Source organism: Streptomyces sp. NPDC055287 (assembly GCF_053646035.1).
Genome location: NZ_JBSHNE010000025.1, coordinates 1 through 57,671 on the forward strand (window position 1 = coordinate 1; position 57,671 = coordinate 57,671).

A 57,671-nucleotide genomic window follows, 5' to 3' on the forward strand; every position below is an offset into this window, starting at 1 on the left:
GGCCGGCTGCACACTCGTGGTGTTCCGGTCGACTGGCAGGCGTACTTCGCCACGTCCGGAGCCCGGCACGTCGACCTCCCCACCTACGCCTTCCAACGCCGAAGCTATTGGCTGGAGTCGGGAAAGGCGTCACCCGATGGCGCCGGTCCCGGCCTGACCCCCACCGGCCACCCGCTGCTCGGCTCGGCCGTCGACGTCGCGGATTCCGACGAAGCGCTGTTCACCAGCCGCGTCTCTCTGGCCACGCACCCCTGGCTCGGCGGCCACACCGTCCTGGACACCGTGGTGCTGTCCGCCGGAGCCATCGCGGACCTTGTGATCCGCGCCGGGGACGAGTTCGGGGCCACCGTCCTGGACGCTCTGTCCCTCCGGGCGCCGCTCCTGCTACCCGCCGAGGGCGCCGTACAGATCCAGGTCAGAATCGGCACGTCGGACGCGTCCGGCCGCCGCCCCGTGACCGTGTACGCCCGGCCCGACAACGCGGGCGCCCGCTGGACCGTCCATGCCGGGGGACACCTCGGCAGCGGCGCAACAGGTGGCAGCGAGGAGTCCGCCCTGCTCGTCCAGGGCGGCGGGACCCGGCTGTCCGAGGCCCGGCTGCCCGAAGAAGTGCTCGCGGACGCCGCGCAGTTCGGTCTGCACCCACATCTGCTGGACGCGGCACTCCTCCAACACCCGTTCACCGCGTCGCCGGGGACGGTCCTCGTGCCCGCCGAGTGGCGCGGAGTACGGCTTCACGCCAGTGGCGCAACCGAGGTACGCGTTCTGCTGACCGAGCGGGGTGACAACACGGCCGCCGTGCAACTCCTGGACCCCGAGCACCAGTTGGTGGCCGACATCGAAACCGTCGAATACCGGGAGGTGCCCCTCGAGCAGTTCGCACTCCCGCTCGACGGCGGTGACGGCCACGACGGGCTCTTCTCCCTGGCCTGGGCCGAGACCGAGCTCCCGGCCGCCGGCAGAGAACTCGTCCTGGGCGTGATGGGGGACGAGGCCGATCAGCTCGAGGACGTGGCGGCTGTGGCCAAGGCGGTCGAGTCGGCGGGCGCGGGCGGCACGGGCAGCCCCATCGACGCCGTTCTCCTCCCCTGGCTGCCCGAGCCCGGCCGTGATCTGCCCGGCTCGGTGCACAGCGCCACACACCGGGCCCTGGCTCTCGTGCAGGAGTGGCTTGCCGACGACCGGCTCGCCGGTACGCGCCTGGTTCTCGTCAGCCGTGGCGCGGTGGCGGCCGAGGGCGGGGACGCTGTCGATCCGGCGGCCTCCGCGGTCTGGGGGTTGCTGCGCTCGGCCCAGCAGGAAGCGCCGGACCGCTTCGTACTCGTCGACCTGGCGGCCACTGGTGACGCGGGCCCTGGGACCGGTAGCACTGGTTTCGCCTTCGACGATCCGGCCACGGCGGCGGCTCTGTCCGCCGTCGTCGGCTCCGGAGAGCCGCAGGCGGCGATACGGGACGGAAACATCCGTCTGCCCCGGCTGCGGAAGGCAGATGCCGGTTCCGGGCAGGCCGCGCCGTGGAATCCGGACGGCACGGTTCTGATCACCGGTGGCACCGGAGCCCTGGGCTCGCTGTTCGCCCGGCATCTGGCTGTCGAGCACGGGGTCAGACACTTCCTGCTCGCAGGCCGGAGCGGTCTGCACGCCGACGGGACGCGGCAGTTGGCGGCGGAGTTCACCGAGATCGGGATGACCGACGTCACCGTCACCGTCGCCCAGTGCGACGTGTCCGACCGTGACGCGCTCGTTGCGCTGCTGGCGGGCATCCCGGAGGAACATCCACTGACCGGCGTGGTGCACGCTGCCGGAGTCGTCGACGACGGGACGGTCGAGGAGCTGACCCAGGACCGGCTCGACCGGACGCTTCGCCCCAAGGCCGACGCCGCCTGGCACCTGCACGAACTCACGCGCGGCCTGGAGCTGTCGGCATTCGTGCTCTTCTCCTCCGCGACGGGCGTCCTGGGCGGCCCCGGCCAGGCCGGCTACGCCGCCGCCAACGCCTTCCTCGACGGCCTTGCCGCCCACCGCCGGGCCGCCGGCCTGCCCGCCACCTCAATCGCCTGGGGCCAGTGGGCCCTCGCGGACAGCGTGGGCATCAACGCCCACCTCGACGCGGGTGACCGCGCCCGGGCCACCCGCGACGGGTTCCGCCCCGTGACGCCGGCACACGGGCAGGCTCTCTTCGACGCCGCGCTCGCCTCCGCGCACGCCGCCCTGGCAGCGGTCCCGCTGGACCCGGCGGCGGTACGGGACCAGGACACCGTCCCGGCGCTGCTGCGAGAGCTCCTCCGTACCGTGGACCGTCGGCCCGCCGCCAGGTCCGCGGCGGTCGCGGCCGGGACGTTCACACAGCGGATCGGTGAGCTGCCCGCGGAGGCACGGCACAGGGCCGTGCTCGATCTCGTACGGGCCGAGGTCTCGGCCGTACTCGGGCACCTCGAGCAGCACGCCGTCGAGGCCGAACGGGCCTTCCAGGAGCTGGGGTTCGACTCGCTCACCGCGGTCGACCTGCGCAACCGGCTCAGCCGGGCGACCGGCATCGCGCTGCCCGCGACCCTGGTCTTCGACCATCCGACCCCCGCGGAACTCACCGACTACCTGCTCACGCAGGTGGCCGCCGCACAGAACGCGGGGGGCCTGCAGGCCGCGCACGTCGAACTGGACAGACTGGAATCGGCGCTCTCGGAGATCTCAGGCGACGCCGCGCTCCGAGGGGACGTCACGGTCCGGCTCAGGCGCATCCTCTCCCGGCTCGGCGATACCCCGGACACGTCGGACGCCGCGGAGGGCGCCGATCTGACGGAGCGCATCGAAGCGGCCACGGCCGCTGACCTCTTCGCCCTCATCGACAGCCAGCTCGGCGGCCCCGCCGCCTGACGCGGCCCCCCACTTCGCAGTCCAAGGAGAGATCCCGCATGACCAATGAAGAGAAGCTGGTCGAATACCTGAAACGGGTCACGGTCGACCTGCAGAAGACCCGCCAACGCCTCGCCGAGATGGAGGAGGCCGCCGCCGAGCCCGTCGCCATTGTCGGCATGGCCTGCCGCTATCCCGGCGGCGTCGCGGACGCCGACGGCCTGTGGCAGCTTGTCGCCGAGGGACGCGATGCCATCACCGAGTGGCCCACCGACCGCGGCTGGGACGTCGACGGCCTGTACGACCCCGAGCCCGGGAAGCCAGGCAGGACGTACACGAAGGAAGGTGGCTTCCTCGAAGGCGCGACGCGGTTCGACGCGGCCTTCTTCGGGATCTCGCCGCGTGAAGCGCTGGCCATGGACCCGCAGCACCGGGTGCTGCTGGAAACCGCCTGGGAGCTCTTCGAGAATGCGGGGATCGACCCGGCCACCCTCAAGGGCAGCAGCACCGGCGTCTTCGCGGGCATCGTCGAGCAGAGCTACCTCGGTCTCGACGGCCCCGAGGAGTTCGAGGGCTACCTCATGACCAGCAAGCTCGGCAGCGTCGCGTCGGGCCGCATCGCGTACTCCTTCGGTCTCGAAGGGCCGGCTGTCTCGCTCGACACGGCTTGTTCCTCCTCGCTCGTGGCGCTGCACTTGGCCGTGCAGTCGGTACGTTCCGGAGAGACGACGCTCGCTGTCGCCGGAGGTGCCACCGTCAACGGCCACCCCGGAGGCTTCGTCGACTTCTCCCGCCAGAGCGGGCTGTCCGTCGACGGCCGCTGCCGCTCCTTCGCGGCGTCGGCGGGAGGCACCGGCTGGTCCGAAGGCGTGGGGCTGGTCCTCGTGGAGAAGCTCTCCGAAGCACGCAGGAACGGTCGCCGGATCCTCGCGGTCGTCCGCGGCAGCGCGGTGAACCAGGACGGCGCCTCGAACGGCCTCACCGCCCCCAACGGCCCCTCGCAGGAACGGGTCATCCGGCAGGCCCTCACGAACGCGGGCCTCACCACGGCCGACGTCGACATCGTGGAGGCGCACGGCACCGCCACCACACTCGGCGACCCCATCGAGGCCCAGGCACTCCTCGCCACCTACGGCCAAGGACGGCCGGCCGAACGTGCCCTGCGTCTCGGCTCGTTCAAGTCCAACATCGGTCACACCGTCGCCGCGGCCGGTGTCGGCGGCGTCATCAAGATGATCCAGGCCATGCGGCACGGGGTCATGCCCAAGACGCTGCACGTGGACGAGCCGACGCCCGTGGTCGACTGGAAGTCCGGCGCCGTCGAGCTGCTCACCGAGGCGTGCTCGTGGCCGGAGCTGGACCGCCCGCGCCGTGCCGCCGTCTCGTCGTTCGGGGTCAGCGGCACCAACGCCCACGTGATCCTGGAGGCGGCGCCCGACGGCGAAACCACCGGGCAGACCGCCTCGCCGGGCTCAGCCGACGGGCCGGTGTCTCTCCCCGTCGTGCCCTGGGTACTCTCCGCCGCGTCGCAGCAGGCACTGCGCGGCCAGGCCGAGCGCCTCGCCTCCCACCTGGAGAAGCACGGCGAACTCAACCCGCTGGACGTGTCGTTCTCGCTCGCCACCACGCGCGCCGCCCTCACCGAGCGGGCACTGCTCGTCGTCGGTGAACAAGACGACTACCTGGCGCAGCTGCACTCCCTGGCCGCCGGCCGGTCCGGCCCGGCCCTGGTCACCGGCACTGCAGCAACGGCCGGGAAGACGGTCTTCCTCTTTCCCGGGCAGGGGTCGCAGTGGACCGGGATGGCCGTGGAACTACTCGACACCTCCCCGGTCTTCGCCGCCCGTATCGCCGAATGCGCCCAGGCCCTGACCGAATTCACCGACTGGTCGCTCCACGACGTCCTGCGCGGCGCCGAGGGAGCGCCGGACATCGAGCGCGTCGACGTCATCCAGCCCGCCCTGTGGGCCGTGATGGTGTCCCTCTCCGCGCTGTGGCGGTCCCACGGCGTACACCCGGCGGCGGTCGTCGGGCACTCCCAGGGCGAGATCGCGGCGGCGACCGTAGCCGGGATCCTTTCCCTCCAGGACGGCGCGCGGGTGGTCGCGCTGCGCAGCCAGGCCATCGGCAGGGTGCTGGCCGGGCTCGGCGGAATGGTGTCGGTCGCACTGTCGGCCGATCAGGTCCGTGAGCGGATCGAGCCGTGGCAGGGCCGGATCCAGCTGGCCGCGGTCAACGGACCGTCCTCCGTCGTGGTGTCCGGCGAGGACGGACCGCTGGAGGAGTTCCTCACCGCGGCCAAGGCGGACCGGCTGCGAGCGCGCCGCGTACCCGTGGACTACGCATCGCATTCCGCGTACGTCGAGCTGCTCCGCGACGAACTCGGCACGCTGCTTGCCGAGGTGAACCCGCGGAAGGCAGAGATCCCGCTGCTGTCCACGGTGACCGGCGCATGGGTCGACGGGCCCGAGCTCGACGCCGGGTACTGGTACGACAACCTGCGCCGTACCGTCGAACTGGAGCAGGCCACCCGGACGCTCCTCGACCAGGGATACAGCGCCTTCGTCGAGTCGAGCCCGCACCCGGTGCTCGTGACCGGAGTACAGGAAACCGTCGAGGACGCGCGCCGCGCCGCCCTGGTCATCGGCTCCCTGCGCCGTGACGAGGGTGGTTTGGCGCGCTTTTGGACCTCGGTGGGTGAAGCGTACGTACGCGGTGTCGTGCCGGACTGGAGCAGTGTCTTCGCCGGGACCGGAGCCCGCCGCGTCGAGCTGCCGTCCTACGCCTTCCAACGCGAGCGGTACTGGTACGAGTCGGGAGGGGCCCCCGTCGACGCGGCGGGGCTGGGTCTGAGCGCGACCGGCCACCCGCTGCTCGGCGCTGCCGTCGCCGTCGCGGGCTCGTCCCCCGAAGACGGCGTGCATGCGGCCGCGGCGCCGGAGGCACTCTTCACCAGCAGAGTCTCGACGCGTACGCACCCGTGGCTCGCCGATCACACCGTGCACGGCAGCGCCGTCCTGCCGGCCTCGGCCCTGGTGGAACTCGCGGTACGGGCCGGCGACGAGTTCGGCGCCACCGTGCTGGACGAGCTTTCCGTCACGGCCGCGCGTTTGCCCTGCGCCGGCGCCGTCCAGCTTCAGGTCGGCGTGGGCGCCGCGGACGCGCAGGGCAGGCGTGCGGTCACGATCCACGGCAGGCCGGACGAGGGAGAGGTCGCCTGGTCGACGCTCGCCCACGGCCGGCTCAGCGTGCAAGGCCCCGGCACGTCGTTCGACCTCGGAGCCTGGCCACCGAGGGGGGCGGTCGCCGTCGACCTCGAAGGCGCCTACGAGCGGCTGGCCGTCACGGGGCTCGGCCATGGCCCGGCCTTCCGGAACGTGACTGCCGCCTGGCGGCTCGGAGACGACCTGTTCGCCGAAGTGCGGCTCCCGGACGAGGCGCGGACACCGGCGGCCGAGTTCGGCCTGCACCCGGCGCTGCTCGACGCCGCCCTGCACTCCGTACTCCTCGCGGACGAGGTAAGCACGGCGCGGGAAGTCGCGGACTGGAGAGGTGTGCGCCTGTACGCGACCGGGGCGTCCTCGCTCCGCGTGCGGCTGTCCGTCGCCGACGACGGCCTCCTGTCCGCACAGCTGGCGGATCCGGCAGGGCAGCCGGTCGCGCACATCGCCTCGCTGAGGTCGCGCCCGCTGGACGCCGGCGCGACGCCAGGGGCGCGTCGGCACGACGCCCTGTTCCAGGTGGCCTGGTCGCCGATCGGGCTTCCGGCCACGGGGGCGTCAGCGCGCCTTCCCGTCCTCGGCGTGCTGGGCGACGAGGACCGTGAACCGGCCGGTGTCGCCGCTGTGGCGGAGGCCGTCGGCACGGGCGATCCCCTCGACGCCGTTCTCGTCCAGTGGCGCACCGAACCCGACAACGACATGCCCGGCTCGGTGCGCCGCGCCGCACACAGGGCGCTGGCTCTGGTGCAACAGTGGCTGTCCGACGACCGGCTGGCCGACATCCCGCTGGTCTTCCTCACCACCGGAGCCGTTGCCACGGGTACGGAGGATGTGAGCGACCTCGGGGCCGCCGCCCTGTGGGGCCTGCTGCGCTCGGCCCAGTCGGAGAACCCCGGCCGCATCGTGCTCATCGACACCGACGGCGCCCCCGAGTCGCAGGCCGCGCTCCCGGCGGCGCTGGCGCTGGGAGAGGCGCAGTCGGCCCTCCGGGAAGGAAAGGCGTTCCGGCCACGGCTCCAGCGGCTTTCCGGGACCGTGGGGGCGTACCCCGCGGCGTCGTGGAACCCCGAGGGGACGGTCCTGATCACCGGCGGCACGGGCGGACTCGGTGCGCTGTTCGCTCGCCACCTGGCCGGCCGGCACGGGGTGAAGCACCTCCTCCTCACCAGTCGGCGCGGACAACAGGCGTTCGGTGCTGCCGAGTTGGCGAGTGAACTGACGACGCTCGGCGCGCGGGTGACCATAGCGGCCGCCGACGCGTCCGACCGCGCCGCACTCACCCGGATCCTGGACAGCATCCCGGCCGAGTTTCCGCTGACCGGCGTCGTCCACCTGGCCGGTGTCCTGGACGACGGCCTGATCGCCGCGCAGACTCCCGAGCGGCTGGACGCCGTCCTGCGGCCCAAGGCGGACGCGGCCTGGCATCTGCACGAGCTCACGCGTGACGCGGATCTGTCGGCGTTCGTACTGTTCTCCTCCCTCGCCGGTGTGATCGGCGGCGCCGGCCAGTCGAACTACGCCGCCGCCAACACCTTCCTCGACGGCCTCGCCCAGCACCGGGCGGCCCAGGGGCTGCCCGCCACCTCGGTGGCTTGGGGCCTGTGGGACCAGACCGGCGGAATGACCGGGAACCTCGACGAGGGGGACCTGCAGCGCATCGCCCGCGCGGGATTCCGGCCTGTCACGTCGGAAGAGGGCGTCGCCATGCTGGATGCCGCACTCTCTCAGGGGCGCCCGGCGCTGGTCGGCACAGAGCTGGATCTTACGGCTCTGCGCGAGAATCCGGAGCGTGCGCCGCTGCTGCTGACCGGGCTCGCCCGTACGCCCTTACGCCGGGCAGCCCTCGGCGCCGCACAGGTCACCGGGTCGCCCGCCCGCGCGTTGGCCGGACTGACGGACGCGGAACAGCACGCGTATGTGCTCGATGTGGTCAGGGCGGAGGTCGCCGCCGTACTCGGCCACCCCGATCCCGGTGGCATCGGAGCCGACCAGCCCTTCCCGGGGCTCGGGTTCGACTCGCTGACCGCGGTGGAGCTGCGCAACCGGCTGAACACGCTGGCGGGAATCCGACTGCCCGCCACCCTGGTCTTCGACCATCCGACGCCGTCGGCGCTCGCCGGACACCTGCGCACCGTGCTTCTCGCAACACTCGGCGACGCGGGCGCCGGACCAGGACAGGGGCAGGAAGCCGGGCGGCCGGCGGAAGGCGCGGCCCCGCCTTCCACGGACTTCGCCACCGAGATCGCGCTGCCCGAGGACGTGCGCCCGGCGGACGAGGTCGCGCGCACCGTGAGCGACCCGTCGGAGGTCTTCCTCACCGGTGCCACCGGCTTCCTCGGGGCGTTCCTGCTGCGCGATCTGCTGCGATCGTCCACGGCCCGGATCCGCGTGCTCGTACGCGGCGCCGACCGGGCCGACGCGCTGGCACGGCTGCGGGCCAATCTGGAGTGGTACCGCCTCTGGAACGAGGTGGACCAGGACCGTATCGACGTGGTGGTCGGCGACCTGTCGCGGCCTCGACTCGGCCTGGACGAGGAGGAGTTCGACGCCCTGTCCCGTACGGTCGATGTCGTCTACCACCCCGGAGCCTCGGTCAACTGGATCCACCCGTACCAGGAACTCAGGGCGGCCAATGTCTCCGGCACGGTGGAGATCCTGCGGCTGGCGGCCCGTCACCGCACGGTACCGGTGCACTACGTGTCGACCACGGGTGTCTTCTCCGGCACGCACAGCGGCGCAGAGGCGCTGAAGCCCACGGATCCGACGGGGCCCGGCGAGGCGCTGCCGACCGGCTATGTGCAGAGCAAGTGGGTGTCGGAGCAGATAATCGCCATCGCCCGCGAGCGCGGCCTGCCGGTCTCGGTCTTCCGCGTCGACGTGATCTCCGGCGATCAGGAGAACGGCGCCTGTCAGACCCGTGACTTCGTCTGGCTGAGCCTCAAGGGAATCCTGCAGGCCGGTGCGGTCCCGGAGGGCATGGCCGGCCCGGTCCACCTGATGCCGGTCGACTACGTCAGTGCCGCGATCCTCCAGATCTCCCGGAAGGAGGAAGCCGCCGGCCGGACGTTCCACCTCTACAACCCGGACGAGCTGACCTTTGCCGAGGCAGCCGAGCATCTGCGGTCCTTCGGCTACCCGTTGGCCGAACTGCGATGGGACGAATGGCTGGAGCGGGTGACGTCCGACCGCGACAACGCGATGGTGCCGCTGTTGGACGCCTTCGAGATGCTGACCGCGAACAGCGACGGCTTCTACCCGCCGATGGACGTCTCCGACACCCGCGCGGCCCTGGCGGGCTCCGCGGTCGAGTGCCCGCCCGTGACCAAGGCGCTCTTCGCGAAGTACGTCGACTTCTTCGTCGAGGCGGGTTACTTCCCCGCCCCATGACCCCCACCACCCCCCACGGAAAACAACGGAACAACAGCCGAGCAGGACAACAACAAGAGGGAGCAGCAACCGACATGACCGCCACGACCACCGACCTCAGCAACCTGGTCCTCACCGACGACGTCGAGCAGCAGAACCAGGCATTCATCGACGCCTTCAACTCGGGCGACGGCTCCATCTTCGACCAGCTGTACCGCGACGACGCGATCTCCAACCTCTCGGGCAGTCCGCTGACCGGCGCCGAGCGGAGGCAGGGAATCATCGATCTGCTGAAGACGGGACCGACCTTGGACTCCAAGGTTCTGCACAACTACGTCGCCGGAGACGTCTCCCTGGTGATAGTCGAATTCCACCTGGAGGTCACCGACGAAGAGGGCAGCCGCCAGAAGATCTCCGGCACCTGCACCGACGTGATGCGCCGCACCGGTGACAACCGCTGGATCATGGCCATCGACCGTCCGCTCGCTGACGAGCTGCCCACGAAGTAACGCCTTCGGGAGAGCGCCGCACCTCTTGGGTGTGGCGCTCTTCGGCATGAGGCGGCGGACCCGGTGGTGTTCCTGCCGGGCCGTCCCGCTGTAACGAGTGATAGGTACACTCGTGGCATGAGCAAGAAAGAGGCGCTGACCCGGGCCACCGCGGAGCTGCTGTGGGAGCGGGGGTACACGGGCACGAGCCCGGCCATGATCCTGGAACGCGCGCACGCGGGGCAGGGAAGCATGTACCACCACTTCTCCGGCAAGGCGGAACTCGCGGTCGCGGCCATGACGCACATGAGCGACCAGCTCCGCGCCGGCGTCGAGGAGGCGCTGGCAGCGGACGGGCCGGCCGTCGCACGCGTCAACGCCTTCCTCGACATGGAACGCGACCCGCTCGCGGGCTGCCGCATGGGACGCCTGACACAGGACCACGACGTCGTCGCCGAAGAGGTCCTGCGCGCACCCGCGGCCGACTACTTCACCTGGCTTCGTGAACGCCTGTCCGAAGTGCTCGCGGAAGGCGTGCGCGCGGGCGAACTCCGGCCGGGCACCGACCCGGACCAGATGGCCTCGCTGATCATCGCGACGGTGCAGGGCGGGTACGTCCTGGCCCGCGCGCATCAGGACCCGGCGGCGTTCCGCAACGCGATCGAGGGAGCCAAGCGGGTCGTGGCGGACCTGGCACAGCCGAGCGGATGCGAAGGCTGAGTACACGCGGCGTTGAGTGTCCGCGGCGGCTGTCCCGCCCCGGCGGTCAGCCGGGCGTCTGCACCGCGTCGGGGTGGGACGGGACGCGCCGCCGCGCGACGACCACACAGGCCGCGGCGGCGGCCCCCGCCGCCGTCAGCGCCCACCACGCGGCGTCCGGGCGAACCGTGAACAGCAGGCCGCACACCATCGGCCCGGTCGCGGCCCCCAAGGAGACCCCCATCTGACTGTAGGCGGTGGCACGTTGCTCGCGTCCGGCGTAGGGGAGGCCGACGACATAGTGCAGCAGACCCGCCCAGCCCCAGCCCCCGCCGTACGCGAGCAGGGCACCCACTGACACGACCGCCGGCGCCGTGTGCGTCAGGAGCGCGGTCCCGGCCGCCCCGGCGACGAACAGCCCTGTCAGGGCGGCCCACGCGAGGTGCGGAACCCGGCCGACGGCCCAACCCGCCGCCAGGCGGACCACGATGTTCAGCCCGGCGCCCGCGGTGGCCACCGCGCCCGCGACAGACAGCGACGCGCCCCGTGTCGTCAGCGAGAGCACCAGGAACCCGCCGAGACCGTTGCCCACCATCGCGCCGAAGAAGCCGGCGCAGCTGAGGGCCACCAGAAAGGCGTCCCCGCGCAGCGGCGCCGCACGGTTTTTCGCGGTCGTCGTGGGCCGCCCGCCCAAGTCGCCGTACCGTGCGAGGAAGCAGCCGCCGGCGCCGCACAGTACGGCCGTGCCGGCGAACACCGGCCGCCAGCCGACCGGGCCGGTCAGCATCGGCATCGCCACGCTGGCGAGAAGGGTCGCGGCCGGCACCGCGGCCTGCTTCAGGCCGAAGGCCGACGCGCGCAGCCGGGGCGCGCAGCGTCGCATGAGCAGGGCGTTCGTGTGCGGCTGGGTGTAGCCGTAGGCGAAGCCCCCGACGGCCGAGCTGATCCACAGGCCGACGACCGGTGCCACCGCCGCGGACAGCAGCCCCAGACCGGTGGAGCACAGGGCGACGGCCAGCGTGCGGTTCACCGCCACGGGGAGGGCCGTTCGCTTGCTGACGAAGGCACCCGAAAGCGACGCCAGCCAGTACACGGCCAGGATGGCGCCCATGCGTGCCGGACTCCATCCGAACTCGGCGGAGATCAGGCCGTTCGCGGCCCCGGGAAGGAACACCGGCAGCGAGGTGAGGACGGTGATGGCCGCGACGCTCGCAGCAGTGGACAGGCCCCGCGGATCACTGCTCGTACGGCCTGCCGGACCGCTCCGGGCAGTGCGGGCGAGCGTACTCACGACGTGCTCACCTCCACCCGGTGGGCGGATCGCACGACTCCACAGTCCAGCAGCGCCCGGGCGACCGCGTCGGCGTCGGCCAGCGTTACGGAGCCGACGCCCGGGCGCACACCCGCGGCCGTCGCCCAGTGCGCGCCCTCCGTGGGGATGCCGAGCGCGAACCGACGGGGGTGCGCCCGCCCCGCCGCGTCCACCAGGCGGCCCGGCCGCGGCGTCACCGCGAGTGCCCCGGTCTCGTAGTGGGTGCCGTCGGGGCTGGGGATGCGGTACGGCGCCGCCGCGCCGGTGTCGAGAAGCCGGCGCAGCAGCGGGTCGGCGGTCGCGCGCACGTCCGGGTCCTGGACGCGCGCCTCGATCAGCGTCGTGACCGGGACCGGCTGCCCCGGCACCACCGCCGAGGAGACCAGGAAGCCGCCGGATCCGGCGCCGGGTGTGACGCGCATCCCCGGGCCCAGCGGTGTCAGGACACCGGCGCGGACGAGTGCGGCCAGCTCCGCGATGCGGCGCCTCGGCGGCCCGATGGACAGACCGGCGTTGAACGGTGTGTACCAGCCGGCCAGTTCGTCCCGGTAGGAGTGGCCGGTGATCCCGCCGTGGTCGACGACCTGGCGGATCTCGTTGCGCAGGTCCCGCAGCGCGTCGAGAGCGGACTTGACCGGGTCGCCGACATTGCCGCCGCGGGCACGCGCGGCATCGCGCTCGAGGTGCGACACGAGCCAGCGAGTGAACTGCTCCGGGCCACGCAGGGCCTCCTCGTCGTACGGAGTCTCGATGTCCTGCCAGCGCCAGCGCTCATGCTCCGCGACCCCTCGGAGCAACGGCAGGCGCTCGTCCAGCGGACTGTCCGGAGGGAGCCGCAGACAGCGGCGCTGAAAGTTCGATATCGCCGCCTCCGGCACACCGCGGCGGCGCAACAGCGCCCGGTAGTACACGATTTCGACCTCGCGGGCGATCAGCGGCCACACGTCTGTACGGAAGCGGACGTCGCCCCGTGACGCGGCGCGCCGCCGCAACGCGCGGATCGTCCGCTCCGTGAGGAGCAGCGGCTCGTGGCGTTCTCCCAGCCCCTTCTCGTTGTCGCCGCGCGCCTGGTACGGGACGCCGCGGCGCGAACCGGCGTACAGGCGTGGCTCCCGGCCCGATATGAGGTAGTCGAGCTTGCCGTCCGTACGCTCCTCGAACACGCCGCCGCGGCCCTGTGTGAACAGAGCCAGGTAGTCGAAGAAGGTGAGCCCGAGACCGCGCAGGGCCACAGGCTCTCCGGGGGCGATCGCGCGGAGGTCCACGTCCGCCGGGTTGCCCGGCGCGATGTGGCGGGCCCGGCTCCGGGTTGCCGGGGAGGGAGACGGCGTGGCGGGAGACGGGTTGGCAGGCAGGTGTCCCTGGGCAAGTACCACGGCATCGACCAGCAGGCGGTCGCCGCCCGTGAGCCGCAGCACCTGCTTCGTGCCGTGCTCGTCCAGCTCGATCGCGCTGTCCCGATGGGGCCGTACGGTGACGTGGCGCGGCGCGGTCTCCACGATCCGGCGGAAGGCCCACCGCAGGTAGTGGCCGTACAGGGCGCGCGTCGGGTAGGAGTTCGGTCCCAGATTCCTTGCCTGCTCGAGGACTTCGGCCGAGTACCCCTCGACCGGACCCATGACGGTGAGCAGGCGGGCCCACGTGTACAGGTGGGGACCCGGCACCACCGGCCCGGCGCACGAGACGCTCGCGTCGGTGAAAACCGTGATCTGCTCCGCGACCGTGTTCATCAGCAAGTGGGCGGACTGGTCCGTCCGCCAGATCCGGCCGGCACCGGTCGGCTCCGGGTCGATGGTGTGCACGGTCAGGGGCGCGGCGGCCCGGTCTGTCGCCGCGTTGGCGCACAGTCGCTCCAGCACGGTGAGCCCGCGCGGCCCCATCCCCACAATGCCGATGCTGAGCCGACCGTTCAACGCAGACCACCGCTCCCTCTGTCCCTGATCGAGCAGTTGCCGATCCTAGCCAGCGGATAAGGCATTGATGCTGCTTGCACATAATTTATTCGCGAGGAGCATGGAAGTCATTGATGCGTGCGTTGAATGAGTGAGCGGATCTGTCTATTTCTCACGGATCGAATCCCTGGCTAGCTTTTTGGAAGGTCAGACGGGGACACCCGCAGGGTCGGTGCTCAACTGACCAAGTGAGCGCGGAGGAGCGGAAACGCGCGGGAGCCTCCGCGCTCACGAGATCGAAGTTCAGGAAATGAACGTCGATGCCCACCTTCACCACTCGGACGGGGAATTCACATGGATGACACCAGCCCTGCCAAATACAAGCCCTACAATCGCTCGTCGATTCGGCGCGCACCCCAGTGGGAGCGTATTCCCGATGAACTCCGTGAGGCGGTCGACGTGGTGGCCCACGTCCTGCCGTTCAGGACCAACCAGTACGTACTCGAAGAACTCATCGACTGGGACCGCATCCCGGACGACCCGATCTTCCGGCTCAACTTCCCGCACCGCACGATGCTGGATCCGGACGACTACACCACATTGCGCGATCTGCTCCGCTCGGGTGACAAGCAGCAGTTGGCCCAGCAGATCCATCAGGTCCGCTCACGCATGAATCCGCACCCCGCCGGCCAGTTGACCCACAACGTGCCGGAACTGGACGGCGAAGCCGTCCCCGGGATCCAGCACAAGTACGCCGAGACCGTCCTCTTCTTCCCGAGCGCGGGCCAGACGTGCCACGCCTACTGCACGTTCTGCTTCCGGTGGCCGCAGTTCGTCGGCGAGGACGACCTGCACTTCGCGGCCCGGGACGCCGAAGGGATGGCCGCCTACCTCAGGCGGCACCCCGAGGTCACCGACGTGCTGATCACCGGCGGCGATCCGTTGATCATGCGGACGGCCACCCTGGAGCGCTACCTCGAACCGCTTCTGTCGCCCGAGCTCGCGCACGTCCAGAACATCAGGATCGGCACGAAGGCGGTCGGCTACTGGCCGCAGCGCTTCGTCAGCGACGTGGACGCCGACGACCTGCTGCGCCTGTTCGAGCGCGTCGTGGCAGCCGGGAAGCACCTCGCGCTGATGGGCCACTACAACCACCCGGCCGAACTGCGCCCCGCCGTCGCGCAGGACGCCCTGCGGCGCATCACCGCCACCGGCGCCGTCGTCCGCATGCAGTCCCCCGTACTGCGGCACATCAACGACGACCCCGGCGCCTGGCACGAGCTGTGGACCCGGGGGGTGAAGCTGGGCGCCGTCCCGTACTACATGTTCGTCGAGCGGGACACCGGCGCCCGCTCCTATTTCGAGCTGCCGCTGGCCGAGGCGTACGACATCTTCCGCACGGCCTACGGATCGGTGTCCGGCCTGTCCCGCACCGTGCGCGGCCCGTCGATGAGTGCGTTCCCGGGCAAGGTACTCATCGACGGAGTACCGACCATCCGAGGCGAGAAGGTATTCGCCCTGCAGTTTCTGCAGGCGCGTCAGGGCAGCCTCGTACGCCGGCCCTTCTACGCGAAGTTCGACCCTGCCGCGACCTGGTTCGACCAGCTCGTCCCGGCCTTCGGTGAGCGCACGTTCTTCTTCGAGGACGAACAGTCCGCCACCGGTCACTCCATTCTCGGCAAGCCCCTCGACCTCGTGGGGGCGTGAGCCACATGGCCGAGGACACGCATCCGACGTACGAAATCCTGGCGCTCCGGTTCGGCACCCACGCCGACCGGCCGGCGCGGGACAATTTCCTCTTCGACGAGGGCCAGTTCACCCCGGGCGCCGAGATGCCCATGGACTTCTACCTCTGGGTGATCCGCAACGACCGGCATTTCCTGCTGGTGGACACGGGGTTCTCCGAGGAGATGGCACGGCGCCGGGGAAGGACTCTTTTCCGCTGCCCCGTCGACGCGCTGGCCGATCTCGGCGTCGCGGCCGGGGACGTCCGGGACGTCGTGATCACTCACATGCACTACGACCACGCGGGGAACCTGGACCGCTTCCCTGACGCGCGCATCCACCTGCAGGAGGAGGAACTCCGGTTCTGCACCGGCCCGGGCATGCGTCACCACGTCGTACGCAAGCCCTTCGAGCCGGTCAACGTGCAGACGGCCGTTCAGAGCCTGTTCGAGGAACGGCTGGTGCTGCACCGGGGGGAGGCCGAGATACTCCCCGGCGTCACCCTGCATCCGGTGCCGGGCCACACACCGGGCACCCAGGTGGTCCGGGTCCGCACCGCGCGCGGCTGGGTCGTGCTGGCCGGCGACGCCACCCACCTGTGGGGAAACATCCGCATGCGCAGCCCGTTCCCCATCCTCGACCACCTGACGCCGATGATGGAGGGCTACGACACGATCGAGGCCCTGGCGGACGGTGACGACCACATCATCCCCGGCCACGACCCCCAGGTGGCGCAGCGCTTCCCCCGGCTCGCGGGGGCGCCCGACTGGGTCTGTCTGCACGAGCCCGTCCTCGACGGCGCCGGGGCGACGAACGGAGCCGCACGGTGACAGCCCTCCAAGTGGCCATCGTCGGAGTGGGGCCCCGCGGTCTGAGCATCCTGCAACGGATGTCCGAACTCGCCGACCAACTGCCCGACCGCGCGCTGGACGTGCACCTGATCGATTCGGGCGACGGCGGCCAGGGGGCGCACTCCGCACGCCAGCCCGCCCACCTGCTCACCAACACGGTCGCCAGTCAGGTGACGATGTTCGCCGACGGAGGGGGCCCCTCGTTCACCGAGTGGGCGGCGGCCGGCGGCTACCGGGAATTCGGCTCCGCCTACTACCCGACCGGTGGCGACGCGGGCGACGCGGTGGGGGAGCACGCCTACCTGCCGCGTCAGATCCTCGGCGCCTACCTCAGCTGGGTCTTCGACCGGACCGTCCGGTCCCTGCCGCCCCGGATCCGCGTGGTACACCACCGCGACCGGGCCGTGGACATCGAGGAGAAGGACGGCGGACGTTTCGCCGTCCACCTGGGAAGGGGCTTCGTTCTCCCCAGCGACTACGTCTTCCTGGCCACCGGGCACTGCCGACGGACACCTACCGAGGAGGACGTCGCGTACGCGGAGTTCGCCCGGGAGCACGCGGACCGCAACCCCCGCCTCGTGTACTGCTCCACTCCCTACCCGGTCGACCGGCTCCAAGAGGTCGCCCCCGGCAGCACGGTCGCGGTCCAGGGATTCGGGCTGACCGCGCACGACGTCGTCTCCGAACTCACCGTGGGGCGCGGCGGGCAGTTCCACGGCTCCGGAGCGGACCTGGAATACCGTCCCTCCGGGCGCGAGCCCGACATCCAGCTGTTCTCACGCCGGTGCCTGCCCTTCAGCGCGCGCGGGGTGAACCAGAAAGGCATCACGGGCCGGCACCGGCCGCGGTTCTTCACCAAGGAAGCGGTACGCCGCCTCCAGGAGCAGGCGGCCAGAGACCGGAACGACCCTCGCCTCGACTTCGCGGAGGAGGTCCTTCCGCTCCTGTTGCGCGAGATGGGACACGCGTACCGCACGGCGTCGCGAGAAGGACGCCCGGACACGCGCGAGGAGTACGTTCTCTCACCGGCCGACCAGCGCACGGTCGAGGACGTCCTCGACCCGCTGCGCGGGACGGAGTTCGCGAATCAGGACGCGTTCACGAAGTTCTTCGTCGACTACGTGATCAGCGACCTGGAGCAGGCGGAGCTCGGCAACGTCACGAGCCCGGTGAAGGCCGCCACCGACGTCATCCGTGACACCCGGGCCGCCCTGCGCGAGGCTGTCGAATTCTCCCGGCTCACTCCCGAGTCCCACCGGAAGTTCAACTCGGCCTACGTCCCGGTCATGAACCGGGTCGCCTTCGGGCCGCCTCGGCACCGCAACCAGCAGCTGCTCGCGCTGATGCGGGCCGGGGTCGTCGGCCTGGCCGGCGGCCCGGGGTGCCGAGTGGTCCTGGACCGGGACGCGGCGCGGTTCGCGATCCGCACGGACTACCCGGACGGCGCGGAAACCCGCCACGCCGACGCCCTGGTCGTCGCCCGTCTCGACGCGTTCCACCCCGAGCACGACAGGTCGCCCCTGATCGGGAATCTCCTGGCCCGCGGCCTCGTCCGCCCGTACGCGAACGGCACGTTCAAGCCGGGCGGAATCGACATCGACGAGCGGGGTCGGCCGATCACGGCGGCCGGGACGGTACTCCGTGCCGCCTGGGCGGTCGGCTACCTCGTAGAGGGGCCGCGGTTCTACACCCATGCGCTCCCCCGGCAGGGAATGGCGTCGCAATTCACCCTCGACGCCGACACCGCCGTACGCGACATGATCACGCACATTCGAAACCGGCACAACGTCACCCGGGAGGAACACCATGCCAGTACAGGCCGGAAGTCAGTTTCCGTACCTTGAATTCCGCAAACGCCATGGGCGGGAGCAGCCGAGCCCGGTCGTGTGGCAATGGGAGAACCTGGCCAAGGAGATCGAAGCGGCCGAGCACACGGAATACGGAACGCTCACGCTTTCCTCGCCCGGAGGCGGCCACGAGATCGTCCCGGGCGCGTCGATGACCTTCCAGGCCGTGCCGCCGGGGGATCGCACCACTCCGCACTCGCATTCCTGGTGGCATCTCTATTTCGTACGTTCCGGATCGGGCACCGTGATCTTCGACGAGACCGGGGAGACGGCAGAAATGAGCGACGGCGACATCATGCTCATACCGGCCTGGTGCGTGCACCACTTCGAGAACCGGGAATCGCAGGAGACCCTGCTCCTTCTGAACATGTCGAACCTGCCCCAGCTGGCGGGTCTGTACAACAACTTCTCCAAAGAGCACGCGTAATCGGTCCGGAAAAAGAGGGAGTTGCATATGTTCAAGCGCATAGACCACATCGGTGTGGTGGTCGACGACATCGCCGAGGCGAGGGCCTTCCTGGAGAGCCTGGGGATGCGCCTGGAGCGGGCGCAGGAGGTGCCCGAGCGGAACGTGAAGATCGCGTTCTACCACTGCGGCGACGGCAGGATCGAACTCATCGAGCCCACGACCGAGGAAGCCCGCCGGCAGCGGCTGGGCGAAGGCAACCAGGCGCTGATCGAGCACATCGGCGTCGAGGTGGACGACGTGCCCGAGATCATGAAGGCGGTCCGGGGGCTGGGTGTCGAACTCACTTCGCACGAACCGGTCCCCGTCGGCCCGAACCTCAACGCCTGGACACGGCCCGGGACGTCCCACGGCATCCAGTTCCAACTGGTCCAGCGGGACGCCGTATAGCGGTTCCGGGGTGGATCCCGAGCTCCCTGGGGGCTCTCCCCGGCTCCGTCCCGGCGGTCGAACGGCCCTGCTCCAAGCCGGGTTGCGGACTGTACGTACTAGTAGTTACAGTCGAGGTGTGGATTCCTTGAAGACGTCTGTTGCAATCGAGTCGAAGCGGACCGGGACGCGTGAGGTTCCCTCCGGACGGCGGGGGAAACGGCCGGGCTGGATGCTCGCCTCCCTGCTGGGCGGGATGTTCCTCGGGAACGTCGACATCGCGGTGGTCAACGTCGCGATCCCGTCAATCCGCGAGGGTCTGCACGCGTCCGGCGGCGCGCTGGAACTCATCGTCTCGGGTTACACACTCGCGTACGCCATGCTGCTGATCACCGGCGCCCGGCTGGGCGAGATCCGTGGCCGGCGGTGGACGTATCTGCTCGGACTCGTCGTCTTCACGCTGTCGTCGCTGGCCTGCGGCCTCGCACCGAACGCCGCCTCCCTGGTGGGTGCGCGCGTCGTGCAGGGAATGGGCGCGGCCCTGATGGTCTCTCAAGTACTGACGGCCATTCAGGTCCAATTCGAGGGCGCCGCACGCAGGCGCGCCCTGGGCGCGTACACCGGCGTCCTCGGTGTCAGCTCCGTCATCGGCCAGGCTCTTGGCGGCGTACTCGTGTCGGCCGACATCCTGGGGACCGGATGGCGGCCCATCTTCCTCATCAACGTCCCGATCGGCGTCGCCCTGCTGGTCGCCTCCCTCGTCTTCCTGCCGGACGACGAGATCGCGCGGCACAAGGGTTTGGACGTGCGCGGTGTGGGACTGCTGTCGCTCGGACTGTTCATGCTCGTGACCCCCCTCGTGCTCGGCCGGGACGAGGGATGGCCCCTGTGGACGTGGCTCTCCCTTGCCGGGACCCTGCCGGTGTTCGCGCTGTTCGTCCAGGTGGAGCGAGGCATCGCGCGGCGCGACGGCGAGCCGCTGATGAACGTCGCCCTGCTCGCCCGCAAGCAGGTCGTCCTCGCGCTCCTCTCCCAAGCGGCCACCCGGGCCGGGTACTTCGCGATCCTGTTCGTCCTCGCGCTCTACCTCCAGCAGGGGCTCGGAAAGAGTGCGGTGTACTCGGGCCTGGTTCCCATCGCGTGGGTGGCGACGTTCGCCCTGGCCGGTCCCCTTCTCGGCCGCATGGGAGTACGGGCCAGGAGGCTCGCGGCGCCGGCCGGAGGCGTGCTGATGGCGGTGGCCTTCGCGGGGGTGTCGGCCGGGTTGCAGGGCACGGTCTGGCTGACCGTTCTCCTCGGCATCGGCGGCATCGGCTACGGCGCCGCGTTCAGCGGGACTCTGGCCCACCTGACCGAATCCGTCGAGGTCCGGTACGCGCCGGACGTGAGCGGCCTGTTCAACACGACGCTCCAGATCGGCGGAACCCTCGGAGTCGCCGTATTCGGCACTCTCTACCTCGACCTCGCGGAACGGAGCGGGTCACCGCAGCACGCGTTCGGCGCCACCAGCGCCGTACTGGCCGCCGTGTCGGCCGTCGCCGCCGTGCTGATCCTGATCGCCGCGAAGGCCGTTCCGGGAAGCGCGCGCTGAGCGCGCAATGCCCCCGGCTCCCTCGTCAACAACCGACCAATATTGAGTAAAAAGGAGTTTGCACAATGGACGTCAATCGTCATCCCGGAGACGTGACCAAGGGTCCCGAAGACCGATTCTCGGGTGATGTCTGGCTGTGGCCGCGCATTGGCGCGACCGCCAACACAGAGGTACGCAATGTGCTGTTCACGCCCGGCTCCCGCAGCGCCTGGCACCGGCACCCCGCGGGCCAGGTATTGCATGTCACCGAAGGCGTGGGAGTGGTGCAGTCCCGGGGTGGCGAACGCCAGGAGATCAGGCCCGGCGACACGGTGGTCTGCCACCCGGGCGAGGAACACTGGCACGGCGCGGCACCGAACTCGTTCATGACGCACTTCGCCGTCACGGACGGGCCCACAGAATGGAAGGAGCACATCACGGACGAGGAATACCGGGGCTGAGACCGCCTGTTGGAGCAGCGGCTCGTCCAGCCGGTGAGCCGGGCGTCGTGACAGGGCCCCCGGGCGAGTGACCCGGGGGCCCCTCCGTCGAAAGGCGCGACTGCGTGGAAGCTCAGGTGTACTCGATATCGCGGGGCAGAGGGCCGTTCACCGACGTCACGAGCGCCTTCGCGGCTCTGCATATGCTGCTGTCCATGAGCATTGAACTGCAGCACCTGCGCGGGTTCTTGGCCTTGGCGGACGAGAAACACTTCACCCGGGCCGCGAAGCGCATGGGTGTGTCCCAGCCAACACTCAGCCGTAACATCCGGCGTCTTGAGGAATTGCTCGGCCGACGTCTGCTGGAACGCACCACACGTCAAGTGGCGCTCACTCCGGCCGGCGAAACGCTGTACGACCAACTCAGCCTCCTCCTGCCGCGTCTGGAGGCCGCGCTGCGTCCCGAATCCGATGACGACTCGTTCCGTCTGGGTTTCGCCTGGGGCTTTCCCGCGGGGTGGCCGCAGGAAGTCATCGCGGGTTTCGAGGAGGAGACCGGACTGTCGGTGCAGGTGCACCGGCACGACGCCACACTCGCGGGGGTGGACCGCGCCGAAGCCGACCTGGCGATCCTGAGGGGACGCATAGAGGCACCCACGATGAACGTGGTCCCCCTGCTGCATGAACGGAGAATCGCGGCGGTATCCATACGATCGGCACTCGCCGAGCGTGAGGAGATCCGCTGGCACGAACTCGCCGAGCAGCATCTTGTATTGAACGAGGTCAGCGGTACGACGTACTTGGCCGATTGGCCCGAGGACCGCCGGCCCGGCGTCTCCGTCGTCTGCCGGAACTTTGACGAGTGGCTGGAAGCCGTCGCCTCGAACAAGGGGGTGGGAGTGGTCCCCGAATTCGTCGGGCGGCAGCACATCCATTCGTTCGTGTCGTTCCTCGCCATTCCGGACGCGCCACGCGTGGCCCTCAACCTGGTCTATCCGAAGCACGGCGGCCACCCCCTGATACCCCGCTTCGTCGCCATGGCGCAGGCCGCTGTCGGCACGCCGGCGGGAGCCGGCCCGGACATGAACTGACGCAGGAGCACGAGCGCCCTGCCTACGGCAGCTCGGACACTCTGTTGACGAGGTCTGCCAACGCGTCCGACAGCGCGACCATCCCGCGGCCGGCGGGCCCTCCCGGCTCTCGCATGTAGAGGTCGCGTCGTATTTCCATCATCAGCGCGCCGACCCTCGTGTCGTGGCCGTAGTACCGCAGAGGTACGTAGGCGCCCGCGAAGGGGGTGTCGAGTCCTGTGCCGCCGAAATCCGAGAACGCCTTCTGGGCCGCGTCGAGCAGTCCGGCGGGGGTGTGGGAGGCATCCGTGCCGATACAGATCGGCGGGCGCGGTCCGTCGCCGTGGAGTTCGTACGGCAACCGCTGCGTCGGGTACGAGTGGACATCGATGATCACGGCGTGCCCGACCGCTTCGAGCCGGTCGGCCACGGCCGCTGTCATCGCCTCCGCGTACGGATGGAAGTAACGGTCGATGAGCGGCTGCCCGTCGATGTCGTGCGGCCTGAGCTGCTCACGGTGCGTGGTCCGTGTGTAAACGGCGCCCATGCCGACCGCGAGCATCTCCTCACGCGCGTCGGGGAAGCGCTCGGGGTCGACGACCAGCCGGGACAGCAGGTTGACGAACCGCCAGGGGGTGACGTCCGAAGCGGCAGCCGCTGCGGCGGCGAGTTCTGCCGTGTGCGCGTCGGTGATGTGATCGAGCTCGGACTCCAGCGCGCGGTCGTCCAGAACGATGCCACCGCGGACGTCCGCGGGTACGGCACGCGAGGAGTGCGGGACGTGGAGGATCACGGGGGACTCGGGTGCCCCGGGCAGGAGCCGGAAAGAGTCCGAACGGTCGCTCATCTGGTCTTCCTCGGTCAGTGGGTCAACAAGCGGGTCGTACGGGCGGGGCAGGCGCGCCTCCCCGCCGTCCGGCGCCCTCCGCCGGGCTTCGGCAGGGGCTTCCGCAGGGCGGATTTCCGGTCGGCTGCGGCCTCGAAGCTGTGAGTCGGCCCATAGGTCCCAGGTCACATACTAAGTGCGGTAGTACGCCCCCGCAGGGCGGCCCAGCGTCCTGGGCGGGGGCCGCCGGCCCCTTTCGGAGCCCATCTACGTAGATGGGCAGTAAAGCCGGTCATTGCCGACATCGCGGACCGCCGCTAACCATGGATCGAGCCCCGGGGAGCTGATCGCTCCCGACCGGTCGAGCGTCACTCGCTCCGGCCGATCGCAGACCTCGTCGCGTAGCACCGCTCCGCTGTCGCAGGTCACCGCGGCTGTCCCTGTTGTCACCGAATGGAGAGTTCCATCCGTATGCCCGCTCAGTCCCTGACCTTCGCTGCCCGTACCGCCAAGATCCGCAAGTTCTCGGTTGCCGGGATGTGCGCCGCCGGAGCCGCGGCAGTCGCCCTGTCCGTCGCCCCGTCCCCCGCGCAGGCGGCCGAGCCGACCGGTGCGTCCGTGGCGGCCAAGGTCTCGGCAGCAGGAGTCTTCGCTCAGGCGGACGCCAGCGCCGCGAAGGCGAAGAAGGCACCTTCCTACCCGGACACGCTGGACGGCTGGATCCGCGAGGCCCTGGACATCATGAAGGACAAGGGCATCCCGGGCAGCTACGAGGGCCTGCACCGCAACATCATCCGTGAGTCCGGCGGCGACCCCAACGCGTCGAACGACTGGGACATCAACGCGCAGAACGGCACCCCGTCGAAGGGTCTGCTGCAGGTGATCCAGCCCACCTTCGACGCCTACCACGTCGCGGGCACCCCGAAGGAGCTGACCGACCCGGTCGCCAACATCACCGCGGCCGCCAACTACGCGGCCGACAGGTACGGCTCGATCGACAACGTCGACTCCGCCTACTGATCGCCGACGACGCGACACGGCAAGACACCGCACCGCACCGCACCGCCGCGTACGGAAGGGGCGTAGTAGCTCGTGCTGCCTGACAGCGGGAACGAAACGCCCGGGCCGGCAGGCCTCCTGCCGGCCGGTGAGGGGCCGGGCAAGGGCGGGCGCCGCAGGGCGCGGCGCATCGCCGCCTGGTCGGCCGCAGGTGTACTGGGGCTGGGCGGAGCGGGTCTCGGGCTCCTCTGGTCGCATCTCGACGGCAACGTCGACGGCGTCGACATCGACGCGGCCCTCGGCCACGACCGTCCGACCGGCTCGCGCGACGGCGCGATGAACATCCTCCTGCTCGGTTCCGACTCACGGGCAGGGACCCACGGCGAGTACGGCCGGGGCGTCGGCGGCGCCCGGTCCGACACCACGATGGTCCTCCACGTGGACAAGTCCCACCACAAGGCCAGCGTGGTCAGCATCCCGCGCGACACCCTGGTGAGCCGCCCCGACTGTCCGGCGCCGGACGGCGGTACCGCGCCGGGCGCTCGTCGGGCGATGTTCAACGAATCGTTCCAGCTGGGCGGTCCGGGCTGCGCCGTGAAGACCGTCGAGAAGATGTCGGGCGTCCGCATGGACCACTACCTCGAAGTGGACTTCAGCGGCTTCAAGAAGCTGATCGACGAACTCGGCGGGGTCGACATCACCACCCGGCAGGCCGTCCACGACGACTCCAGCCACCTCAGCCTCCAGCCCGGCAAGCACACACTCAAGGGCGAGCAGGCCCTCGGGCTGGTGCGGACCCGGCACGGTGTGGGCGACGGCAGTGACCTCAGCCGCATCCAGCTGCAGCAGGCCTTCGTCAGGGCGCTGACCCAACGGGTCAACAGCGTCGGGCTGTTCGGCAACCCGGCCAAGCTCTACGACCTGGCCGACACCGCGACCAAGACGGTCAGCGCCGACTCGGGACTGGCGTCCGCGGACAAGCTGCTCGGCCTGGCCAAGGACCTCAAGGGCATCAGCTCCGACAACATGGACATGGTCACGATGCCGGTCACCTACGATCCGGCGGACCCCGCCCGGGTCGTCCCGCTCGAAAAGGCTTCCCACCAGGTGTGGCAGGCACTGCGGGCCGACCGGCCGATACCGGAGTCCGCGACGGACGGCTCGGTGGGCGACAAGGGCAACTCGCCCGTGACGGCGAGCTCTTGACCGAGGGCGGACCGGAAGTCCCGGTCCGTGCCGCGGACGCGCCCCCGTAACGCTCCCGCGCGCCTGTGGAGCCGCGTAACGGTGCTCCTGACGGGCCGTTGTCACTTCGGAACGGAACGTGACGGCCCGGGGGGTGCGCGTCGATGTGGGCACCGCTGGGGGAGTCGCGTATACAACGGCGTGTCGGGCTCGGCCTGGCCTGCCTGGCGCTGGTCGCGCTGGCCGTGGCCCTGTCGCGCAATCGCGGGGACAGCGATGCCGCTTCGATGTGGATCTCGGCGGTCTCCGCGTTCGTGGCCGTCTGCGCCTTCGCGGTCGACTTCGTGCGCGGGTCGGCGGACACGGACCCCGGGCCGCAGGGTGACCGCCGGCAGCGGGCGGCCGACGCCCTCGCCGAGGCGGTACGGGAGCAGTGGACGGCGGAGGCACAGCTGCGCCGCCTCCAGGACCCGGAGCCGCTGGGCGTCCACTGGTCCCGCGTGGGCCCACCGCTCGCCGACCATCGGCGCAATGTCCGGCAGGGGCAGGGGCAGGGGCAGGGGCAGTGGGAGTGGCAGGGGCGGCTTCTGCCCGCGCCGCGCGACGGAGCCCGGCGCCCCGTCAGGATCGTCGAGGCGTTCACGGCGATTCCGTCCGGCCGGCTGGTCGTGCTGGGCGGACCCGGGGCCGGAAAGACCATTCTCGCCGTGCAGTTCGTGCTGGGGGTGCTCGCCGCCAGGCAGCCGGGCGGTCCCGTTCCCGTGTTCATCTCCCTGGCGAACTGGGATCCCCGGTCCGTCGGCCTGCGCGAGTGGCTGGCCGAGCGGCTGGCCGCCGAATACCGGCCCCTGGCCACGGCCTCCCGTACGGGCACCGGCACCCTGGCCCGTGAACTCGTGGACGCCGGTCTCGTGCTTCCCGTACTCGACGGCCTGGACGAACTGCCCGGGCCCGCGCGGGTCAAGGCTGTTCGGCGGCTCAACTCCGAACTCGGCGAACGGCTGGCCGTCCTGCTCACGTGCCGCAGCGCGGACTGGGAGCAAGCCGTGCGCGACGGCGACGTGCTGACCTCCGCCGAGGTCGTGAGGCTGCGACCGCCGGACTTCAGCGCGGTACGGACCTATCTGGAGCGAACGGCGCCCCCCGGCGCCGACGGCTCCACCCGGTGGACCCCCATCCTGCGCCGGCCTTCCGCGCAGCTGACGGAAGCGCTGCGTACGCCGCTGATGGTCGCTCTGGCCCGCACGGTCTACGGCGACCGGTCGGACGACCCGGCCGAGCTGCTGGACAGCGAGCGGTTCCCCACGGCGGAACGCATCGAGGAGCACCTGCTGGACGCCTTCGTCCCCGCTTCGTTCGGCGACGAACCGGACGACGGGCGGACCGGCGGACCGGGCAGTGGGCCGGGCAGCCACTCCTGGCCACCGGAGGCGGCGCACCGCTGGCTGTGCCACTTCGCTCGCGATCTGGAACGCCGGGGCACCGGGCGGCTCGCCTGGTGGGAGCTGGGCGATGCGATGCCGCGCGTACTGCGGGTCGTGGGGCCCGCGTGCTTCACGCTCCTGGCCACGGTCGCGCTGCTGTCGCCGCTGGTGCGGTACGGCGACCGACTGGCGGCGGACTGGGACACCGGGTTGTCGGTCGTCATGCATCTCACGGGTTTTCTTCTGGGCACCTGCTTCGGTCTTGCCTTCCTGCTGCCTCCCACGGAGCGGTCCCGGCAAGGTCTGCGCCCATTGCTCCGACTGGCGGGCACGGTGATCGCGGCCTTCGCGGTGACCGGCGCGGGCCTCGGGCTGCTCGCTCCACCGATCTTCGGCGTGGCGCTCGGCATGGTGCGTACCCCCGAACTCACCCACCTGCTCAACGGGCTCAACACCGGCGTGCTGTTCCCGCTGATCTTCGCCGTCGCCGGGCTGCCCCGGCGCCCTCTGCCCCTGAGCCTCCCGTGGGCCGGCAGCCCGCGCGCACAGGCGGCCGTGCGCCTCGTGGGCGGCGCGTTCGCGTGCGGCGGCGTGGGACTCTTCGTCTCCTCCCTGGCCGGTGCCGACAGCGACGCCGTGTGGAGGCTGCTCCCGCCCGTCACCTGCCTGGTCGCCGGGCTGTTCCTTTACCGGGCGGGGCTGCGACGTGCGGAACGGCAGGCCGGCGTGCATGGCGCTCACCACAGGGTCCTGAGCCGCTTCGGGACCGGAATGGCGCGCGGTTTCTGTGTCTGTCTGCTCGTGGGGGTGTCCGCGTTCACGGTGATGGGCGCGGTCGTCGGCGCCTTCGCCGCGTACGAACTCGGGGCCGCGAAAGCCCCGGCCGACGGCGAAGTGATCGGCGGCTGGCGCGCGGACACGACGGACGGCGGCCGCGCTCTCACCTCCCTCGGCAGGTACCGGGGCGAATTGCTGTACCGGGAGGGCGTGACGAGGCCGCTCGCGGTACCCGTGGGCGCCGGGTTCGGCCGCTACGGGCAGCCGCACCACCCGTTCTACGAGGTCATCCGCGTCCGGACGGAGAACGGGCAGCCGATGCTCAGGACGGCCGACGGGAGGGCCGCCGACGTTCGGAACGTGGTGTTGGGCATGCCGGGCCGCGCCCAGCTGTGGCTCGCCCGGCGCGATGCCGCGGACATCGTCGCGGATTCCGTGATGCCCCTCGCCGGTATCGGAGTGCTGTTCGGGGTCGTCGGCGGCTGCGCCTCGGGCGTCTACCGGGCTCTGAACATGTCGTCGGACGTGATCCGGTCCACCGGTCCGCGGAGCACCCTGCGGACGGATCGCTCAGCGACCTTCGTCCGCGCCGCGATCGTCTCGGTCGTCGCCGGCGGGGTCTGTCTGGTGCTGATCTCCGCACTCGGCAGGGACGGGTTCCCGGCCACCGTGCACACCCAGCTGTGGCTGCCCCTGGGCACCTCCGCGCTCGCGCTGAGCGCCTGGGGCAGGCTCGGTGTGACCCGGATCTGGCTGGCCGTGACCGGCCGGGCGCCGTGGCGCCTCATGGGCTTCCTCGAAGAGGCTCACCGGCGCGGGGTGCTGCGCCAGTCGGGCGCGCACTACGAGTTCCGGCATCTGCGGCTCCAGCAGCGCCTCGCGGGAGCACGCGACCGTACGGGCGTCCCGCGAGATCCGTCTCTGATCCCATAAGACGACCCCGACGGCGCGCCTCACAGGCACAGCTCATCGAAATCGTGCATATGGTGCATAGTGCCCTGCTTCTGGGCGGTGGGAGGAAAGGAATGAATTCTCTATGACCGCGTGCGAAAAAGGCAGGCCCGGCAAGAAACGGCGGGCCTCGGTTGCTCTGGTACTCCTCATGACGGTATCGGGCATGACAGCCCTGGTGTCATGCAGCACCGACAACGGAGACTCCAGTACTCCTACTTCGTTCAGTCCTCGCCCGACGCCCCCGGACACCTCCTCCTTCACGGGCACACCGCCGTCCGCCCTGGCCTCGGCGGACGCGTCGGTGCGCGCCTCGGCGTCCGCCGCCGCTTCGTCCGCGTCGGCTGCCGCGTCCGCCTTCGAGGCATCGGTCTCCGCCGACGTCGCCCGTGCGAACCAGGCAGCCGCTGACGAGCTGGAGAAGGTGGACGGCGAAGGCAACGCGAAGTCGGACGTCTCGCTCACGGGGAAGCCGCGAGCCGAGACCGGCGGTCTGCTGGCTGTCGTCGTCAACATCACCAACCGTTCCGACCAGCAGGCGTCGTACGCGGTCCAGGTCGACTTCACCGATCCGTCCGGCAAGGTCGTGGAGAGCAGAACCGTCGGAGCGCAGGACCTCGAACCGGGCGAGAGGGCGCAGCCGCTCGCCATCAGCCGGAAACCGGCCGAACTGGACCTGAGGGCGAGGATCGCCAAGGCGCAACGGTACTGACGGGCGCCGGTCAGCCCGCTTCGCGCGGGCCCGGCGCCGCCGGGGTGCCGAGCCACCGGCGCAGCACCCTGCTGACGGCCGGCATGGCCACGTACGTCATGGTCACGCTCAACACAGCCGATATCACCGCCGTGTTGACCAGCAGCGGCAGCGCGGTGGCGAGCGGCGGAACGAACGTGACGTTGGCGATCAGCGAGATCGGATAGACGGCCAGGGATGAACTGATCGCCATCTTCCACCGGGGAGGCGCCGGCTGGACCGATCCCGGCTTGGCGAACCACGTTTCCATTCCCGTCAGCTCCCGGCGGGCGATCTCGGTGTGATGGTGCCCCTCGCAGTGGTCGAACCACGCCGCGCGTTCCGCCGAGTTCTGCCATGTCCGGCACGCGGCGGCGTCGCGAAAGCGGTGGACGAGGAACCAGGGGCTGCCGTCCGCCGACGGCCGGAACAGGCCGTACCCCAGATGTCCCGGGAATCCGGCGGCGGTTTCGAGAATGCCCGCCGCCCACTTCGCGCAGGTGGCCCAAGCAGTACGGCGAGGCCTACGACGACTTCCTTGAAGTCACCACCCTCCTGGACCGACCGGCCGACCGGCCGACGGGCCGGGGCGGTCCGCGTCCTAGTTCTGCTAGGTTTCTGCCTAGTATCCCTAGGTTGCAATCAGCGGGAGGTGGCCGATGGGCCGCGCCGGACTCACGGTCGCCCGGGTGGTGGAGGCCGCGGCCGAGCTCGCGGACGAGGTCGGGTTCGACAACGTCACCGTGTCCGCGCTGGCGCGGCACTTCGGCGTGAAGGACGCGAGTCTGTACTCGCACGTCAAGGGCCTGCGCGACCTGCGCACGCGCGTCGCCGTGCTGGCGGTCGGGGAGTTCGTCGAGCGGATCGCCGACGCCGTCGCCGGGCGGTCCGGCGAGGAAGCGCTGGCCGGGTTCGCGGGGGCGTACCGGGAGTACGCCCTCCGGCATCCGGGGCGGTACGCGGCGACGCAGTTCAAGGCCGATCCTGCCGTCGTCGCCGAGACCCCGGCGTACCGGCGCACCATTGACGTCACGTACGCGATGCTGCGCGCCTACCGGCTCGACGAGCCGGACATCACCGACGCAGTGAGGCTGCTGCGCTCGGCGTTCCACGGCTACTGCACCCTCGAGGCCGCCGGCGGCTTCGGCGCTCCCCGCGACGTACAGACGTCGTGGGACCGGTCCGTCGCCGCGCTGCACTTCCTGCTGGAGAACTGGCCTGCGACGAAGCCGGAGGAGAGCGATGACTGACCCGTACCACGAAGTGTGCGGCACCGGACCCGTGCTGCTGCTGATCCCGGGAGGGGCGGGCGATCCCACGGGCTTCGAGGAGATGACGGCGCGACTCAGCGGGCGGTTCACGGTGGTGACGTACGACCCGCTGGGTCTGTCGCGCGGTCTGCCGGACGGGCCGGTCGGGGACCAGCGGGTGCGGACGTGGAGCGAGAACGCGCACCGCCTGCTCGACGAGCTGCTGCCGGCCGGCGACTCCGCGTACGCCTTCGGGAGCAGCTCGGGCGCCATCACCGCCCTGGACCTGCTGGCCCGGCACCCGGACCGGCTGCGTCGAGTGGTCGCGCACGAGCCGCCGGTCACGGAAGTGCTGCCGGACGCGGCGCGGCACCGCGCGATGTTCGCGGAGGTGTACGACGTCTTCCGTGCCCGCGGCCTCGGGCCCGCGGCGGCCCGGCTGAACGCCGGTCTGACCGACGACTGCTTCCCCGACACGGCGGACGGCCCGGGGCCCGGGGCCGGCGCCGATGTCCACCCGTCGCACGCCACCGGCCCGTCGAGCCCGATGGAGATCTTCGTGGCCCGCGTGCTGCGCCAATTCACCGCGTACGTGCCGGACGTGGCCACGCTCAAGCCCCTGTCGGCCAGGCTGGCCGTCGGCGTCGGACGCGACTCGCGCGGACAGCTGCTGTACCGCACCGCGGCGTCCCTCGCCGGGCAACTCGGCAGCGAACCGGTGGAGTTCCCGGGAGGGCACATCGGCTGTGCCGAGCACCCGGCCGAGTTCGCGGAGCTGCTCGCGGAGACGCTGCTGCAGGCCCCTGCGCCGGGTGGGCGGCCGATCGCACAGTCGTGACGCCGTCGGCAGCGGTCACCCGATCGGCCCAAACGGCTCCGTCCGCCGTGTCCGCGCGCACCAGCGGGTGGAAAAGGTTTCAGTGGACGGAGAGCAGCGGGGAACGGTGGTGACCGGCGCTGCCGACGAACGCCGGTCAAGACGGAGGCGCACATGACGCACGCGAACGGAACACCGCACCTTCGGTGCCTGGTCACCGGTGCCACCGGCTACATCGGTGGCCGGCTCGTCCCCGAACTGCTCGGGGCCGGTCACCAGGTGCGCTGCCTGGCCCGTTCCCCGGGCAAACTGCGCGACCACCCCTGGGCGGACCGCGTCGAAGTGGTGCGCGGCGACGTCACTGACGAGGGTTCGGTACGCGACGCGATGCGGGGCGTCGATGTCGCGTACTACCTGGTCCACGCCCTCGGTACCGGTAAGGATTTCGAACGGACCGACCGCCGGGCCGCCGAGATCTTCGGCGAGCAGGCCCGCGCAGCAGGCGTGCGGCGCATCGTCTACCTCGGCGGGCTGACACCGCGGGACGTGCCGGAACACGAGCTGTCGCCCCATCTGCGCTCGCGCGCCGAAGTGGGCGCGATCCTGCTGGGTTCGGGGGTCCCGACGACCGTACTGCGCGCGGCGGTCATCATCGGTTCAGGCTCCGCCTCTTTCGAGATGCTCCGCTACCTCACCGAGCGCCTTCCGGTCATGGTCACGCCCAGCTGGGTGCGTACCCGCATCCAGCCGATCGCGGTGCGCGACGTCCTGCGCTACCTCGTCGGCAGTGCGGACATGCCCGCCGAGGTGAACCGCGCGTTCGACATCGGCGGCACCGATGTCGTCACGTACCGGGACATGATGCGTAGGTACGCGGCCGTGGCAGGGCTGCCGCGGCGCCTCATCGTCCCCGTGCCGGTCCTGACCCCCGGGCTGTCCAGCCACTGGGTCGGGCTGGTCACACCGGTGCCCCACTCGATCGCCCGTCCGCTGGCCGAATCACTGCGTCACGAAGTCGTCTGCCACGAACACGACATCGCCACGTACGTCCCCGATCCGCCGGGCTCCCCGGTCGGCGTGGACAGGGCGCTCGCTCTGGCGCTCCAGCGGGTCCGGGACGCCCGTGTCGCCACCCGCTGGTCGTCGGCGTCGGTGCCCGGCGCCCCCAGCGACCCGTTGCCCACGGACCCCGACTGGGCCGGCGGCAGCCTCTACACCGACCGGCGTGAGCTGACCGTCGACGCCTCGCCGCAGGACCTGTGGCGGGTGATCGAGGGCGTGGGCGGCGAGAACGGCTGGTACTCCTTCCCCCTCGCGTGGGCCGTGCGCGGCTGGGCGGACCGCCTGGTCGGTGGTGTGGGGCTCAGGCGCGGCCGCCGCGACGCCCACCGGCTGCGGGTGGGCGACTCGCTGGACTTCTGGAGGGTCGAGGAGATCGAGCGCGGCCGGCTGCTCCGGTTGCGGGCCGAGATGAGGTTGCCGGGCCTCGCGTGGCTGGAGATGTACGCCGAACGGGACGAGGCCGGCTGCACCCGCTACCGGCAGCGGGCCCTGTTCCATCCCCACGGCCTGCTCGGGCACGCGTACTGGTGGAGCGTCGCGCCGTTCCACGCCGTCGTCTTCGGCGGCATGGCCCGCAACATCGCGCTGGCCGCGGAGGGCCTGCCGCCCGGGAGGACCGCCGCCCAGGACACCTCGACGTGACCCGGGGCGTCAGCCCACGACCCCGCGCGCGATGCCCAGATCGACCAGGTCCTGGGGCCGCAGGCGCAGCAGGCCGGCGGTTTCCGGGACGCGGTCCGGCGTGCGTTTGAGGATGGCGGCCGCCAACTCCGGCGCGATCACCGAGAAGTAGCTGTCGTGCGTGGCCCAGAGGTTGCCGGGCGCGGCCAGCGCCAGCGCGCCCCCCGAGCCGCCCTCGCCGACGAGGAGACTGGTGAGCGGTACGCGCGCCGTGGCCATCGCGCCGAAGAGGTCCGCGATGGCGGCGCCCGCGCCCGCCCGTTCCGCCGAGGCGTCGTTGGCCGCGCCCGGCGTGTCGATGAGGGTGAGCACGGGGATGCCGAGCCGGCCGGCGAGGCGGACCAGGCGGGCAGCCGTCCGGAAGCCGGCCGGGAGGGTCGCGGTGCCGCACTGGGCGGCGTACGCGATCGAGCGGCCCTCCCGCAGTCCGAAGCCGCAGCGCATGCCCGGGTCCGTGCCGCCGCACCGGTCACCACTGATCTCCTGGACCCGGTCGAAGTACGCGGCAAGGTACGCGTCGGCGCGCGGCCGTTCGGGGGAGCGGGCCCGTGTCACCGCCTCCCAGCCGGTCGGCGTGGCCGGGTGACCCGCGTACGCGGCGAGGGAGCCGGGGGGTTCGGGCGGCCCGGCCCAGGGGGCCGTGGTCAAGTGGCGCAGCCACCGCGCCAGCGCGCCGGGCAGGTCCTCGCGGCGTACGACCGCGTCGATCTGGCCTGCGGCCAACTGCCCTTCGGCGGTGTACGCCCCTGGGTCGGCGTCCGGCGGCCGTACCCTCGATCCGGCGAAGCCGACCTGCGCACCGGGCAGGGCCAGGATCACGTCCGCGCCCGCACCGAGCGTCGCCCACCCGCCCCCTGTCGTGGGGTCGCGCAGGACGGCGACCTGCGGCACTCCGGCGCTCCGCAGCAGAGCGGACTGGTGCGCCACGCGCTGGAGTTGCACCAGCGCGCGCATGCCCTCCTGCATGCGGCTGCCACCGGTGGCGATCAGCGACACGAGCGGAGCGTGGCGCTCGCGGGCCACCGTGTAGGCGGCCTCCAGTCGGTCGCCGGTGGGCTCCCCGAGGGAGCCGCCCAGGAACCCGAACTCGAAGGACACGACGACCACTTCGGTACCGCCCATCGAGCCGGTGCCGCAGACGGCCGACTCGCGTTCACCGGTGCGCTCCTCGGCGCGGGCGAGCGACTGTCCGTATCCCGGCCAGCCGATCGGGCCGTCGACGTCCTCGGACGGTCCCTGAGGCCGCCTCGCGTCGGGCAGTTCGGTGAAGCTTTCCCGGTCCACCACCGCGGCGATCGCTTCGCGCGCCGTCCAGGGGTCAGCCATGCAGGGCCCGCTTCATGATCTTGCCCATGTCGTTGCGCGGCAGCGCGTCCAGCAGCCGCACCACGCGGGGCCGTTTGTGCGGAGACAGCTGCCCTGCCACGTGACTCGCCAACTCCTCGGCGGTGGGCGGGTACCGGCTGTCCGACGGTACGATCCAGGCGACGATCCGCTCGCCGAGATCCGCGTCCGATTCCCCGGTGACCGCCGCCTCCCGCACCCCCGGGTGATCGAGGAGCGCGTTCTCGATCTCGCCGGCGCCGATTTTGTAGCCGCCGCTCTTGATGAGATCGGTGGCCTTGCGGCCGACGATGCGTACATAACCGTCCGGGTCGCGCGTCGCCATGTCCCCGGTGCGGAACCAGTCGCCGTCGAAGGCCGCGGCGGTCGCGTCCGGACGGTTCAGGTACTCGGTGAACAGGTTCGCCCCCCGCACCTGGATCTCGCCGACGCTCTCGCTGTCGTACGCCGTGATCTCCTCGCCCGACTCCTCGACCAGCCGCACCTCCACGCCGTCGAGCGGCACGCCGACCGTGCCGGGCCTGGGCTCACCGTCGGCGCGGACGCTCGTGTTCATCAGGGTCTCGGTCATGCCGTACCGCTCGATGACCCGCCGTCCGGTCGCGGCGGCGATGCGCTCGTGGTCGTGCACCGGCAGCGCGGCGGACCCGGAGACCAGCAGCCGCGCACCGGACAGGGCCTTGGCGAGCGCCGGATCGCCGGGGAGCGCTTCTGCGATGCGGTGGTACATGGTCGGAACGCCGAAGAGCATCGTTCCGTGAGCGGCCAGCTCGTGGGCCACGGCGTCCGTCTCGAAGCGGCCGAGGTGGTGGACGGCGCCGCCACGGCGCAGCGGGCCGAGGATGCCGAGGATCAGTCCGTGTACGTGGAAGAGAGGCAGGGCGTGGACCAGTACGTCGTCCGCGGTCCACTGCCAGGCGTCGGCCAGCGCGTCCAGGCTGGAGGTGATGGCGCGACGCGGCAGCACGGCGCCCTTGGGAGGGCCGGTGGTGCCGGAGGTGTAGACGATCAGGGCGGGGGACTCGGCGGACGGCTCCGGCGGGAGTAGCGCCGGCCCGGTCGCGCGTACGTCGACGTCGATGCGGTCCAGTGCGTCCAGGACCGTCGGAAGCCGGTCCCCGGGGGCGGCCAGTACCAGCGCCGGCCCGCTGTCGGAAAGGATGTGCTCCAGCTCGCGCTCGCCGGTCTTCGGGTTGAGCGGTACGGCCGGCACACCGGCGAGGAGCGCGGCGACCACGGCGACAGCGGTCTCCAGGGTGGGCGTCGCCCAGACCGCGACCCGTCCGGCCCCCTGGAGCCTGCCGGCCGTCGCGCCCGCTGCGGCGGCCAGTTCGGCATGGGTCAGGGAACGGTCGCCGAAGCACAGTGCCTGATGGTCCGAGCCGGCGGCCAGGGCCGGGAAGAGAGGGGACACGCGTCGTACTCCTAGCTGTCGGGGCTGATCTCGGCCGGGACCGCAGTACCTACCCGGGCCCGGCACCGCCAACGCCGGTCCCACGGCACCCGAGACTACGGCGACGGTGATTCTCCGTACACCGTCGGGGCGTGGGTCAGCTCCGCGCGGACCACCGTCGTGTCGGGACGTCGGCGCCGCGCACGCCGACGGCCAGGGCGGCGAAGACGATCAGCGCCAGCAGAGGCGTCGGACACGCCACCGGAGGGGCGGGAGGACGTCCCCGCCCGACGGAGCCGAGGGGCCGAGGAGGCGCCCAACGCCGATGCCTCGGATAAGGTGATTCCGTAGGAAATGCGCCCTCCCGGGTTAGGTCGATGCGTTGGACACATACCAGTCGGCGGGCCAGGTGCCGGGGCAGCCCGCAGGGGTTGTCGGGTACGCGGGCGTGCTCCGCGAGCTGCTTCCGATCGCGCTGTGGCGAGAGGACGCGGACGGGCGCATCGTGGAGTGGTCGCTGGCCGCCCGTGACCTGCTCGGGCATCAGCCCGAGGACGTACTCGGCCGGCTGGCCCTGCCGATCCTGGTCCCCGACGTCAACCTGGAACTGGCCGGCTCGCTGACCCGGCGGGTCCAGGCGGGCGAGACCGTGGTCGGGACCCTGCCCGTGCGCCATCGCGACGGCCACTGCGTGACGATGGAGATGTGGATCGTCCCCGCCGCCGACCCGCGGGGCAGGCCCGGCACCCTGCTGATCGCCGTGGAGACCTCCGAGGTCCTGCACATGCGGGACTCCCTGGCGGCCCTGGAGAGCCTGTTCAGCCAGTCACCCATCGGCCTGGCCACCCTCGGACCCGACCTTCGGTTCCTGCGGGTCAACGACGCACTGGCCCGGATGAACGGTGTCTCCCCGGCCGAGCACCTCGGCAAGCGGCTGACCGAGGTGGTGCCCGGTGTCAATGCCACCGCGCTCGAGGCGATGATGCAGCAGGTCCTGGACCGCGGTACGTCCGTCGTCGACGCCCGCAGGACCGGCCGGACCGCCGCCGCCCCGGACCACGACCGGACCTGGTCCTGCTCCTACGCCCCGCTGCTCGACAACGCGGGCCGCAGACTGGGACTCATCGCCTCGCTGATCGACATCACCGAGGGCCAGCAGGCGCAGATCGAGGCCGAACGGGCCAAGCGCCGCTTCGCCCTGCTCGCCGAGGCCGGCACCCGGATCGGCACCACGCTGGACCTGCGGCAGACTGCCGAGGAGGTGGTGCAGCTGCTCGTGCCGCAGCTCGCCGACTCGGCCGACGTACAGATGCTGGAAGACGTCCTGGAACCGGACGAGGCCGCCGCGTCCACCCACGGCATGGTCCGCAGGCTGGCGGCCTCCTTCCCCGATCCGTCCGCACCCACGGCGAAGCTGACGGCGGGCATGACGCTCCAGATCCCGCTCGGCTCGGTGTACGAGCGGGTCATCGCCGACGGGCGGCCCATGAACCTGTACCAGTCCGACATCCCGGCGCTGATCACCGACCCGCGCGCCGAGCGGCTGCGCGCGTACCTCACCACGCTCGGCTCCGCGCGGCTGATCCCGCTCGTCGCCCGCGGCAAGGTGCTCGGCGCGGTGGTGGTGACGCGCCTGCGCACCCGCGAGCCGTTCGACGAGCAGGACTGCGTACTCGTCGACGAGCTGGTCGCGCGCGCCGCGCTGAACATCGACAACGCGCGCATGTACACCAACCAGCGGGAGGCCGCCCTCACGCTGCGGCGCAGCCTGACGAACAGCGCGCTGCCCGACGTCACGGGCCTCGAACTCACCGGGCGCTACCTCCCCGCCAGCGACCACGACGTCGGCGGCGACTGGTTCGACGTCATCGCGCTGCCGGAGGGGAGAACGGGACTCGTCATCGGGGACGTGATGGGTCACGGGATCCACGCGGCGGCCGTCATGGGTCAGCTGCGCACAGCGGTACGCACGCTCGCCCGGCGCGACATCTCCCCTGCCGAGATGCTCCGCTCGCTCGACGCCGTCGTGTCCGATCTGGGGGAGGACGAGATGGCGACCTGCGTGTACGCCGTCCACAACCCGGCCACCGGCCAGTGCGTGATCGCCAGGGCCGGCCACCCCCCGCCGGCCGTGGCCACCGCCGGCGGGGAGATCACGTTCCTCGACGGCCTGCCGGGCGTCCCGCTGGGGACAGGAGGACTTGACTTCCGGACGCAGCAGGTGCCGCTGCCGCCCGGCAGCCTGCTGGTCCTTTACACCGACGGCCTCATCGAAGCCCGCGACCGGGACCTCGACGAAGGCATGGGCAAGCTCGCACGGGCCCTGGGGCACCGCGAACAGCCGCTGGAGGATCTCTGCGACAGCATCCTCGAACAGCTGCTGCCCCGCCTCGCGCAGGACGACGTGGCAGTGTTGCTGGCGCGCACCCGGCGGACATGAGCCGAGCCTCAGGGGGTGTCGATGTCGATGTCGATGTCGTCGATGTCGAAGAAGCCGAGGAGCTCCTGCGCCGGCTCCCCCGAGGCGCCGGGCAGCGCCTGCTCGGCCCAGATGACCTTGCCCGCCGACGTGTAGCGGGTGCCCCACCGCTGGCTCAGCTGCGCCACCAGGAACAGCCCCCGTCCTCCCTCGTCCGTGGTGGCGGCGTACCGCAGATGGGGTGAGGTGCTGCTCGCGTCGGACACCTCGCAGGTCAGGGTACGGTCGCGCAGCAGCCGCATCCGGACCGGAGCGGATCCGTAGCGGAGGGCGTTGGTGATCAGCTCGCTGAGGATCAGCTCCGTACCGAACGCGAGAGCTGACAGGTCCCATTCGTCCAGCTTCTTCGCGGCGACGGCTCGCATCGCACCGACCGCGCTCGGTTCGAACGGCACCTCCCATTCGGCGACGCGGTCCGGGCCGAGCGTCCGCGTCCGGGCGACGAGCAGAGCCACGTCGTCCCGCGGACGCGCCGGCAGCAGGACGTCGAGAACCGCCCGGCAGCTCTCTTCCGGATGCCGGTCCGGATGGCGGCTCAGGGCGGAGCGCAGCAGCTCCAGCCCCTCGTCGATGTCACGGGTACGGTCCTCGATCAGACCGTCGGTGTAGAGCACGAGCTGGCTGCCCTCGGCCAGGTGCACCTCGGCGGTCTCGAACGGCATCCCGCCCAGCCCCAGCGGCGGTCCGGTCGGCAGCCGAAGGATCTCCACCGTCCCGTCGGGACGGACCACCAGCGGCGGCGGATGTCCCGCCCGTGCCATGACGCAGCGCTGGGACACCGGGTCGTACACGGCGTACAGGCAGGTGGCGCCCAGCATGCCGTCGTCGTCGGCGTCCGCGCCGTCCTCGCCGTTGTGGTCGATGCGCTGAACGAGGTCGTCGAGGCGGGACAGCAGTTCGTCGGGCGGCAGGTCGAGGGACGAGAAGTTGTGGACCGCCGTGCGCAGCCGCCCCATGGTGGCCGCGGCGTGCAGTCCGTGGCCGACCACGTCACCGACGACGAGGGCGACCCGGCTGCCCGACAGCGGGATGACGTCGAACCAGTCGCCGCCCACCCCGGACTGCGCGGGCAGGTAGTAGTGCGCCACCTCGACGGCGCTGTGCTCGGGGAGGCCGCGCGGCAGCAGGCTGCGCTGGAGCGCTACGGCCACCGTGTGCTCGCGGGTGTAACGGCGGGCGTTGTCGATGCTGACCGCGGCCCGCGCGACCAGCTCCTCGGCCAGCGACAGATCGTCGTCGTCGAAGGGCTCCGGCTTCTCCAGCCGCCAGAAGTTGACCAGTCCGAGGACGACGCCCCGCGCCTTGAGGGGCGCTGTGATGAGGGAGTGGATCCCGTAGTCGATGATGCTCTGCGCCACGGGCGGGTCCTGGGCGAACCAGCCCGGTGCGTCCGACAGGTCGGGCACCAGCTCGGCCTGGCCGCTGCCGAGCCCGCGGGCCTGCGGGGTGGACGGCAGGAAGTCGATCAGCTTGCCGCGAGGATAGAGGGGCTGGTCGTCGCGGATGCCGCTGACCGCCGTACGCCGCAGGTCCGCGCCCGTGCCGGTCGGCTCGTCGCCGTGCAGCACCTGGTCGGCCAGATCGACGGTCACGAAGTCCGCGAACCGGGGCACGGCGACGTCCGCCAGCTCCTCGGCCGTCCGCCGCACGTCGAGCGTGGTGCCGATGCCGACCCCCGCGTCGTACAGGAGCTTCAGCCGCCGGCGAGCCGCGTCGGCCCGGCCCGTGAGGACGCGCATCTCGGTGGAGTCGCGGATGGTGACGGCGGCCCCCTCGGGCTGGCCGTGGGGTTTCGTCGGCCGTTGGTTCACCACGAGCAGCCGGTTCCCGGCCGCGAGGACCTCGTCGGTGGCCTCCCGGCCGGACAGCAGAAGGCCGGCTATCTGCTGGTCGAGGTGCGGCAGCTGCCCGACGTGCCGTCCCTCCGCGTCGGCCGGAAGCCCGAGCAGCCGTTTCGCCTCGTCGTTCGCGAGCAGCAGGCGGCCGTCCCCGTCGGTGATCAGGACGCCCTCCCGGACGGCGTGCAGGACCGCGTCGTGGTGTTCGTACATACGGGTCATCTCGAGGGTGCCGAGCCCATGGGTCTGCCGCCGCAGCCGTCTGGCGACCAGTGCCGTGCCGGCCGTGGCCAGGGCCAGGGCGGCCGCGCTGACGCCGAGGATGACCGGGAGCTGCCGCTCGACCACGCCGGAGACGTTCTGCACGGTGAGACCGGCCGATACCAGCGCCACCACCTCGCCGTCGGCGGCCGTCACCGGGACGACGGCCTGGATCTCCTGGCCGAGGGGCCCGTCCACGCTCTCGGTGTGGACCCGTCCGGCCAGAGACGGGTCGATCGTGCCGACGAAGCGCTCGCCGATCAGGTCGGGCTGGGGGTGCGTGTAGCGGATCCCGCTGGTGTCCATCACCACGATGAAGTCGACGCCGGCCTGTTTGCGCGTCTCCTCCGTGAGCGGCTGGAGGATCTCGGACGGGTCCGGGGCCCTCAGCGCCTCGCTGAGTCCGAGCGAGCGGGCGAACGTCTCGGCGACCGCGACCGACCGGTTGCGGGCCTCACGCTCGCCGTCGTGGCGCGACTGGAGCACCAGGGCCAGCACGGCCCCGGCGGCGAGCAGCAGCACGACCGCCACCTGGAGGACGAAGACCTGTCCGGCGACGCTTCGCGGGCCCTTCCTGGTCAGTGACCGCACCGACCCGCCCGGCACGGGGTGAAAAGATCGACCACAGTCTCATTTGTACCCCTGTGCGGGCTCCGGCGGCCAGGTGGTGCACAAGCTGCCTGGTGCACGCAGGTACACGCGGGGCAGGTGAGCCGTGTCTCACCCGGGCCGTGCCGCTTGTCTATGCAACGAGTTGCATAGAAGGATCGGGGCATGGCGCTCGAACACGCGATTCTCGTCTCCCTGCTGGAGAAGCCGGGCTCCGGCTACGAGCTGGCCCGGCGGTTCGAGCGGTCCATCGGGTACTTCTGGAACGCCACCCACCAGCAGATCTACCGCGTCCTCAAGCGGATGGAGAGCGACGGCTGGATCGACGTCCGGGAAGTGCCGCAGCAGGCACGGCCGGACAAGAAGGAGTACTCCGTCGCCGCCGTCGGCCGGGCCGCGCTCTCCGGGTGGCTGCACGAGCCGATCGAACCCGAGAGCGTCCGCCACGACCTGGCCGTGAAGATCCGCGGCGCGGCCTTCGACGACCCGGCCGCGCTCATCGGCGAGGTCGAGCGGCACTACCGGGCACACACCGACCGGCTCGCGCACTACCTGGCGGGGGAGCGGCGTGATTTCGCCGGTTCCGGGGCGCCCGGGGCCCCCGACCCGGGGCGGGAACTCCAGCATGCCGTCCTGCGCGGCGGTATCGCGTACGAGCGGATGATGCTCGCCTGGCTCGACGACGTACTCGCCACCCTCCACCGGCTCGCCGCCGACCGCTGAGGCGGCGCCGGCGAGCAGTCCCGAACCCACCACACCCTCACGACCCCTCAAGCCGGAAAGGCGAACACCCATGGCCGACCCGCTGCTGTTCAACCCGCGCAGCTACGACCCGGTGCACTTCGACTCCGAGACCCGCAGGCTGCTGCGCGCCACCGTCGACTGGTTCGAGGACCGCGGCAAGCGCAGGCTGATCGAGGACTACCGCTCCCGGGCCTGGCTCGCGGACTTCCTCGCGTTCTCCGCCAAGGAAGGGCTGTTCGCCACCTTCCTCACCCCCGCCTCCGCCGCCGAGGGGCAGCCGGACAAGCGCTGGGACACCGCCCGGATCGCCGCCCTCAACGAGATCTTCGGCTTCTACGGGCTCGACTACTGGTACGCCTGGCAGGTCACCGTGCTCGGACTCGGCCCGGTCTGGCAGAGCGACAACGCCGCCGCCCGCGACCGCGCGGCCGAACTCCTCACCCAGGGCGAGGTGTTCGCGTTCGGCCTGTCGGAGAAGTCCCACGGCGCCGACATCTACTCCACCGACATGCTGCTGGAGCCGGACGGTGACGGTGCCGGCGGCTTCCGCGCCACCGGCTCGAAGTACTACATCGGCAACGGCAACGCCGCCGGGCTCGTCTCCGTCTTCGGCCGCCGCACCGATGTCGAGGGCCCGGACGGTTACGTCTTCTTCGCCGCCGACAGCCGCCACCCGGCGTACCACCTCGTGAAGAACGTCGTCGACTCCTCGAAGTACGTCAGCGAGTTCCGTCTCGACGGCTACCCGGTCGGTCCCGACGACGTACTGCACACCGGCCGCGCCGCCTTCGACGCCGCCCTCAACACGGTCAACGTCGGCAAGTTCAACCTCTGCACCGCCTCTATCGGCATCTGCGAGCACGCGATGTACGAGGCCGTCACGCACGCGCACAACCGCATCCTCTACGGCCGCCCCGTCACCGCCTTCCCGCACGTGCGCCGCGAGCTGACCGACGCGTACGTCCGGCTCGTCGGGATGAAGCTGTTCAGCGACCGCGCCGTGGACTACTTCCGCTCTGCCGGTCCTGACGACCGCCGCTACCTCCTCTTCAATCCGATGACGAAGATGAAGGTGACCACGGAGGGCGAGAAGGTCATCGACCTGATGTGGGACGTCATCGCCGCCAAGGGCTTCGAGAAGGACACCTACTTCGCCCAGGCCGCCGTCGAGATCCGGGGGCTGCCGAAGCTGGAGGGGACGGTCCACGTCAACCTGGCGCTGATCCTCAAGTTCATGCGCAACCACCTGCTGGACCCGGCCGGGTACGAGCCCGTGCCGACGCGTCTCGACGCGGCGGACGACGAGTTCCTCTTCCGCCAGGGACCGGCGCGCGGCCTGGGCTCCGTCCGCTTCCACGACTGGCGCACCGCCTACGACGCGTACGCCGCGGTGCCGAACGTGGGGCGCTTCCGGGAGCAGGCGGACGCGCTGTGCGAGTTCGTCGCGACCGCCGCGCCCGACAAGGAGCAGAGCCGCGACCTCGATCTGCTGCTCGCCGTGGGCCAGCTGTTCGCACTGGTCGTGCACGGCCAGTTGATCCTGGAGCAGGCGCGCCTGACCGGCCTGGACGAGGACGTGCTGGACGAGCTGTTCTCCGTCCTCGTACGTGACTTCTCCGCGCACGCCGTCGAGCTGTACGGCAAGGACTCCGCAACCGCCGAGCAGCAGCGCTGGGCGCTGGACGCGGTCCGGCGGCCGGTCGTCGACGAAGCCCGCTCGGGCCGGGTCTGGGACCGCGTGGAGGCGCTGTCCGGGACGTACGAGATGCAGCCCTAGCCGCCCGGCCCGCGCAGAGCGGCGTCGACCGCCCCGGCGATCGCCTCGCAGTAGCGCACGATGCCCGGTGAGCGCACCGGGCAGGGGCGCGGTGTCTTCGTGGTCGGCGCGAGGCAGAAGTGCAGGTGATCGTCGTCCCGGTGCAGGGAGGCGAGTCCGCTCCGGCAGTCGCCGGGGCGGGCCCGCTCGGCGTCGTTGCAGGGCAGCCGCTGCGCCCAGGTGTAGCGGGCGCCCGCCGGGCTCACTTCCCGGCCGGCGTCCGCCACCGCGTCCGGACCGGCGGCTGCCCGGTCCCGGTAGATGCCGTTGACCCGTCGGGCCCGGTCCGGGGAGAAGGCGTCGGGGGCCTGCAGCACCCAGACGATCCGGGGCGGGGGGATGCCCGCCTCGCGCGCCGCCGCCGCGATCTGCCCGGCCAGCGCCTTCGCGTCGGCCGCGTACCGGGTGTAATAGCGCGAGCCGCCGCCCTGGGGGATCGAGTCCATGCAGGGCGTGTACGCCCAGGAGTTGCCCCAGAACTGCAGCACGACAACCTGCGGCCGCTCCGACCTGACCAGGGCGGCCGCCTTGTGCCGCGGCGGTACGAGAGAGTCGCGCGCCGTGTTCTCCAGGTAGTCGCACAACGTCGTACCGGAATACGGCTCGCTGCGTACGGTCGCCCGCCCGTCGGCCGCTATCCGGTCGGCGAGGACCCGCCGGCTCTCCATGGCCAGCGAGTCCCCGAGGTAGAGCACGCGGGACTTCTCCCGCGGCGGCTCCGACGTCGACGGTGCCTCCGGCGCAGCGGACCGCGCCGGAGGCGTGGGGGCCTGCGCACCGGGGACACTCGGCGGGGGAGCGGCAGCGGTGGTGGCGTCCGAGGGATCGGAGCACCCGGTCACCCAGGACAGTGCCAGCGCGGCGAACACCGCGAATCGTCCGCACCTCACGCCTCTCCCCTTCCGCCCGGTGACGAGGCACCACAGTGGACCCGGGAGAGGCAGAGGTCCAGACGGCGTACGCGCCAAAGTGGCCGGATGTCAGCTCGGGTTCGAGGCGTGGGTGAGCGTTTCCCAGGCGACGAAGAGGTTGTTGGAACCTGCCGGACGGCCGCGCTCGGTGAGCGTCCGGGTGTTGGTCATCGCGTACCCCATGCGCTGGTGCAGGGCGTTGAAGCCGACCTCGGTGACAGGGCCGAGGCCGCGGTGCAGGGTGCCGCCGCACAGCCAGCTCGGGGGCGCCTCGCCGAGCTCGTACTTCGCCTGGAACCCGAGGGCGTGGCGCAGGCGTTCCGCCACCTCGGGGTAGAGGTCCTGGCCCTGTATGCGGCTGGTCTCGGCGATGTGCGCGATCGCGGAGAGGCCGTAGCCGGTGTGGGTGAAGTCGCGGCAGGTCTCCTGGGTGAGGCCGTTGACGAACGTGGTCTGGCCCTGCCAGTACCTGACGATCTCGTCGCGCGTGTCGAGGCCGCTGCCCGGCGCCGCCTTCGGCAGTGCGCCGTCGCTGGTGAGGTAGATGTACGCGGGGACGCGGCCGCGGAACTTCGTGACGGCCCTGTCGTACGACGTGCGGTCCTCCAGGAACACGGCGATCCCGATGGCGGCCTCCGTCATGCTGAGTTCCCAGTTGCCGTTGGAGTGGGAGCCGTTGATGACCTCGGGCAGGTAGGCGGTGCGCAGCATGGTCCTGAATCGCTCGATCCGGTCCTGCGGCCAGCCGGTGGCGGTGTAGCGGATGATCTCGGCGGCCTTGGGCCAGGACGAGCCGGCCCAGCCGGTCTGGAGCGGGGCGTTGGAGTTGGTGTGGTCCTTGATGACGCCGGACCAGGCGTCCATGATCTCGATCGACTTCTGGGCGTAGCGGTTGTCCCGGGTGATGTACCAGGCGAGGGAGAGTGTGTACGCCGCTATGGCGTCCTCGCGCTCGTCGGTACACCCGTTGTTGGGGTTGGAGTACGAGCCGCACTCGACGACCGCGCGGGGCTTGGGAGTGCGGGTGAGCGAGGCGTACTTGCTCGCCATCATCTGGTCGAACGCGCCCTTCCAGGGCTGGGCGCCGGCCTTGACCTTGTCGCGGGTGAAGTCCAGCTGCCCGCGGGAGACGGTCACACCGGGGTGGGTGAAGGTGGCCGGGGCCGCTTCGGCCCTCTCGGCGGCGGGGCCGGTCAGGAGGGAGACGAGAAGGGCCGCGAGGAGCGCCGGGACGGCGATCAGGGCGTGGCGGCGTCTGTGCAGGGGCATTGGGGGGAGCCCTTCGAGTTGCGTATGTGAACACTGGTCGTCGTCGTGGACGGGTGTGATGGTGGGTGAACCTAAAGGTCTGAACCAGGCACGTCAAGATGTGACGCCGGACAGCCCGGTGTTCTCATACATGGACTCTGTTTGGCCGAGGGCGGGACGCACCGGCGATGACGGTCAGTGGCCGTGTCGCGGTGGGACCGTGCTGCCGGCCCCCACGTGCGTCTGCTCCCAGCGCGCCGTGCTCGGCCGCCCGGGTCGCCGTCCCCCTCGTGATCGCCGCCCGTCGGTGGCGCGGGACGGCGGGCCTCGTGCTGCCGGGGTGGAGCGCGCGCTGGACAAGCTCAACGCCGTTCCGGCGACGAAGGATCTGGCGTCCCTCAACGAGCAGGTGGACAGCGGGCGCAGGCTCGCCGAGGACGTCGCCGGGAGCTGCCTGGAGTCGAAGCAGCTGATCCCGGCAGAAGGCTGACGCGCGGTGGGGTGTCAGTCGGCTGCGTAGACGTCCAGCCTGCCGCACATCCCGAACCGGCCCCGCGCCGTGGGCGGTTCGGCGCGTACGGCCGCCCGCGCGAGGTAGGCGCAGTCGCCGGCCCCCAGCCGGTCGAGCTGGTCCCCGGTGGCGACCGACGCGGCCCCGGCCCCCTCCCGCCACCGCTCGCGCCAGCCGCCGGTCAGCGGGCCGACCAGGGCCGCCGCCGCGCGGTGGAAGGCGGCGAGCGGCCCCGGATCACCTGCCCCGGCAGCCGCGCGGAGCGCCGCGAAGCCCTCCAGGGCGAGGTCGCGGCGTACTCGTGCCGCGCGCGCCAGTTCTTCCTCGGTGCCGTCGGCGGGCAGCGTCGCCGAGCTCCGGTACGCCGCCGGGTCGGCCAGCAGCGGCGGGGGCAGGGTGAGTACCGCGTCGCCCGCCTCGGGCAGGCCGCGGTTCTGCATGAGTACGACGATGGTCAGGCCGCCGTCATTGACCAGCCGGTGAACGGTGCCGGGCGTGAACCACACCAGCGACCCCCCGGCCAGCGGCGTCTCCCGGAAGCCGGACGCGGTGAGCGTCTGCACCGCGCCCCGGCCGCTCATCACCAAGTACCCCTCGGAGCAGGTGAGATGAACGTGCGGTGTGCCGCCGCGCAGTCCGTCGGCGGCGGGCCAGTCGTACACCCGCAGCAGCGAGACGCCGATCCCGCCGGGCAGTCCTTCGAATCCGAATCCGGAACCGGTCGCCACGGAAGCTCCTTGGTAAGCGCTTTCCCCCATCGCAACCTAGAGGCGTGCCCGGCACCGGTCAAGAACCCCTCCGCCGTTGACGGCCGCTACGCGTCCGCGACCGAGTCGAAGTCCACCTGGCCGCGCGGCACACCCCGCGCGTCCGCGTCGACCGAGCGGCGCAGCGCCTCGTGGAGCTTCGCCGGAGTGAGTACGCCGACGAACTTCGCGCCGTCCACCACCGCCACCCACCCCGCGTCGTGCTGCAGCGTCTCGCTGAACGCCTGCTTGAGCGGTGCTCCGACCGGCACCCACGCCTCCCTGCGCCGGGCCAGGTCGCCGACCGTCCCGCCGCGACGGCCGGCTCCTCGATGGACACCCAGCCGTGCAGCTCGTCCCCGTCGGTGAAGACCACGGCCCACCGGGCGCCGTCGGCGCGCAGCCGGGCCGCCGCGCTCCGCGCGGGCTCGTCCGGGCGGGCGAACATCGGCTGTTCCAGATCGTCGGCGTCGACCTCGGTGACGGACAGCCGCATCAGGCCCCGGTCCGCGCTCCAACCGGATCACGTACGTCACGGTGGAAGGGCCCCGGGCAGCGCGCACACGGGCCGCGACTGTACGAGTCACCCACCAGGGTGTCACCACGCCGTGGAACCGGAACGGATGATTCGCCGCTTATTCTGCGCGCATGACGACCGAGCCGACACAGCCGCCGCTACAGCCCCGGCAGCTTCAGCCGATGCCCTCCGACTGGCAGCGCGCCCTCGCCGTGGTGGCGCATCCGGACGATCTCGAATACGGGTGCGCCGGAGCCGTCGCGGGATGGACCGACGGCGGGCGCGAAGTGACGTATCTGCTCGCCACCCGGGGCGAGGCCGGCATCGACAGCCTGGAGCCGGACAAGTGCGGCCCGCTGCGCGAGCAGGAGCAGCGGGCCAGCGCGGCGATCGTGGGCGTGACGGCGGTCGAGTTCCTGGACTACAAGGACGGTGTGGTCGAGTACGGAACCGGTCTGCGTCGGGACATCGCGGCCGCTATCCGCAAGCACCGCCCGGAACTCGTCATCACCCTCAACCACCGCGACACCTGGGGCGGCGTCGCCTGGAACACGCCCGACCACAGGGCGGTCGGACGCGCCACCCTGGACGCGGCGGGCGACGCCGGGAACCGGTGGATCTTCCCCGAGCTGACCGAGCAGGGGCTCGCTCCCTGGGACGGTGTGCGCTGGGTCGCCGTGGCGGGTTCGTCGACGCCCACCCATGCCGTGGACGCGACGCCCGGGCTGGAGCGGTCCGTGCTGTCGCTGCTCGAACACCGCGCCTACATCGAGGCCTTGACGGACGAGGACCCCGAGACGTACTGCCGCACGTTCCTCAGCCAGAACGCGCAGCGGGCGGCGGACAACTTCGGCGGAAAGCCCGCCGTCACCTTCGAGGTCTTCAGCCGCTGAGCCGGGCAGAGCCGGGCCGAGTTGGGGGAGCCGGCGGGGCCCGGCACTCAGGTTTCGCAGAGCATGCCGGTGCGAAGCTTGGTGAGGATCCGGGTCAGGAGACGGGAGACGTGCATCTGCGAGATGCCCAGCTCGGCGCCGATCTGGGACTGTGTCATCTCCTGGCCGAAGCGCATCTCGATGATGTGGCGCTCCCGGTCGTCGAGCTCGCCCAGCAGCGGCGCCAGAGCGTGCAGGTCCTCGACCGTGTCCATGGCGGGGTCGGCCTCACCGAGGACATCGGCGAAGGTGCGCGACGCACCGGCGCGGCCGTCGTCGCCGGGCTCGCTGGGCATGTCCAGGGAACCGGCGGTGTAGCCGTTGGACGCCACGAGACCTTCCACGATCTCGTCCTCACTGAGCTTCAGGTGCGCGGCGAGTTCCCTGACCGTCGGGTCCCGGTCCAGTCCGGCCGCGAGCTGCTCCCTGGTCCTGGCGAGCTCGACCCGGAGTTCCTGGAGCCGCCGGGGGACGTGGACGGCCCAGGTCGTGTCACGGAAGAACCGCTTGATCTCCCCGACGATGTAGGGGACGGCGAAGGTGGCGAACTCCACCTCGCGGGACAGGTCGAACCGGTCGATGGCCTTGATCAGCCCGATGGTGCCGACCTGGACGATGTCCTCCATCTCGCCGCCGCCGCGATTGCGGAAGCGCCCGGCGGCGAACCGCACCAGCGAGAGGTTCATCTCGATCAGGGTGTTACGGGCGTACTGGTGCTCGGGAGTGCCCTCTTCGAGGACGTGCAGCTGGTCGAAGAACGCCTTGGACAGACTCCGGGCGTCCTTCGGGGCCACCTTCCCCGCGTCCTCGATCCACGGCAGCTCGCCCGCGCCGGGGAATGTTCCGGGCCCCGAGCTCGTCGCGACCCGCGTCCGCGGAACGTCCGAAGTCCGCACCGGCGTTGTCGTCATGTTCCCGCCTCTCTCCTGATCGCTCCGTTTCCTCCGACTTCCCAGGCTTCCTCTTTGTATGTCTCCCCCCGCCGAATGGCGGACGGGAGTGCGTCCTGGGTACGGCTATCCGGCCGAAAGTTGACTGGGCGTCGGCACCGCGCGGAATCGTCTTGATTAGACGTGCGCGCCATTGACAGCCTGTCAGGCCCCTGGAGGATTCTGTGGCGTTGTGATGCGCGATTGCCCACGGTTTTCGCCGGGACCCCTGGAGGACGTGTGACGCTCCGCCTGCGCCCGCTCGCCATGCTCGCCTGCGCTTCCGCTCTCGCCCTTGTGCTCGGTGTCCCGGCTGTCGGCGCGGCTGCCGACCCCCCGGGCGGCAACGGCCGGAGATCCGCCCCTGTCATCACCCCGACACCGCAGGACCTGCGACCGCGCGACGACCGCGCCACCATCACCCCGACGGTGACGCTCGTCGCCGGCGCCAAGGCCGACTCCGCCGCCCTGCAAGCGACCCAGCAGGCGCTCCTGGACGCCGGTGCGAACCAGGTCGTACGCGGCGAAAGCCCGGTCCGGGGCCGGCTGACCGTCTACGTCGGCGGCCCGGGGGAGACTGCGCAGACCGCCGGGGCGCTCATGGCCCTCGGTATCGAAGGCCCCGGCGAGCTCCCTCCCGAGGGGTACGTCCTGGGTATCGGTGAGCGCCGTATCGCGCTCTCCGGCAAGGACACGGCAGGGACGTACTACGCCGCCCAGTCGCTGCGCCGGCTGCTGCCCGAGCGGAAGGGCCCCGGCGCGAAGGTCGCGGGGGCCGAGGTCCGCGACTGGCCCAGTACGACCGTCCGAGGCGTCATCGAAGGGTTCTACGGCATCCCGTGGACCCACGCCGCCCGGCTCGACCAGCTCGACTTCTACGGCGAGCACAAGATGAACATCTACGTCTACTCGCCCAAGGACGACCCGTACCTGCGCGAGAGGTGGCGGGAGCCGTACCCCGCCGCCCAGCTCGCGAAGATGCAGGAGCTCGTCGACCGGGCCCGCGCCCGGCACGTGGAGTTCACCTACGCGCTGTCGCCCGGCCTGAGCGTCTGTTACAGCTCCGAGGCCGACATCAAGGCGCTCACCGACAAGTTCAAGACGGTCTGGGAGCTGGGCATCCGCACCTACGCCGTACCGCTCGACGACATCAGTTACACCCGGTGGAACTGCCAGGCCGACCAGGACAAATGGGGGACGGGCGCGGCCGCCGCCGGCGCCGCCCAGGCGTACCTGCTCAACCGGGTCAACCGGGACTTCATCGCCACGCACCCCGGCGCGGCGCCGCTCCAGATGGTGCCGACGGAGTACTACAACGTCACCCCGTCCCCGTACAAGAAGGCGCTCGCCGAGCAGCTCGACGAGGACGTGGTGGTCGAGTGGACCGGCGTCGGCGTCATCGCGCCGGTGATAACGGTGGCCCAGGCGAAGGCCGCGCGGGACGTCTTCGCGCACCCGATCCTGCTCTGGGACAACTATCCGGTGAACGACTACGTCACCAACCGGCTGCTGCTCGGCCCGTACAACGGACGGCAGAAGGGGATGCCCGCGGAGCTCGGCTCCGGCATCACCGCCAACCCGATGAACCAGTCGTACGCCTCGAAGATCCCGCTGATGACGGTCGCAGACTACGTGTGGAACGACGCGGCCTACGATCCGCGCACCTCGTGGCAGACGGCGATCTCCGAGTACGCCGGCGGCGACGCGAAGACCGAGAAGGCGCTTCGGATCTTCTCCGACGTCAACTACAGCTCCCGCATCAACGCCCAGCAGGCACCCGCCCTCGCCGCCGACGTCGCGCGGTTCTGGGAATCGGGGGGCGTGGCCGCGCTCGACCGTGCGCTGGACGGCCTGCAGAAGTCACCGGACGTACTGCGCGAGCGTCTGGCCGAGCAGGAGTTCATCGACGACAGCGAGCCGTGGCTCGACGCCGCCGAGGCCTGGGGCGTCGCGACGCGCGCGGCGCTGCGTCTGGTGAAGCTCGCCCGTGCCGGGGACGGCGCCGGGGCATGGGAGCAGCGGCAGCGGCTGCCCGGGCTCGTCGCAGCGGCGAGGTCCTTCACGTACACCGACCTGGACGGGCGCAAGATCCCGGTCGTCGTGGGGGAGGGCGTGCTCGACAGGTTCACCGAGGACGCGGCCGCCGAGCACGACCGGCTGCTCGGCGTCACCGGCACCGTCAAGGGCCTCACCAACCTCCCGACGTACCAGGGCAACGTGATCGCGCGGATGCTCGACGGCGAGGACAGCACGTTCTTCTGGAGCAGCCGCGCCACCGCCGCCGGTGACCAGGTGACGGTCGACCTGCGCAAGGAACGCGAGATCGGCGGAATCTCGCTCGCCATGGGCAAGCCGGGCAGCGTGAACGACTACATGCGCCAAGGAGTGCTGGAGTACTCGTCGGACGGCGCTTCCTGGGAACAGCTCACGGCGTTCTCCGGCAAGGCCGTGGTGACGGCGACGGCTCCCGCGGGAACCAAGGCCCGGTACGTGCGGGCGCGGGCCACGGCGGGCCAGACGAACTGGCTCGTCGTCAGGGAGTTCGGTGTCGAGACGAAGGACGCCTCCGTGACCGGCGGACCGCCCGCGGCGGCCGGCAGCAGCCTGCGCGCCGCGGCCGACGGAGACGTGACCAGCGTGTACCGAGCGGCGCGCGCACCCGAGGCCGGCGAAGCGCTCCAGGTGGATCTGGGCGGCGCGCGGGAGGTGCCGTCCGTGACCGTCCTCCGGCCGAAGGGCGGCTCCGCGCAGGCCGCCGTGCAGGTACGCGCGGCCGATGGCGACTGGCGCACGGTCGGCGAGCTCGACGGCGGCTACGGGAAGTTCACCGTGGGCGGCGAGGCGGTATCTGCCGTACGTCTGTTCTGGAACGAGGGCGGGGGTACGCCGCAGATCGCGGAGGTGGTCGTGCGGTAGCGGATTCTCCGCGCAGGCACGGCGCGGTCCCCCGGGGCGAAGACTCCGGGGGCCGCGCCGTGTCCGTCCCGCCGCGCTCCGACCGGTTGTGATCACCGTCACCCGACACCGCTTTTGCACCCCCTTTACTATTGGGGGACAGGGTTTCCGCCCTGCCCAGAACCCAGAACACCCGGACCAAGAAGGAGCTGCAGTCCCGCAATGGGTGAGCCTCCCAGTACGAGCCGTGCCATTTCCGCCCCGTCGAACGGTCGGGCGGAGGTGGCACGGTGACCGAAGTACTCCTTCTGCTCCTGGCTCTCGCGCTCACTCTGGCGTGCGCGTTGTTCGTCGCCGCCGAGTTCTCGCTGACCACGGTCGAGCGGGGCGAACTGGAGCGGGCCGCGCAGGCCGGTGAACGGGGCGCGGCGAGCGCCCTGAAGGCCGCCAAGCGCCTCACCTTCCAGCTCTCGGGCGCCCAGCTCGGCATCACCGTGACCTCGCTGGTCATCGGTATGCTCGCGGAGCCCTCGCTGGCCGTGCTGCTGCGCGGCCCCCTGGAAGCCGCGGGGCTGCCCGCCGGGGCCGTGTCCACCGTCGCGACGCTGCTCGGTGTCGCCGTGTCCACCGTGGTGCTGATGGTGGTCGGCGAGCTCGTCCCGAAGAACTGGGCGATCTCCAGCCCGCTGGCCGTCGCCAGGGTCGTGGCCGGCCCGCAGCGCGCCTTCACCGCCGCCTTCGCCCCCCTGATCCGCCACCTCAACAACACGGCGAACCGCATGGTGCGCCGCTTCGGCCTGGAGCCCGCCGAGGAACTGGCCTCCGCCCGTACGCCGCAGGAACTCGTCGCGCTGGCGCAGCACTCGGCGCGCGAGGGTGCGATCGAGCAGGACTCCGCCGAACTGTTCGTCCGTACCCTGCATCTCGGTGAGCTGACCGCCGAGAACGTCATGACGCCGCGCGTGGACGTCCAGGCCCTCGAGGCCCGCGCCACCGCGGCCGACGCCGCCAACCTCACGCTGGCCACCGGCCTGTCCCGCTTCCCCGTCTACCGCGAGACCCTCGACGAGGTGATCGGCACCGTCCACATCCGCGACGTACTCGCCCTGGACGAGTCGAAGAGGAACCGGACCCCGGTCACGGATCTGGCCACCGAGCCGCTGCTCGTACCCGATTCGCTGCCCGTGGACCGGATGCTCCAGCAACTGCGCGGCAGCCGCACCATGGCCATCGTGATCGACGAGTACGGCGGTACCGCGGGGGTCGCCACCGTCGAGGACATCGTCGAGGAAGTGGTCGGCGAGGTACGCGACGAACACGATCCGCACGAGCGCCCCGGCCTTCAGGCCGGTGACCCGTCGGCGGAGGGCCACGCGGTGTGGGAGGCGGACGGCAGCGTACGCCTGGACCAGCTCCAGGACATCGGCTTCAGCGCGCCGGACGGCCCGTACGAGACGCTGGCGGGTCTCATCGCGACGCGCCTGGAGCGCATTCCGGCGCCCGCCGACCGGCTCGACGTCGGTGACTGGAAGATCGCCGTCCTGGATGTGGAGCACCACCGGGCGGACCGGGTCCGGATCACCGCACCCGCGTCCGTGTCCGTGTCCGTGTCCGTGCCCGCCCCCGCTTCGGCGGCGAAGATCGCGGAGGAAGCCCGATGACCGCCCTCCAGCTCGCCATCGGCGCGCTCACTCTCCTCACCAACGCGTTCTTCGTCGGCGCGGAGTTCGCTCTCATCTCCGTACGGCGCAGTCAGATCGAACCGCAGGCCGTCAAGGGCAGCCGCCGCGCCAGGAGCACCCTGTGGGGCCTTGAGCACCTCTCCGCCGTGATGGCCACCGCCCAGCTCGGCATCACCATCTCCTCGCTGGTGCTGGGTGCGGTCGCCGAACCGGCTGTCGCCCACCTGCTGGAACCGCCGTTCCGGGCCGTCGGTGTGCCGGAGGGGCTGATCCACCCGATCGCGTTCGTGATCGCGCTGACCCTGGCGACGTATCTGCACATGCTCATCGGCGAGATGGTTCCGAAGAACATCGCGCTCGCCGCTCCGGCGCCCACCGCCCTGGCGCTGGCTCCGGCGCTGGTGGCCGTGACCCGAGCCCTGCGGCCGGTCGTCTTCGGCATCAACGCGTTCGCCAATCTCCTGCTGCGGATGCTCGGAGTCGAGCCGAGGAACGAGGTGGCGTCCGTCTTCACCGACGACGAGCTCGCTCGCCTCGTCAAGGACTCCAGTGAGGCCGGCCTGCTGGCGCCGGCCGACGGCGAGCGCCTGCGCGACGCCCTGGAGCTGGGCAGCCGGCCGGTGGGTGAGGTGATGGTGCCGCTCAACAGGATTGTCACGGTCGACCACACCACCACCCCGCAGCAGTTGGAGCGGGCAGCGGCGACCTGGGGATTCTCCCGGCTGCCGGTCACCGGTCCGGGCAACGAGGTACTGGGCTACCTGCACATCAAGGACGCTCTCGGCGTCGTCGAGCGCACCCGGCCGTTCCCGCGCGGCGCGCTGCACCCGGTGATCCGGGTCGAGATCGACACGCCGCTCGACGACACGATGACCGCGATGCGCGCCGCTGGCACGCACCTGGCCGCCGTCACCGGCGGCAAGGGCACCGTCATCGGCTTCGTCACCATGGAGGACGTTCTGGAGGAGCTCGTCGGCCCGGCGGCGGGCGGCGCGGTCCTGGTCCGGGGCGGCCGCCGGGTTTGACAAGGAGCCTTGCTGATCCTGCAATGTCCTCATGGATGAAGAGCAGGATCTCGACGGCGTACTGAACGGCGTGGGTCCGCGCCTGCGCAAGCTCCGTAAGGAGCGCGGAGCCACGCTCGCGGCCCTCTCCCAGGCGACCGGGATCTCGGTGAGCACCTTGTCCCGACTGGAGTCCGGGGGCCGCAAACCGAGCCTGGAACTGCTGCTGCCCATCGCCCGCGCCCACCAGGTGCCGCTCGATGAACTGGTGGGCGCGCCTCCGGTGGGGGACCCGAGGGTGCGGACGAAGCCGATCGAGCGGGGCGGGCAGACGTATCTGCCGCTGACCCGTCAGCCGGGCGGCCTCCAGGCCTTCAAAGTGATCTACCGGCACTCGGGCGAGAACCCCGAGCCGCGTACGCACGAGGGCTATGAGTGGCTGTACGTCCTGTCGGGCAGGCTGCGGGTGGTGCTCGGCCCGCACGATCTGGAGATCGGACCCGGTGAGGCGGTGGAGTTCGACACGCGGGTGCCGCACTGGTTCGGCACCGTGGGGGACGGGCCCGCCGAGTTCCTGAGTCTCTTCGGACCGCAGGGGGAGCGGATGCACGTACGGGCCAGGCCGAAGCCGGGCTGAAGAGGCCTGGCCGGGGCCGGCTAGTGGCGGCGTCGTGGCCGAGATGCCCCGGGACTGTTCCCCTCAAGGCAAGCGACCGCTTAGTATGCGCCGAGCGTGGTACTGCCTACGGTGTTGTGGAGGATCTCGGATGCAGGCATGGCGAGTGCACGAGAACGGCGAGCCCGGCGAGGTGATGCGGCTCGACGAGGTCGAGAAGCCGACCCCCGGCGAGGGGCAGCTCCTGCTGAGGGTGCGCGCCGCGAACATCAACTTTCCCGACGCCCTGCTGTGCCGCGGCCAGTACCAGGTACGGCCGCCGCTGCCCTTCACCCCGGGCGTGGAGATCTGCGGCGAGACCGAGGACGGCCGCCGTGTGATCGCCAACCCGGCGCTGCCGCACGGCGGTTTCGCGGAATACGTCGTCGTGGACGCGGCCGCGGTGCTTCCCGCACCCGAGTCGTTGGACGACGCCGAGGCGGCGGCCCTGCACATCGGATACCAGACAGGCTGGTTCGGCCTGCACCGCCGGGCGCGCATCCGGGCGGGGGAGACCCTGCTGGTGCACGCGGCGGCGGGCGGCGTCGGCAGCGCCGCCGTACAGCTCGGCAAGGCGGCGGGCGCCACTGTCATCGGCGTCGTCGGCGGCCCCGAGAAGGCCCGTATCGCCCGGGAGCTGGGCTGCGACCTGGTCATCGACCGGCGCAGTGAGGACATCGTCGCCAAGGTCAAGGAAGCCACCGGCGGGCGGGGCGCGGACGTCGTCTACGACCCGGTGGGAGGCGACGCGTACGCCAAGTCGGTCAAGTGTGTGGCCTTCGAGGGGCGCGTCGTCGTCGTCGGCTTCGCGAGCGGCTCGATCCCCTCGCCGGCGCTCAATCACGCGCTGGTGAAGAACTACTCGATCGTCGGCCTCCACTGGGGCCTCTACAACACCATGGACCCCGCCGCGATCCTCGCCTGCCACGAGGAGCTGACCGCACTGGCCGCCGAGGGCGCCATCAAGCCGCTGGTCAGCGAGCGCGTCGCCATGAAGGACGCGGCGGACGCCGTCCAGCGCGTCGCCGACGGAACGACCACGGGCCGCGTGGTCGTCGTACCCGAGGGGGTGGCCCGATGACGGACGCGGCGGAAGTACGAAGCCTGACGCGGGAGTTGCTGGCCGCCCACCCGCCGGCCGGCACGGACCGTACGGACTTCCTCAAGGCGCGCTTCGACGCCGGACTCGCCTGGGTGCACTACCCCATGGGCCTCGGCGGCCTCGGCGTGCCCCGCTCCCTCCAGGCCGTCGTGGACACCGAGCTGGCGGCGGCCGGGGCGCCCGACAACGACCCGCGGCGCATCGGCATCGGTCTCGGCATGGCCGCACCGACCATCCTGCGTTTCGGTACGGAGGAGCAGAAGCGGACCCTGCTGCGGCCCCTGTGGGTCGGCGAGGAGGTGTGGTGCCAGCTGTTCAGCGAGCCGGGCGCGGGCTCGGACCTCGCGGCGCTCGGCACGCGCGCGGTGCGTGAGGGTGACGGCTGGGTCGTCGACGGGCAGAAGGTGTGGACCTCCAGTGCCCATGTGGCGCGCTGGGCGATCCTCATCGCCCGTACCGACCCGGATCTGCCCAAGCACCAGGGCATCACCTACTTCGTGTGCGACATGACCGATCCGGGCGTCGAGGTCAGGCCGCTGCGCCAGATCACCGGCGAGGCCGAGTTCAACGAGGTCTTCCTCACCGGCGTACGCATCCCCGACAGCCGGCGCCTCGGCGCGGTCGGCGAGGGCTGGAAGGTCGCGCAGACCACGCTCATGAACGAGCGCGTCTCGATCGGCGGCTCCCGCATCCCGCGCGAGGGCGGCATGATCGGCACGGTCGCGAAGACCTGGCGCGAGCGTCCCGAACTGCGCACCCACGACCTGCACCAGCGCCTGCTGGACCTGTGGGTCGAGGCCGAGGTCGCCCGCCTCGCGGGCGAGCGGCTGCGCCAGCAGCTCGTGGCCGGACAGCCGGGCCCGGAGGGCTCGGGCATGAAGCTGGCCTTCGCCCGCCTCAACCAGGAGATCAGCGGCCTGGAGGTGGAACTGCGCGGTGAGGAAGGGCTGTTGTACGACGACTGGACCATGTGCCGTCCCGAACTCGTCGACTTCACCGGCCGCGACGCCGGCTACCGCTACCTGCGCTCCAAGGGCAACAGCATCGAGGGCGGTACGAGCGAGGTGCTGCTCAACATCGTCGCGGAACGCGTGCTCGGTCTGCCGTCCGAGCCGCGCAGCGACAAGGACATCGCCTGGAAGGACCTCTCCCGATGACAGCACAGACCGCTCAGCCCGATCTGC

Annotated in this window: 42 protein-coding genes and 2 pseudogenes (1 of these 44 running past the window's edge); 31 read left to right on the forward strand and 13 right to left on the reverse strand. The window is 71.2% G+C overall.

The features are described from left to right. The 4 genes from ACWIHY_RS28870 to ACWIHY_RS28885 form a co-directional block, all read left to right on the forward strand. Positions 1-2,874: SDR family NAD(P)-dependent oxidoreductase (locus tag ACWIHY_RS28870; protein ID WP_454378747.1), on the forward strand; the 2,874-nt coding region annotated here is incomplete at its 5' end. A gap of 38 nt (positions 2,875-2,912) precedes the next feature. Then, positions 2,913-9,461 (forward strand): thioester reductase domain-containing protein, encoded by a 6,549-nt coding sequence (locus ACWIHY_RS28875; RefSeq protein WP_454378748.1) that lies wholly within the window; start codon positions 2,913-2,915, stop codon positions 9,459-9,461. Between the two features lie 74 nt (positions 9,462-9,535). Continuing rightward, positions 9,536-9,949: a YybH family protein gene (locus ACWIHY_RS28880; protein ID WP_454378750.1), complete on the forward strand. Its 414-nt coding sequence runs from the start codon at positions 9,536-9,538 to the stop codon at positions 9,947-9,949. Between the two features lie 117 nt (positions 9,950-10,066). Beyond that, on the forward strand, positions 10,067-10,648 hold the full coding sequence (locus tag ACWIHY_RS28885; protein WP_454378751.1) for a TetR family transcriptional regulator C-terminal domain-containing protein: 582 nt from the start codon (positions 10,067-10,069) through the stop codon (positions 10,646-10,648). 46 nt (positions 10,649-10,694) lie between these two features. On the opposite strand, the gene ACWIHY_RS28890 is transcribed toward ACWIHY_RS28885, so the two are convergent. Both ACWIHY_RS28890 and ACWIHY_RS28895 read right to left on the reverse strand, forming a co-directional pair. Further along, positions 10,695-11,918 carry an MFS transporter gene (locus tag ACWIHY_RS28890; RefSeq protein ID WP_454378752.1) on the reverse strand — a complete coding sequence of 408 codons (1,224 nt, stop codon included), beginning with the start codon at positions 11,916-11,918 and terminating at the stop codon, positions 10,695-10,697. After that, positions 11,915-13,852 carry an FAD/NAD(P)-binding protein gene (locus tag ACWIHY_RS28895; RefSeq protein ID WP_454378753.1) on the reverse strand — a complete coding sequence of 646 codons (1,938 nt, stop codon included), beginning with the start codon at positions 13,850-13,852 and terminating at the stop codon, positions 11,915-11,917. Before ACWIHY_RS28895 ends, ACWIHY_RS28890 begins: the two co-directional genes overlap by 4 nt. Positions 13,853-14,290: 438 nt before the next feature. Between ACWIHY_RS28895 and ACWIHY_RS28900 the strand changes: the two genes are divergently transcribed. The 8 genes from ACWIHY_RS28900 (at position 14,291) to ACWIHY_RS28935 (ending at position 22,190) form a co-directional block, all read left to right on the forward strand. After that, complete coding sequence (locus tag ACWIHY_RS28900; protein ID WP_454378755.1) at positions 14,291-15,538, forward strand: KamA family radical SAM protein; 1,248 nt, start codon at positions 14,291-14,293, stop codon at positions 15,536-15,538. A 5-nt stretch (positions 15,539-15,543) separates the two neighbouring features. Continuing rightward, complete coding sequence (locus tag ACWIHY_RS28905; protein WP_454378842.1) at positions 15,544-16,386, forward strand: N-acyl homoserine lactonase family protein; 843 nt, start codon at positions 15,544-15,546, stop codon at positions 16,384-16,386. After that, positions 16,383-18,251 carry an FAD/NAD(P)-binding protein gene (locus tag ACWIHY_RS28910; RefSeq protein ID WP_454378757.1) on the forward strand — a complete coding sequence of 623 codons (1,869 nt, stop codon included), beginning with the start codon at positions 16,383-16,385 and terminating at the stop codon, positions 18,249-18,251. The genes ACWIHY_RS28905 and ACWIHY_RS28910 overlap by 4 nt, the downstream gene beginning before the upstream one ends. Continuing rightward, positions 18,214-18,681, forward strand: a complete 468-nt coding sequence (locus tag ACWIHY_RS28915; RefSeq protein WP_454378758.1) for a cupin domain-containing protein — start codon at positions 18,214-18,216, stop codon at positions 18,679-18,681. The genes ACWIHY_RS28910 and ACWIHY_RS28915 overlap by 38 nt, the downstream gene beginning before the upstream one ends. A gap of 27 nt (positions 18,682-18,708) precedes the next feature. Next, positions 18,709-19,110, forward strand: coding sequence for a VOC family protein (locus tag ACWIHY_RS28920; protein WP_454378759.1), 402 nt, complete (start codon positions 18,709-18,711; stop codon positions 19,108-19,110). 127 nt (positions 19,111-19,237) lie between these two features. Continuing rightward, on the forward strand, positions 19,238-20,680 hold the full coding sequence (locus tag ACWIHY_RS28925; protein WP_454378760.1) for an MFS transporter: 1,443 nt from the start codon (positions 19,238-19,240) through the stop codon (positions 20,678-20,680). A 65-nt stretch (positions 20,681-20,745) separates the two neighbouring features. After that, complete coding sequence (locus tag ACWIHY_RS28930) at positions 20,746-21,120, forward strand: (R)-mandelonitrile lyase (protein ID WP_454378762.1); 375 nt, start codon at positions 20,746-20,748, stop codon at positions 21,118-21,120. Positions 21,121-21,314: 194 nt separating this feature from the next. Further along, positions 21,315-22,190 carry a LysR family transcriptional regulator gene (locus ACWIHY_RS28935; RefSeq protein WP_454378764.1) on the forward strand — a complete coding sequence of 292 codons (876 nt, stop codon included), beginning with the start codon at positions 21,315-21,317 and terminating at the stop codon, positions 22,188-22,190. 22 nt (positions 22,191-22,212) lie between these two features. Here the strand turns inward: ACWIHY_RS28935 and ACWIHY_RS28940 are convergent, their stop codons facing one another. Next, a complete protein-coding gene (locus ACWIHY_RS28940; protein ID WP_454378766.1) occupies positions 22,213-23,016 on the reverse strand; it encodes an N-formylglutamate amidohydrolase in 804 nt (267 codons plus the stop codon). Positions 23,017-23,466: 450 nt separating this feature from the next. On the opposite strand from ACWIHY_RS28940, the gene ACWIHY_RS28945 reads away from it, so the two are divergent. The 4 genes from ACWIHY_RS28945 to ACWIHY_RS28960 all read left to right on the forward strand — a co-directional run bounded on the left by ACWIHY_RS28945 (position 23,467) and on the right by ACWIHY_RS28960 (position 29,043). Beyond that, positions 23,467-24,015 carry a transglycosylase SLT domain-containing protein gene (locus ACWIHY_RS28945; protein WP_454378768.1) on the forward strand — a complete coding sequence of 183 codons (549 nt, stop codon included), beginning with the start codon at positions 23,467-23,469 and terminating at the stop codon, positions 24,013-24,015. 117 nt (positions 24,016-24,132) lie between these two features. After that, positions 24,133-25,200, forward strand: a complete 1,068-nt coding sequence (locus tag ACWIHY_RS28950; protein ID WP_454378844.1) for an LCP family protein — start codon at positions 24,133-24,135, stop codon at positions 25,198-25,200. Positions 25,201-25,343: 143 nt separating this feature from the next. Continuing rightward, positions 25,344-28,313 (forward strand): NACHT domain-containing protein, encoded by a 2,970-nt coding sequence (locus ACWIHY_RS28955; RefSeq protein ID WP_454378770.1) that lies wholly within the window; start codon positions 25,344-25,346, stop codon positions 28,311-28,313. A gap of 184 nt (positions 28,314-28,497) precedes the next feature. After that, complete coding sequence (locus ACWIHY_RS28960; protein ID WP_454378772.1) at positions 28,498-29,043, forward strand: hypothetical protein; 546 nt, start codon at positions 28,498-28,500, stop codon at positions 29,041-29,043. Positions 29,044-29,053: 10 nt separating this feature from the next. On the opposite strand, the gene ACWIHY_RS28965 is transcribed toward ACWIHY_RS28960, so the two are convergent. Both ACWIHY_RS28965 and ACWIHY_RS28970 read right to left on the reverse strand, forming a co-directional pair. After that, positions 29,054-29,332, reverse strand: coding sequence for a hypothetical protein (locus tag ACWIHY_RS28965; RefSeq protein ID WP_454378774.1), 279 nt, complete (start codon positions 29,330-29,332; stop codon positions 29,054-29,056). Between the two features lie 114 nt (positions 29,333-29,446). After that, positions 29,447-29,539, reverse strand: a pseudogene (locus ACWIHY_RS28970) (antibiotic biosynthesis monooxygenase); the annotation flags it as partial. 181 nt (positions 29,540-29,720) lie between these two features. Between ACWIHY_RS28970 and ACWIHY_RS28975 the strand changes: the two are divergent. The 3 genes from ACWIHY_RS28975 to ACWIHY_RS28985 all read left to right on the forward strand — a co-directional run bounded on the left by ACWIHY_RS28975 (position 29,721) and on the right by ACWIHY_RS28985 (position 32,832). Next, on the forward strand, positions 29,721-30,311 hold the full coding sequence (locus ACWIHY_RS28975) for a TetR/AcrR family transcriptional regulator (RefSeq protein ID WP_454378776.1): 591 nt from the start codon (positions 29,721-29,723) through the stop codon (positions 30,309-30,311). Continuing rightward, positions 30,304-31,149, forward strand: coding sequence for an alpha/beta fold hydrolase (locus ACWIHY_RS28980; RefSeq protein WP_454378777.1), 846 nt, complete (start codon positions 30,304-30,306; stop codon positions 31,147-31,149). Before ACWIHY_RS28975 ends, ACWIHY_RS28980 begins: the two co-directional genes overlap by 8 nt. Positions 31,150-31,302: 153 nt before the next feature. Continuing rightward, on the forward strand, positions 31,303-32,832 hold the full coding sequence (locus tag ACWIHY_RS28985; protein ID WP_454378778.1) for an SDR family oxidoreductase: 1,530 nt from the start codon (positions 31,303-31,305) through the stop codon (positions 32,830-32,832). Between the two features lie 9 nt (positions 32,833-32,841). On the opposite strand, the gene ACWIHY_RS28990 is transcribed toward ACWIHY_RS28985, so the two are convergent. Both ACWIHY_RS28990 and ACWIHY_RS28995 read right to left on the reverse strand, forming a co-directional pair. Beyond that, the gene (locus ACWIHY_RS28990; RefSeq protein WP_454378779.1) at positions 32,842-34,197 is read right to left on the reverse strand and encodes a carboxyl transferase domain-containing protein; all 1,356 of its coding nucleotides are present in this window, start codon (positions 34,195-34,197) and stop codon (positions 32,842-32,844) included. Beyond that, positions 34,190-35,629: an acyl-CoA synthetase gene (locus ACWIHY_RS28995; protein ID WP_454378780.1), complete on the reverse strand. Its 1,440-nt coding sequence runs from the start codon at positions 35,627-35,629 to the stop codon at positions 34,190-34,192. Before ACWIHY_RS28995 ends, ACWIHY_RS28990 begins: the two co-directional genes overlap by 8 nt. A gap of 361 nt (positions 35,630-35,990) precedes the next feature. Between ACWIHY_RS28995 and ACWIHY_RS29000 the strand changes: the two genes are divergently transcribed. Continuing rightward, on the forward strand, positions 35,991-38,048 hold the full coding sequence (locus ACWIHY_RS29000; protein ID WP_454378781.1) for a SpoIIE family protein phosphatase: 2,058 nt from the start codon (positions 35,991-35,993) through the stop codon (positions 38,046-38,048). Positions 38,049-38,056: 8 nt separating this feature from the next. Here the strand turns inward: ACWIHY_RS29000 and ACWIHY_RS29005 are convergent, their stop codons facing one another. Then, entirely contained in the window at positions 38,057-40,777 is a 2,721-nt protein-coding gene (locus ACWIHY_RS29005; RefSeq protein WP_454378782.1) for a SpoIIE family protein phosphatase, read from the reverse strand. Positions 40,778-40,960: 183 nt separating this feature from the next. Between ACWIHY_RS29005 and ACWIHY_RS29010 the strand changes: the two genes are divergently transcribed. Next, positions 40,961-41,518, forward strand: a complete 558-nt coding sequence (locus ACWIHY_RS29010) for a PadR family transcriptional regulator (protein ID WP_454378783.1) — start codon at positions 40,961-40,963, stop codon at positions 41,516-41,518. A 70-nt stretch (positions 41,519-41,588) separates the two neighbouring features. Beyond that, positions 41,589-43,316 (forward strand): acyl-CoA dehydrogenase family protein, encoded by a 1,728-nt coding sequence (locus ACWIHY_RS29015; protein ID WP_454378784.1) that lies wholly within the window; start codon positions 41,589-41,591, stop codon positions 43,314-43,316. Here ACWIHY_RS29015 and ACWIHY_RS29020 read toward each other — a convergent pair. After that, entirely contained in the window at positions 43,313-44,245 is a 933-nt protein-coding gene (locus ACWIHY_RS29020) for an SGNH/GDSL hydrolase family protein (protein WP_454378786.1), read from the reverse strand. The two genes, ACWIHY_RS29015 and ACWIHY_RS29020, sit on opposite strands and share 4 nt — an antisense overlap. A gap of 90 nt (positions 44,246-44,335) precedes the next feature. Continuing rightward, positions 44,336-45,535 carry an alginate lyase family protein gene (locus tag ACWIHY_RS29025; RefSeq protein WP_454378787.1) on the reverse strand — a complete coding sequence of 400 codons (1,200 nt, stop codon included), beginning with the start codon at positions 45,533-45,535 and terminating at the stop codon, positions 44,336-44,338. 319 nt (positions 45,536-45,854) lie between these two features. Here ACWIHY_RS29025 and ACWIHY_RS29030 point away from each other — a divergent pair, with 319 nt between their 5' ends. Then, positions 45,855-46,004 (forward strand): hypothetical protein, encoded by a 150-nt coding sequence (locus tag ACWIHY_RS29030; RefSeq protein ID WP_454378788.1) that lies wholly within the window; start codon positions 45,855-45,857, stop codon positions 46,002-46,004. Between the two features lie 14 nt (positions 46,005-46,018). Here the strand turns inward: ACWIHY_RS29030 and ACWIHY_RS29035 are convergent, their stop codons facing one another. Continuing rightward, positions 46,019-46,783, reverse strand: a complete 765-nt coding sequence (locus ACWIHY_RS29035) for a cupin domain-containing protein (protein ID WP_454378790.1) — start codon at positions 46,781-46,783, stop codon at positions 46,019-46,021. A gap of 56 nt (positions 46,784-46,839) precedes the next feature. Then, positions 46,840-47,282: pseudogene (locus ACWIHY_RS29040) on the reverse strand (CBS domain-containing protein); the annotation flags it as partial. A 137-nt stretch (positions 47,283-47,419) separates the two neighbouring features. On the opposite strand from ACWIHY_RS29040, the gene ACWIHY_RS29045 reads away from it, so the two are divergent. Next, complete coding sequence (locus ACWIHY_RS29045) at positions 47,420-48,181, forward strand: PIG-L deacetylase family protein (RefSeq protein ID WP_454378791.1); 762 nt, start codon at positions 47,420-47,422, stop codon at positions 48,179-48,181. A 47-nt stretch (positions 48,182-48,228) separates the two neighbouring features. On the opposite strand, the gene ACWIHY_RS29050 is transcribed toward ACWIHY_RS29045, so the two are convergent. After that, the gene (locus ACWIHY_RS29050; protein WP_454378793.1) at positions 48,229-49,131 is read right to left on the reverse strand and encodes an RNA polymerase sigma factor SigF; all 903 of its coding nucleotides are present in this window, start codon (positions 49,129-49,131) and stop codon (positions 48,229-48,231) included. A 285-nt stretch (positions 49,132-49,416) separates the two neighbouring features. On the opposite strand from ACWIHY_RS29050, the gene ACWIHY_RS29055 reads away from it, so the two are divergent. From ACWIHY_RS29055 to ACWIHY_RS29085, 7 genes are all read left to right on the forward strand, one after another. Further along, positions 49,417-52,065, forward strand: coding sequence for a beta-N-acetylglucosaminidase domain-containing protein (locus ACWIHY_RS29055; RefSeq protein WP_454378846.1), 2,649 nt, complete (start codon positions 49,417-49,419; stop codon positions 52,063-52,065). A gap of 269 nt (positions 52,066-52,334) precedes the next feature. After that, positions 52,335-53,705 (forward strand): hemolysin family protein, encoded by a 1,371-nt coding sequence (locus ACWIHY_RS29060; RefSeq protein WP_454378794.1) that lies wholly within the window; start codon positions 52,335-52,337, stop codon positions 53,703-53,705. Next, on the forward strand, positions 53,702-54,751 hold the full coding sequence (locus tag ACWIHY_RS29065) for a hemolysin family protein (RefSeq protein WP_454378796.1): 1,050 nt from the start codon (positions 53,702-53,704) through the stop codon (positions 54,749-54,751). The genes ACWIHY_RS29060 and ACWIHY_RS29065 overlap by 4 nt, the downstream gene beginning before the upstream one ends. Before the next feature lie 31 nt (positions 54,752-54,782). Continuing rightward, positions 54,783-55,367: a helix-turn-helix domain-containing protein gene (locus ACWIHY_RS29070; protein ID WP_454378798.1), complete on the forward strand. Its 585-nt coding sequence runs from the start codon at positions 54,783-54,785 to the stop codon at positions 55,365-55,367. Between the two features lie 130 nt (positions 55,368-55,497). Then, positions 55,498-56,466, forward strand: coding sequence for an NADPH:quinone oxidoreductase family protein (locus tag ACWIHY_RS29075; RefSeq protein WP_454378800.1), 969 nt, complete (start codon positions 55,498-55,500; stop codon positions 56,464-56,466). Further along, entirely contained in the window at positions 56,463-57,644 is a 1,182-nt protein-coding gene (locus ACWIHY_RS29080) for an acyl-CoA dehydrogenase family protein (protein WP_454378802.1), read from the forward strand. The genes ACWIHY_RS29075 and ACWIHY_RS29080 overlap by 4 nt, the downstream gene beginning before the upstream one ends. After that, positions 57,641-57,671, forward strand: the start of a protein-coding gene (locus ACWIHY_RS29085) for an acyl-CoA dehydrogenase family protein (RefSeq protein ID WP_454378804.1). Its footprint extends 1,100 nt past the window's final position; only the first 31 of its 1,131 coding nucleotides appear in the window; its start codon is at positions 57,641-57,643; its stop codon lies beyond the right edge, outside the window. The genes ACWIHY_RS29080 and ACWIHY_RS29085 overlap by 4 nt, the downstream gene beginning before the upstream one ends.

Coding starts and splice junctions, on each gene's coding strand:
- ACWIHY_RS28875 (WP_454378748.1), top strand. CDS start 2,913: ATGACCAATGAAGAGAAGCTGGTCGAATACCTGAAACGGGTCACGGTC.
- ACWIHY_RS28880 (WP_454378750.1), top strand. CDS start 9,536: ATGACCGCCACGACCACCGACCTCAGCAACCTGGTCCTCACCGACGAC.
- ACWIHY_RS28885 (WP_454378751.1), top strand. CDS start 10,067: ATGAGCAAGAAAGAGGCGCTGACCCGGGCCACCGCGGAGCTGCTGTGG.
- ACWIHY_RS28905 (WP_454378842.1), top strand. CDS start 15,544: ATGGCCGAGGACACGCATCCGACGTACGAAATCCTGGCGCTCCGGTTC.
- ACWIHY_RS28915 (WP_454378758.1), top strand. CDS start 18,214: ATGCCAGTACAGGCCGGAAGTCAGTTTCCGTACCTTGAATTCCGCAAA.
- ACWIHY_RS28920 (WP_454378759.1), top strand. CDS start 18,709: ATGTTCAAGCGCATAGACCACATCGGTGTGGTGGTCGACGACATCGCC.
- ACWIHY_RS28930 (WP_454378762.1), top strand. CDS start 20,746: ATGGACGTCAATCGTCATCCCGGAGACGTGACCAAGGGTCCCGAAGAC.
- ACWIHY_RS28935 (WP_454378764.1), top strand. CDS start 21,315: ATGAGCATTGAACTGCAGCACCTGCGCGGGTTCTTGGCCTTGGCGGAC.
- ACWIHY_RS28940 (WP_454378766.1), bottom strand. CDS start 23,016: ATGAGCGACCGTTCGGACTCTTTCCGGCTCCTGCCCGGGGCACCCGAG.
- ACWIHY_RS28945 (WP_454378768.1), top strand. CDS start 23,467: ATGCCCGCTCAGTCCCTGACCTTCGCTGCCCGTACCGCCAAGATCCGC.
- ACWIHY_RS28955 (WP_454378770.1), top strand. CDS start 25,344: ATGTGGGCACCGCTGGGGGAGTCGCGTATACAACGGCGTGTCGGGCTC.
- ACWIHY_RS28960 (WP_454378772.1), top strand. CDS start 28,498: ATGACAGCCCTGGTGTCATGCAGCACCGACAACGGAGACTCCAGTACT.
- ACWIHY_RS28965 (WP_454378774.1), bottom strand. CDS start 29,332: ATGGAAACGTGGTTCGCCAAGCCGGGATCGGTCCAGCCGGCGCCTCCC.
- ACWIHY_RS28975 (WP_454378776.1), top strand. CDS start 29,721: ATGGGCCGCGCCGGACTCACGGTCGCCCGGGTGGTGGAGGCCGCGGCC.
- ACWIHY_RS28980 (WP_454378777.1), top strand. CDS start 30,304: ATGACTGACCCGTACCACGAAGTGTGCGGCACCGGACCCGTGCTGCTG.
- ACWIHY_RS28985 (WP_454378778.1), top strand. CDS start 31,303: ATGACGCACGCGAACGGAACACCGCACCTTCGGTGCCTGGTCACCGGT.
- ACWIHY_RS28990 (WP_454378779.1), bottom strand. CDS start 34,197: ATGGCTGACCCCTGGACGGCGCGCGAAGCGATCGCCGCGGTGGTGGAC.
- ACWIHY_RS29010 (WP_454378783.1), top strand. CDS start 40,961: ATGGCGCTCGAACACGCGATTCTCGTCTCCCTGCTGGAGAAGCCGGGC.
- ACWIHY_RS29015 (WP_454378784.1), top strand. CDS start 41,589: ATGGCCGACCCGCTGCTGTTCAACCCGCGCAGCTACGACCCGGTGCAC.
- ACWIHY_RS29025 (WP_454378787.1), bottom strand. CDS start 45,535: ATGCCCCTGCACAGACGCCGCCACGCCCTGATCGCCGTCCCGGCGCTC.
- ACWIHY_RS29035 (WP_454378790.1), bottom strand. CDS start 46,783: ATGGGGGAAAGCGCTTACCAAGGAGCTTCCGTGGCGACCGGTTCCGGA.
- ACWIHY_RS29045 (WP_454378791.1), top strand. CDS start 47,420: ATGACGACCGAGCCGACACAGCCGCCGCTACAGCCCCGGCAGCTTCAG.
- ACWIHY_RS29050 (WP_454378793.1), bottom strand. CDS start 49,131: ATGACGACAACGCCGGTGCGGACTTCGGACGTTCCGCGGACGCGGGTC.
- ACWIHY_RS29055 (WP_454378846.1), top strand. CDS start 49,417: ATGCTCGCCTGCGCTTCCGCTCTCGCCCTTGTGCTCGGTGTCCCGGCT.
- ACWIHY_RS29065 (WP_454378796.1), top strand. CDS start 53,702: ATGACCGCCCTCCAGCTCGCCATCGGCGCGCTCACTCTCCTCACCAAC.
- ACWIHY_RS29070 (WP_454378798.1), top strand. CDS start 54,783: ATGGATGAAGAGCAGGATCTCGACGGCGTACTGAACGGCGTGGGTCCG.
- ACWIHY_RS29075 (WP_454378800.1), top strand. CDS start 55,498: ATGCAGGCATGGCGAGTGCACGAGAACGGCGAGCCCGGCGAGGTGATG.
- ACWIHY_RS29080 (WP_454378802.1), top strand. CDS start 56,463: ATGACGGACGCGGCGGAAGTACGAAGCCTGACGCGGGAGTTGCTGGCC.